A 57,671-nucleotide genomic window follows, 5' to 3' on the forward strand; every position below is an offset into this window, starting at 1 on the left:
GCGGAACACCAGCTGCTGGGCCAGATACAGCTCGCCGGCGACGTAGACCGAGGAGATACCGGCGCCGATGATCCTGGTGGCGACGCCGTTGCCCTCGTCGTCGGAGCCGAGCAGCTGACCGCAGCCCGCCGACGGCAGGTGCAGCGCGCCGATGACATCGATCGGGTACTCGGTGGTCGGCACGGTGTCGTCCACGCCGGGCACCGCGATCGGCAGGTGCGCGAGCAGCGCGTCGCGGTGGCGGCCGTTCATCGAGACCATGCCCTTGGTCGTGGTCTTCTCCGGCAGCTCACGCGCGGTCAAACGCCATGCGGCACCGACACTCACCGACTCGGCGTCGCTGCCGGGCCGCAGCCGCACCGCGACCGTCGTGCCGCGCGAGGGCGCGACCCACAGCTGGGCGAGCAGATCCGAGCCGAGCTGCTTGGGATCCACCGCGCTGCCGATATTGACGGTGTTGCCGATCTCGGCGAACTTCCACCGCTGGGTCAGCGTGCGCGGGTCCAGACCGGCGGTGATCTGCTGAACGGCCTTGCGGATCTCGGGCGCGGTGAGGATACGAGCGCTGCAATCGGCGTCTTCGAGCGTGCGCATGATGCGCTGGGTGGCGATGGTGACCGCGCGGGACGCGCCGTCGGTTCCGCCGCCGCGCCGGGCGGTCGCGTCGGGGCACTGCACCGAGTCGTAGCTGATCGCGAGCCAGACCGTGCGGTGCGCGGTCGCGGGCAGCGGGCCGAGCAGCGACTCGTAGATCGCGCCCGCCGGTGTGCCGGAGCGGCTGCGGTGCCCGTGGCTGATGATGTCGATGCCGCTGAGCAGGATGTCGTGCTGGTGCAGGCAGGCGGCCAGTTCGGGCAGGGGGAGCAGGTGGGAGGCGTGCACGGCGTTGCGGGCGATCCTGGTCAGCCCGCCCTTGGGCGGCAGCACCTCGACCACGGTGACGACCCGGCTGCCGTCCCAGTACAGGCCGAGCGAGCGGCCGTCGGTGTCCCGGAAGTCGACGGTGTCGCCGAGGGTGTATTCGCGCTTGCCGAGGTAGCGGCGGATCGTGCCGAGCCAGTCGAACACGGTGCGCTTGCCGATCGGGATCAGCGGGATGACCGCGACGACGACCGCGATGCCGAGGGCGGGGAAGGGTCCGAGGCCGCAGACCAGGACGATGAGCCCGACGGTCAAGCCGAGCACCTGCGCGATGAGCAGCTGCGCCAACGAGATGCGACCGAACAGTGGACGTGGACCAGCACCGGTGTACTCGGCCATTGGTTCCTCCCCCGAATGTGAACAAGTGCTGCCGGGAACTGTACTGTGTTGCCCGGACGAGAGCACTGTTCGGGGGAGGAACCATGCCTTCAAAACCCACTACACGCTGGCAGGTCAGCGGCTACCGCTTCCTGGTGCGGCGGATGGAGCACGCCCTGGTGCGCCGGGATGTGCGCATGCTGCACGATCCGATGCGCGCCCAGTCCCGGGCCTACGCGGTGGGTTTGGTGCTCGGCCTGGTGGTGCTGGCGGGCTGCGGCATCCTCGCGCTGCTGCGCCCGCAGGACAAGATCGGCGACAACAAGATCCTGATCGGCAAGGAATCCGGTGGCGTCTACGTCGTCATCGAGAACGTCGTGCACCCCGCGCTCAACCTGGCCTCGGCCCGGCTCGCCGCCGGTGAGGCGGCCAAGGCCGTCATCGTCAAGGAGTCCGAGCTCGGTAAGAAGCCGCGCGGTCAGCTGATCGGTATCCCCGGTGCCCCGACGTCGCTGCTGTACGACAAGGACGGCAAGGGCCGTCAGTGGTCGGTGTGCGATCAGCTCAAGTCCGACGGCACCGCCGATCTGACCACCTCGGTGCTGGCCGGTTCGCTCGATCTCGGCGACAAGGCCGCGGCGATGCCGTCGAACAAGGCGCTGCTGGTCAAGGCCAAGGACGATGTCTTCCTCGTCTTCGACGGCAAGCGCGCCAAGGTGAACATGAGCGACCCGGCGGTCACGCTCGCGCTCGGCATCTCCGGTGTCACCCCGCGCACCATCAGCGATGGCGTGCTCAACGCGATTCCCGAGGTGCTGCCCGTCATCTCGCCGGTCATCGCCAACCCGGGTGGCGTGCCGACCTACAACGTCAGCGGCCACCGGATCGGTGATGTCGTCCAGGTGTTCAACGCGCCGAACCAGGACTTCGTCGTGCTGCAGGACGGCCTGCAGCCCATCTCCGTCGTCACGGCGCAGATCATCCGCAACTCGGTCAACTCGACGATGGCGGGCACCACCATCCAGAACACCGAGCGGGTGAACGCGCCGGTGTCGCAGGCACTGAAGGTCGACAACTACCCCAAGGAACGGCCGACCCTGGTCACCGCCAAGGACCAGCCGGTCAGCTGCCTGTCCTGGAAGCCGATCCCCGGTGCCATCGACAACAACGACGCCACCGCGCGCGCCGAACTGACCGTGCTCACCGGCATCGACCTGCCCATCCCGGACAAGGCCAAGCTGGTCAGCCTCGCCCAGGCCGACGGCTCCGGCCCCAAGGCCGATTCGGTCTACATCCCGCCCGCCTCGGGCGCCTACGTCCAGACCACCGGCATCGAACCGGACAGCCGTCGCAAGGACAGCCTGTTCTACATCGCCGACACCGGAGTCCGCTTCGGCATCAAGAACTCCGACGCGGTGAAGGCACTCGGGCTGGAGAACGTGAAGGCCGAGCCCGCGCCGTGGCCGATCGTCGGGCTGCTCGCCGGTGGCCCGAGCCTGGGCCGGGAGGACGCGATGGTCGCGCACGACGGCGTCGCCCCCGACTCGTCCCCGGCCAAGCAGCCGGTGGCCACGGTCGCCAACAGCAAGTAGTCAGCCGACGGGCGGCGGTTCCGACCGCGCCCGCAATTCGGCGACTTCCGAACGCAGCTCGCGCACTTCGTCGACGAGTTCGGCCAGCGTGCGCTCGGCGCGGTCGGTCGCGTCGACGGTCTTGAGCTGCTCGACGAACCAGCTGGTCATGGTGCCGATGGCGAAGGAGATCAGGCCGATGCCCAGCGTCATCAGGACCAGCGCCACCAGCCTGCCCTCGAAGGTCACCGGGTAGACGTCGCCGTAGCCGACGGTGGTCACCGAGACCGCCGACCACCACAGCGCGTCACCGAAACTCGTGATCTTGCTGTCGGGCGCACCGAATTCGGCGTCGAAGAAGGCCAGGCTCGACAACAGCAGGATCAGCAGCGAACCGGTGCCGACGAAGGCGACCAGCCGGGTCCGCGGATGCATCGCCCGGTTGAGCGTGTCGAGCAACAGCAGCGCGGCGCGCACCAGGCGCAGCGGGCGAAACGGCGGCACCAGCACGACGAGCAGATCGAGCGGGTGCTTGCGGACGAACCGGCGCCGATCGGTGGACAGCCGCAGCCGGACCGCGAAGTCCACCGCGAACACCGCCCAGATCGCGACATCGGCCCACACCAGGCAGGCGTCCAGCGTCGGTGAGGCATCGGTGTCGAGCACCCGCCACGCGTACAGCAGCAGGAACAGCACGGCCAGCGTCATCATCGGCAGGTTGGTCGCCTGCTCCCAGCGCTGTCTGCGGGTCTGCGGGCGCTGCTCTGTGGTCAACGGATCCATACTGCTACCTGGCTCGACGGGCTGCGCGGAGTGCGCTCGACCAGGACCGTACCGCGTCGGCTACCTCAGGTGTCCTCGCGGACGCCGAACCGACGCCGGATCGGGAACGAGGCGAGCATGCCGAGCACGAACAACAGCCCGACCACACCCGCTCCGATCAACCCGACATTCCTGGCCGTGTTGTCCGGCACCGGCGCCGGCGCGGGCACCGCGAGCTGCACCTGCTTGGCCGGTGACGGCCGCTTGGGCGGCAGCGGCCCGGTGACCTCGGCGGTGAGCGCCGCGATCGGATCGACGCTGCCGTACCCGATGTACTGGTTCCAGCCCTCGGCGGGCGCGTGCGCGGTCGCCTGGATCCGCTTCATCACCTCTTTGGCACTGAGCTCGGGGAACCGCGCCCGCACCAGCGCCACCACACCGGACACCAGCGGGGTCGCGAAACTGGTGCCGCTGATCGGGCCGGTCTGACCCTGCTGGTTCACCGTTCCGGTCGCGGTGCCGGGTCCGCGCGGGTTCAGCGACGTCATGTTCTCGCCGGGCGCGGCGACGCTGAGCCACGGTCCGGCGACGGTGAACTTCGACGGTGCGCCGTTCGCGTCGATCGAGCCGACGGCCAGCACGTAGTCGTCCCAGCGCGCCGGGCTGACGTTCATCGAGGTCTTGGTCCACGGGTCCGCGTTCGGCTCCAGCGGGTCGATCACCGTGTTCGCGGTCTTGCAGGTATCCGAATTGCCCGCCGCGACAACGGGAACCGCGTTCTTCACCTCGACCGCGTACTGCAGCGCGGCGCCGATCGCCCGGTCGTTGACGTCCTTGTTGGTGCCACACCACACTTCGGAGACATTGATGACGCCCGCGCCCATATCGGCAGCGCGCCGGATGGCCGAGGCCATCGTGTTCAGGTTGCCGTAGCCGTCGGGCAGGTCCTCGGGCGCCTTGTTCCGGTTGGCGCCCTCCTTCTGATACATCTTGCTGGTCTGCCGGATCGTGAGGATGCGAGCCTCCGGGGCCACCCCGGCGAAGCCCTGACCGGGCACCTGGGTCGCCGCGATCAGCCCGGCCACGAAGGTGCCGTGCGCGTCGCAATCCTCGGCGCCGTCACCGGAATTGGCGACGAAGTCACCCGCCGCGATCATGTCGGGCAGGCGATCGTGCCTGCTCACGCCGGTGTCGATCACCGCGATCAGTTGTCCGGCGCCGCGGGAGAACTCCCACGCCCGCGCCAGATCGAGGGACCGTTGCGCGTCCGGGATGGCGGGCCCGTCGCCACCGGTGGCCACCGTGGTGCACACCGCGTTCGAACCGACCTCGGTCTTCTCCGGCGGCGCGGCCGGATCACCGGCGGGCAGGTTCGCTGGATCGGCGGCGGGCGGCCGGTCGGCCGAGGCGGGCGCCGCGCCCAGCCCGAACGACGCGCCGACACCGAGCGCCACGGCCGCCGCCGCGACGCGCAGGCTCGCGTTCACAGCCCGCGGACGAGGGAGTAGAGCTCGGCGACCCAGAACACCAGCGGCAGCACCGCGGCGACGAACGCGTACTCGAGCAGTTCGACCGCCCGGCGCATCGGCGGCGTCGCGGACTGGTTCGGCACGATCAGGCCGATCACCAGCGCGGCGACCAGGATCGCCAGCGCGGCACCGAAAACCACCAGCGGCTGGCGCATTTCGAGCGCGACACCCACCAGCATGATCAGCACGATCGACGCGCCGCCCGCGATCAGCACGATCGCCTGCTCGGCGCCCGCGTAGGTGCGGCTGCGGAACATCAGCACCGCCGCGCAGACCAGCGCGAGCGCGATGCCGGGCCAGTACGGGTCGTCCGCGGTCGCGTCGATCGCCAGCAGCGCGCCGACGACGGTGACCAGTGTGGTCGCGGTGACCAGTCCGGCGAGGTAGTTGCGGGCCCGCTCCGACCTGGCGCGCAGCGCGTCCAGGGTGGGCAGCGCGCGGTGGTCGTCCGGATCGTCCTCGGTCGGGTCGATCGGGGTGCCGGGGGAGGGGACCGGCGGCAGCGGCAGCTTGGCCAGCAGCATCGACACCCGCGGCGACAGCGAGAGCCCCGCCAGCCCGACCGCCGCGACGACGGCACCGATGGCCTTGACCGGCTGCTCGGTGAGCAGCCCGACCAGTGCCGCCGGAATGACGAACACCGAGGCCGCGGCCGCGCCGATGAACAGCGCGAGGCCGACCCCGGTCACGCGCCAGGCCAGCACCGCGGTCGCGCCGAACAGCGTCGCGCCGAGCAGCAGATGCGCCCAGCCGTAATGATCGGGGACCAGCAGCATGCCCGCGGTGAACGCGGTCGGCAGCGCGCAGCCGCCGAGCACCAGCGCGGCCGAGGTGTCGCCGTACATGCGGCTGAGCACCGTGCCCGCGACCACGCACAGGATCGCGACCAGCAGCGCGAGCGAACCGGTCACCCAGAACGGCAGCGCGTCCGGGGCGGCGAGCAGACCGAAGCAGCCGACCAGCATGGTGACCGCGGCGAGCACCGAACCGGTGATGCGCGCGGTCTTCGGGGTCCAGCTGCGGTAGTGATCGGCGTCGGCGATCGCGACGTTGTACATGATGTCGTCGAACAGCGGCGTCGGCGCGGTGTGCGAAGCGCTCTCCAGCATGAGGAGTTCGCCGTCGCGTACCCCGTGCTCGCCGAGGCTGAGCGAATTCGAGAACGGCGGATGACCGATACGCGCCAGCACCCATTCGGCGGGCTCGTAACGCTCACCGTCGTTGTCGAAATCATTGGACCGGCTGTGCTGAGCGACCATGTCCACCACGCTCGGAATGACGAGCGCGACCGGCACATCGACCGGAATCGCCATGTCGACCTGCGTGTGCTTGGCCAGGATCGTCACTCGGGCCAGATCCGGTGCGCGAACAATGCCGCGCGCGGAATCCTCCTCGAGATGATCGAGTCGCGCGTGCGTCAAAACTCCCCCAACTCCGTCTCTACCTCGTGTTTCCGCTCGACCCCTCGGGCGATCGACAGTTTGCGGAACTCACCGTTCGGACAGCAGAATGCCTGACGAACCATACGACATGTCGGCCGCGACCTCTACACTGAGCCCGTCGCGAGGGAAGACAGCGAGTAGTCAAGCAGGGGGAGTCTTCGACCATGAGCACAGTACGGTTCCAACGCCGTGCCCGGCGCGAGATGCCACGCACGCCCGGCGGTGAGGTCACCCTGCAGCCGCCGCCCGAGATCCCCCGGATCACGCCCGGCAACCTGCTGATGAAGATGATGCCCGTCGTCATGGTCGTCGGCATGGTCGGCATGATGGCGCTGATGTTCACCCAGGGCAGCGGCATGCTGTCCAACCCGATGTCGATGATGTTCCCGCTGATGATGATCATGTCGATGGTCACCATGTTCGGCCAGGGCAGCGGCAAGGGCGCCAAGGCCGCCGAGGCCAACGAGGACCGCAAGGACTACCTGCGCTACCTCGATCAGGTCCGCAAGGACGTCGACGAGACCGCCAAGCAGCAGCGCGCCGCCGTCGAGTGGAGCCACCCCGAGCCCGGCCTGATCTGGATGCTCGCCGGCACCAGCCGCATGTGGGAGCGCCGCTCCGGCGACAAGGACTTCTGCCACGCCCGGATCGGCCTGGGCGGTCAGCGCCTGGCCACCCGCCTGGTCGCCCCGGAGACCGGCCCCGTCGAAGAGCTCGAGCCGATCGCCGCGGTCTCCCTGCGCCGCTTCGTCCGCGCCCACTCCACGGTCCCCGACCTGCCCACCGCGATCGCGGTGAAGGGCTTCGGCACCATCGCCCTCGACGGCGACCGCGCCCAGGCCCGCGACATGACCCGCGCGATGTTGTTGCAGCTGTGCATGTTCCAGGCGCCCGACCAGGTGCTCGTCGCCGTGGTCTGCGGTCCCGACACCGCGCGCGAGTGGGAGTGGACCAAGTGGCTCCCGCACACCCAGCACCCCGACGTCTCCGACGGCATTGGCACCCAGCGCATGTTCTACGGCTCCATCCGCGAGGCACTGAGCAGCCTGCACCCGCTGCTCGGCAACCGCGTGCGCTACTCGCGTAACCAGCCGAACAACCCGAACCTCGTGCACGTGGTGATCGTCGTCGACGGCGGCCTGCTCGAGGCCGAGGACGACCAGCTCCGCGAATCCGGCTTCGAGGGCGTCACCATCATCGACCTGTGCAATTACGCACCCCGCCTTGCCGTTTCGCGCGGCATCAAGATGGTCGTCGAGGACGGCGAGTGCCTCGGCCGCGGCGCCACCGGCAACCAGGAGCGCTTCGCCACCATCGACCGCGTCAGCGCCGAGCAGGCCCAGCAGGCCGCCCGCCGCCTCGCCCCCTACCGCGCCGCCACCCAGCGCAGTAGCGACGTCGAAACCGACGATTCCGAGGCCATTTCGACGTGGTCCCAGCTGATGAGCCTCGGCGATATCGGCAACTTCAACCCGGCCAGCGCCTGGCGCCCGCGCTACGGGCGCGAGCGGCTGCGCGTGCCGTTCGGCCTCGGTGCCGACGGCGCTCCGGTCGAACTCGACATCAAGGAAGCCGCCGAGAACGGCATGGGCCCGCACGGCCTGTGCATCGGCGCCACCGGTTCCGGTAAGTCCGAGTTCCTGCGCACCCTGGTGCTCAGCCTGCTCGCCACCCACTCGCCCGACCAGCTCAACCTGGTCCTGGTCGACTTCAAGGGTGGTGCCACCTTCCTCGGTCTCGACGGCGTCCCGCACGTCGCCGCGGTCATCACCAACCTGGAGGACGAGGCCGACCTCGTCGACCGTATGAAGGACGCGCTGGCGGGTGAGATGAACCGCCGCCAGGAAGTCCTGCGCCAGGCGGGCAACTTCGCCAACGTCTCCGAGTACGAGAAGGCCCGCGCCGCCGGCGCCGACCTCGATCCGCTGCCCGCCCTGTTCGTCGTGCTCGACGAGTTCTCCGAACTCCTCACCCAGCACCCGGATTTCGCCGAGCTGTTCGTGATGATCGGCCGCCTCGGCCGCTCGCTGCACGTCCACCTCCTGCTCGCCTCGCAGCGACTGGAAGAGGGCAAGCTCAAGGGCCTCGAGTCCCACCTGTCCTACCGCATCGGCCTGAAGACGTTCTCCGCCAACGAGTCCCGCCAGGTCCTCGGCGTCCCCGACGCCTACAACCTGCCCAACTCACCCGGTGGCGGCTACCTCAAGGCCGACTCCGGCGAGATCCAGCGCTTCCAGGCCTCCTACGTCTCCGGCCCCTACGTCGGCGGCGGTTCGCAGCGCGAGGTCACCAGCGCGGGCATCGTCGGCGGCGAGATCGACGTCAACGCGCGGCCGTTCAGCGCCAACCACGTCGCCTTCCGCACCTCCGACCGCGTCCCGGTCGCCCCGGAGTCGACCTACGAGCCGGAGCCCACCGGCGACGACGCCGACCAGATGTCGAACCTGAACATGCTGGTGTCCCGGATCAGCGGTCACGGCCGCCCCGCCCACGAGATCTGGCTGCCGCCGCTCGACGACGCGCCGACTCTGGACCAGCTGAACCCGCGCTCGATCATCACCGGCGAGTACTCGCCGATCGCCACCCTGCGCGCCGCGATCGGCATCGTCGACCGCCCGTACGACCAGCGTCGCGACCCGATGATGCTGGACCTGTCGGGTGCCCGCGGCCACGTCGCGATCGTCGGTGGTCCGCAGTCGGGCAAGTCGACGGCCCTGCGTTCGCTGGTCATGTCGATGTCGATGACCCACACCGCCGAGCAGGTGCAGTTCTACTGCCTCGACTTCGGTGGTGGCACGCTGTCCAGCCTGGAAGGGCTGCCGCACGTCGGCTCCGTGGCCAACCGCCTCGACCCGGACAAGGTCCGCCGCACCGTCGCCGAGATGAGCACCCTGGTCCGGCAGCGCGAGCAGCGCTTCCACCAGCTGGGCATCGAGTCCATGGTCGAATACCGCCGCCTGCGCGCGATGGACCCCAACAGCAGCCCCGCCGCGGCGGGCGCGCACGCCGACCCGTACGGCGACGCCTTCCTCGTCATCGACGGTTTCGGCACGATCCGCCAGGACTACGAGGCACTCGAACAGCAGATCACCAACCTTGCCCTGCAAGGCCTTTCGTACGGCGTGCACGTCGTCATCGGCCTGTCGCGGTGGATGGAAGCCCGGCCCGCGCTGAAGGACCAGATCGCCACCCGCATCGAGCTGCGCCTGGGTGACCCGATGGACTCCGACATCGGCCGCAAGTTCGCCGCTCTGGTTCCGCAGGGCCGTCCCGGTCGCGGTATCACGCCGGACGCGCTGCACATGCTGATGGCACTGCCCCGAGTCGACGGCAGCTCCGACCCGCTCGACCTCAGCGCCGGTGTCGCGCACGCGGTCGAACTGATCGCCCAGCGCACCCCCGGCCGCCCGGCCCCCGGCACCCGCACCCTGCCGGACCTGCTCGACCGCACCGACCTGCTGCGTGGCATGCGCAACTGGCCCGCGGAGGTCGACCGGTCGCGGCCGAACATGCTGGTGCCGATCGGTGTCAACGAGTCCGAGCTCGCTCCGGTCATGCTCAATCTGGCGGATACGCCGCACTTCCTGGTCTTCGGTGACAGTGAATGCGGTAAGACCGCGCTGCTGCGTGGCATCGTGCAGGGCCTCGTCGAGTCGAACGAACCGGCGCAGGCCAAGATCATCCTGGGTGACTACCGGCGCACCCTGCTCGGCACCATCGAGACCAACCACCTGGCCGGCTATGCGCCCTCGGCGGAAGTGCTCACCCCGTTCGTCCAGCAGGTCGTCGGGATCCTCAAGTCCCGCATGCCGGGTGCCAACATCACCCAGCAGGAACTGCGCGCGCGTTCGTGGTGGACCGGCCCCGAGCTCTACCTGATCATCGACGACTACGACCTGGTCGTCACCCCGTCGGGTAACCCGCTCTCGCCCCTGGTCGAATTCATCCCGCACGCCAAGGACATCGGCTTCCACCTGATCATCGCCCGCCGATCCGGCGGCGCGTCGAGGGCGCTGTACGAGCCGGTGGTGTCGCGGATGCGCGACGTCGGTTGCATCGGCCTGGTGATGAGCGGTAGCCGCGACGAAGGCCAGCTCTTCGGCACGGTGCGCGCCAGCGCGATGCCGCCGGGCCGCGGAACCCTGGTCACCAGGAACGCGATCGATCTGGTGCAGCTGGCATGGGCACCGGCCTTGTGACCGACATCGACGTCGTGGTCAGCGATGCGCGCGTCTTGGCGCGCACCGCGGCCCGGCATGTGGATGTCGCTCCCACGGTGATGCCGGTGCCGAACGGCATCCTGGTCGGCGCGCCCACCGGCCCGTCGCAACCGGCGATCTCGGCGCTGTCGCTGGCCGACTCGGCATGGATCGGCTACGAGCCGCAGCCGCTCGCCATCGCCGCGGCCACGGACGCGGTCGTCGACGATGTCCTCGCCGGCGTCGCACCGACGCCGCCCGGCGCGAGTATCGGTGTCGCGCATCCCAGTTCGTGGTCGACGGCCCGCCGCTCGAGCTTCGCCCGTTCGTTCGGCAGGTACTCGGGTTCGGTCGCGCTGGAGCCGATCGCGGCCCGCGTGGCCCGGCTGCGCCAGCCCCTGGCGACCACCGAGTTCGTCGTCGTCGTCGAAATCGACCCGCTGGCCGTCACGGTGAGCGCGGTCGACCGTTCCCGGGACCAGATCTCGGTCGCGGCCTGCGCGCACGAACCCACCCTGGGCGCCGGCGACTGGAACGACGACGACATCGATCGCCTGTCGGCCATGATCGGCGAGGTCGCCGACGGTTCCAAGCCGACCTCGGTGCTGATCGTCGGCCCGACCGACGATCACCTGCTGGAGCGCCTGCGCGAGTTCGCCGCCGAAACCTGGACCACCCAGCCCACTCCGCTGGTCCAGCCAGTGGCCTTCACCGCCCTGCTACTGCCGCAATCCGGACTCACCGACGACCGGGCACGCCCGATCCCGGCGCAGAACGCGGAATGGGTGGGTACCCTCCGCGAACGCGCCGCAGCCACCGCGCCCGCGCCACGCCACAGCACCGCCAAAATCATTGCCGCAGCGGCGATATCGCTGGTGGTCGTCACCGCGGGCATCGTCGCGGTCGTGGCGACCCGCGACAGCGACGCCGACGCGGCCACGGCCACCCAGAGCACGCCGACAACGGTGTCCACCGCACCGGAGCCCATGTCTCCGAAGCCATCGACCACCCAGCCGGCCGCGACTCCCGCCCAGCACACGATGGGCCGCGTGACCTTCAACATCCCGGCCGGCTGGCGCCTCGCCACCGGCTCACCGGCGGACCGAGCCGCGCTCGTTCCGCAGACAGCCACCCCCGGCCGAATTACTGTGACGTACAACACTGTCGCGGAGCAGGCTGGATATGATGAAGTGCTTAGGGACATCACCGCGCGGATCTCGCGCGCCGAGCCCGGGCGGTTCGGTACGCCGGAACGCGATGTGGTGTTCGCCGGGCGCCGGGGGATCGGTTACCAAGAGCTTCCTGGCGACGGTTCCGTCGTCAGGTGGTACGTCCTTCTCGACCATGGCGTCCAGACCAACGTCGGCTGCCAGCACGGCTCGGGAGGATGGGGGACTGTCAGTACTGCGTGCGAGGAAGTGATGCGATCAGTGTCGATCTCGCCGTAGGTTTCGGAAATTTCTCCGAACTTGATGGAACCGAACGCACCATCGGTGCGTCGAACCTAAGTAGAAGGGCTCAGATCGCCAGCAGGGGGGTCTGGTCCACCTTGACCACGAAGGAGCCAGAAGATGGGTTTTAACGCAACTCCTGCGGAGATCCAGGCGTTCTCCACGAAGATGAAGGACAAGCACGACGCCATCGAGGGCATGATCCGCAACGCGGAGGGTCACGCCAGCGATGTCAACAACCCGGCCTTCCAGGGTGCGGCGGGCAAGGCCTTCCAGTCGACGATGGGTGACTACCTCACGTCCGCTCGTCGGTTGAACGAGGCGCTGTACCAGGCTTCGGACACCGTCTCCACGATCGCTGCGACGATCTCGGACGAGGAAGTGGACAACGCGCAGCAGATCCTCGCGGAGACTGCGGCGGACACGCCCACTCTCAACATGCGCTGATTCCCCCCGACACTGAGACCTTTCGAAAGGACCAACAATGACTGACATCGGTGCAATCCGGTATGACTTCGCGGCCATCAACGACGCGGGCTCCGGTCTGCAGTCGCAGGCGCAGCAGATCACCACGGCTCTGCAGGACTACGAGAACGAGTTCCAGCGTTTCATCGAGGAGAACTGGTCCGAGGGTGAAGGCTCGACCGCGTTCACGATCATGCAGACCAAGTGGGCGCAGCAGTCCACCGATCTGAACGCCAAGCTGCAGGCGATCGGTACGAAGACGCTGTCCGGCTCCGAGAACATGAAGGCCACCGACGCTCGGCTGGCGAACATGCTCCTGGGCTGAGCCTGAATCAATACACTGCGAGCGGGTTCGGAGGCTTCTCCGGACCCGCTCGCGGTCTTCATGGTCAATTGGCGCCGACGAGCAGCTTGTACTGGGCGGCGGTTCGCTGATATGTGTCTTGAAGATTCGCCCCGCCAATTCTGGCGACATACCGTCCTACGACAATTCTGCAACTCGGCGGGGTGTTCTTGGTGACCTTGGCATTGGGATCCATCGAGTAGCATTGCGCAGTCGGCAGATTCGGCGGAGGATCCGCTGGCAGCAGCCCGGAATCGTCCTTGTTCTTCTTGTCGAAGGCATTGGAAAGCCTGTCCGCGGCAGCCTCATCGCGAGCTCGGTACACGAACGCGCCACCGCGGCTGACGATGTAGTCGACGCCGGCGTCGGTGTAGGCGGGTCCAAAGGCCAATGGTTCCTTCGCCATCGATATCGCCGCACGAACCGGATAGACGGCTGTCCGGCTGTTGGGTTCGCTGTCGGGCAGCGTCCGGCTCAGCATGCCATCTACGTCCATCGGTAGATTTCGTATCTCGGCAAGCGGAGTCCGCTTGTAGGACTTCAGGCGATCCACTTGTGCGTCCAAAAAGCGCTTCGCGATTGCAGCGCTATCCACCGGATCGAAGGGCCGACTGACTGAATCGCTAACCTGAATGTAGAGCAGCATGTCTTCGTGGGGAAGCAATGCGCGCACCGTCGCGCTGTGAAACGGTTCAAGCGGAGTCGTTTTGGAGATCGCATCCGGATGGCCGTCGATCCGTATCGGTGACCCGGGCGATCCCGCGGTCAATTTCTGTGCTGCCAGACGGGCGAACTCGGGCGTCTCGAAGCGTAGGGTGTACGTCTCGATGCCCCGACCGAGGTCTGGCAGTTCTCGCCGGTATCCAAGCACGTACCAACCAGCAACCAGTCCGGCTATTTCCTTGGTGAATTGTCTGCTGCCGATGCCGCTGTCAACGAATTCGGGCGGAGTCTCGGTCGTCACGAACTGCTTACGACCATCGAATGATCCGTATCCGAACCGAGGGTCGTATTCGAAGGGTATCGGTGTGTTGGTCGCGATATTCAGTGCTTCGCGAAGTTCTCCCGATGTTGCTGTTCTCAGCGTTTCGACGTCTACTGGCGCGGTCGGGTAGTTCCCCGAGTCGAGCTTGCTCGGATCGATTGAGTCCGCGGTGCTGGTTTCGGTTCCTCCGCATGAGCAGAGCAGAATGAGGGCGGCGACGGAAGCGATTACTGGCCGGATTCGCATGGTCAGCCACATTTCTTGAGAATTGCATATTGGGCGGAGGCGCGTTCCTGCAGCGCTCGGTCAACTGATCCCCAGGAGAACATGTCGGTGGTCACGACTGCGACGTATCTGTCGAAGACGACCGCGCACATGGCATCGAACTTCCTGTTCGGATCGGCGACGTCGAGCTTCAGGCACTGAGCATCGAGAAGCCCGAAGGGGGGATCCAGCACCGTGTCGTTCTTCCCCGGCTTTGCCAGGAAGGTCTGCAGCAGGAAGGCGGACGGGAGGTCGCGCGTTCGGTACACGGTGCTTGCGCGACGGCCGATAAGGTCTACGCCTGCTTCTTCGAATTTCTTTCTTGCTTCGATCGGGTTGCGTTCGTAATGCAGAATGCCCATGCGATCGAACATGCCGGGGTCTTCACGTAGCGACTGAGGATCGCGGTCGTCGCGGATCATCGATCGGCGCACGATATTCTCGGCGTCCAGCGGCTCGTTGAGTACCTCATCCAGTGCCATGGGCGACTGGCGATCAAGCAATTCGGTCTGCAGTTGGAGGGACTTTTCGGCCGTCGCCAGCAGTTCGGTGCTACCCGCCTTCGGGACTCGCGCACCGACCATGATCACATAGGGTCCGTGCGGCATCCAGGAAACGATCGAGGTATCGTCGGAAGACGTGGAAAGGCTCCCTGGGAAACGGGAAATCCCGGCAGTCGGGCGACCGCCGTTCTCTACGCTGATGCTATGAAACTCGGTAGCGGCACGTATGCTGTCGGACCCAGTCGCGAACCGCATAACTGATATTTCTAGTTCCTTGGGACTTCGGATGCTGGAGTTCGTCCGACGTGACGATACCCCGGCAACAAAGCTCATGTTATCTTTGATTACGCGTTGATGCTCGGTTTTGATGTCGCTGTCTGCAGGGATGGCGTTCTTGTCGATAAATACTCTCGTGCGATCGAGTGACGTCAATTCGATGTCTACGTCGAAGGGATGTGCGAGGTATCCGAGAAGTTTCGTGCCTTCGATCTGTCGAATGGTTTCCGAGCCTACGGCGTAGGGGTCGACCTCGAAGGGTAAGGGATCCGTCTGGAACGGACCAGTGCGAAGCGAGGTGAGGTCAACGTCCGAATTCCCAGGCTGCCCGGTTCCTGTGACGGTTGATCCGCAACTGGTAGGCAATAATAGCACGCCGACGAAAGTGGTAATCTTTAGCGCATTTTTTAATCGTATCGTGCTGGCCAAGCTTCCCCCTATTTGATCGCCTTAGAAATGGCGGGCACCATCTTGTCGATGAGAATCTGCTGCGACTGGTCGCTCCAGACCTGGAAGGCTTGGACAGTCGATGGGTCGTCGATGACGACGACCTTGCCGTTTCCGCTCGTCAATGCGTACGGCAGCCCGCGGAACCCGCCATTGCCCGCTTGGCTGTCGGTGCGGAGAACGATGACAACGTCAGTGTTGTTCTTGATGCTGTAGTCGCCGACAGACAGTGCGCGGGGCGACTTTTCGTCGCCCACAGCTTTGTATTGAGAGTTGTAGTCGAAGTCCAAGTCGCGCAGGAACTTCCACTGGTCACTAGGATTCAGGACCACCGACAGCGTGGAATTGCCGTAGTTGTAGGCGGTCACGGATTTTCCGCTGAACTCCGGATTTTGAGAACGGACTTGCGCCATCGGGTCGGCTCCACCGGTCGATCCTCCGTCGGGCCGGGTCAACACGAAAACTCCGGTGCCGACCAGTGCTGCGACCACCACCGCGATCAGGCTGGTCAACAACACTTTTCGGCCTCGCTTCGGCCGGTGCGGCTTCGGATTGCGGGCCGTGAGGATGTCATTTTCGGAGACGCCGCCGGTCGGGGGTGCGTAACCGACGACGGAGCGACTCGGGTCGGTGCCCCATTGCTGGGGTACGACGTCGGTGGCGGCGGTGATGGGGCCGTTGATCGGCATGCGCGGGGCGGTGTGGAATCCCTGGGTCGCCGGCGCCTGCATCGGGGCGCCGAACAGGGCGTTGTGGGCGTCCTGGATGAATTCGCGGCAGGTGTTGTAGCGGTGGGCCGGGTCCTTGGCCATGACCTTGGCGATGACGTGGTCGATCGCGGGTGGGAGGTCGGGGCGGATGGCGGTGGCGCGGGGTGGGGGCTCGTGCAGGTGGCCCATCATGACCATGGCCGGGACCGTGGCGGGGTAGGGGTTCTGGCCGGTGAGGAGTTTGTAGAGGGAGCAGCCGAGGCTGTAGATGTCGGCGCGATGGTCGAGCTTGGTGCCCATCAGCTGCTCGGGGGGAGCGTAGGCGACGGTGGCCATGAAATTGCCGGTGGCGGTGAGGTCCTGGCCGTCGTCGGCGGACTTGGCGACGCCGAAGTCGGTGAGCAGGACGCGTTCCTCGTCGCCGTCCTCGGCCGCGGCGATCATGAAGTTGGCCGGCTTGATGTCACGGTGCAGCAGGCCGCGGCGGTGCGCGTAGTCGAGGCCCTTGCCGACCTCGCCGATGATGCGCAGGGCCCGGTGCGCGGGCATGGCGCTCGGGCCCTTGGCGACCTCGGCGGAGGCGTCGGTGCCGTCGACGTACTGCATGGCGATCCACAGCTGGCCGTCCTCATCGCCGCGGTTGTAGACGGCGACGATGTTCGGATGGTCCAGGCCGGCGGCGAGATTGGCTTCGCGCTCGAATCGCCCGCGGAATTCGGGGTCGGTGGACAGGTCACCGCTGAGCACCTTGAGCGCGTCGCGACGGGGGAGGCTGGGGTTCTGGGCGAGGTATACGGTACCCATGCCACCGGCGCCGAGTACCTTGATCACTCGGTAGCCACCCACAATTGCGCCGGGCCGCAAGGCCATTCGCGTCTCCTCAATCCTTCGCGCGCCCCGCAGTGCACGTCCCAACAGGGCAATCTAGCAGGTGCTGTCGCACCCCACAGTGCTCGTGCGGGTCAGCTGAACCCGACCAGCAGCTTGTACTGTGCGGCGGCCCGCTGGTGAACGTCCTGCAGGTTGGTGCCGGAGACACCGAACACATATCGGCCGATCACACCGTGGCACGTCGGGGGTGCGTCGGACGCGTACTTCACTTCCGGTTTCGCGTTGAAGCAATTCACGACCGGGAGATTCGGCGGGCTGTCGACCTTCATGTAATCGGTATTTCCGGTTGTTTCGTTGTCCATCGCCGCACGGAATCGGCCTGCCGCGGCCTCGTCCCGCGCGCGGAACACGGAGCCGGTGTCGAAGGCCACGATGTCGACCCCGGCGTCGGTGTAGGCGGGACCCAGGACCGCGGGGTGCTCCTCGAGATGCAGGACAGCCTGGAGCGGATACACCGCGGAGCTGCTGGTTCCCTTCTTCGGACGCTTCGACGCCTCGGTCGGCAGCACATGACTCAGCAAGCCCTCGGTGTCGAGCGGCAACTTGTCGATCTCGTTCAGCGGCGTCGGCGTATACGCGCGAAGCATTTCGATCTGTTTGTCGAAGTACTTGCGCACGACTTCCGCGTCCGCGGCCGGGTCGTAGGGGAGGCCGATCGGATCGGTGACGTCGATGGACAGCAGCATGTCGCCGCGTACCAGCCAGGCGCGCAGGTGCTGCAGCCGCAGCGGATCGGTCTTGACCTCCAGCTTGGCCAGGCTGTCGGGGTAGTTCGGGATCTGATAGGCCGAACTCGGTGTGCGGTTCGAGAGTTCGGTCGCCGCGAATTTCGCCTGGTCCGGCGTCGAGAAACGCAGGGTGATCGTCGAGACCTCGCGGCCGGCGTAGAGCTGATCCCGGCGATTCGCGGAGCTGTCCCACCCGGCGACGACACCGGGAACGACGGTGTTGAAATCAGTGGATTCGATGCCGGAGCCACCGAAGTACGGCGGGTCGATCGCGGTGATGTGCCTGCCACCGCTGTAGCCGGTCGCGAAGACGAATCGCGGATCGAATTGGGAGGCGATCGGAGTGGCGGCGCCGATCCGGATCGCCTCGCGCAGGGCGCCCGACGTCGGCACCCGGCTGGGCTCGAGGTCGACCGCTTTCGTCGGGTAGTTGCCGGAGTCCAGCTTGGTGACGTCGACAGCCGGTGTCTGCGGTGCGGCGGCATCGGAGCCGCCACACGCGGCCAACGCGAATCCGAGTGTCAGCAATGCGCTGCTCAGGCGGAGTTTTCGCATCATCTTTCACTCACTCTTCTTCAGGATCGCGTACTGCGCGGCGGTCCGTTCCTGCAGAATCGGGTCGACCTGCAGCGCCGCCTTCGACACGCTCGCCAGCGACATGACAACGGCGACGTAGCGGCCGTAGACGAGAACACAGATCCCGTTGTAGCCACGGTTCGGGTCCTCGTCCTCCATTCGCAGGCACTGGGCGTCGGCGATGCCGGGTGGCGGCGCGAGTTCGGAATCGCCCTTACCGCGCTTGGCGAGGGCGGTTTGCAGCGTGAACGCGGCCTCGACATCGCGGGTGCGGTACACGGTGCTGAAGCGCCGGCCGACCAGATCGACTCCGGCCGCCTCGAACGCCTTCCTCGCCTCGGCGGGGTTCCGCTCGAAGTGCAGGATCCCGGACGGCTCGAAGGTGCCGAAGTCCTCTTCGTGGTAGCTCATGCCGTAGGGGTCGCCCGACGGCGACTTACCCGTCGCCCGCCGCATGATCCCGTCGGGATCGAGCGGCAGGTCGAGCAGGTCATCCGGGGCGATGACCCGGTACTTGTCGAGAGCGGGCAGCTGCAGATCCAGGGTCTTCTTGACCTTGGCAGCCAAACCGGCCTGATCGGCGGTCCCCTGCGAGATGCTGACGGCGATGACGAAGGGTCCGTGCGCCTGGAAGGCGCTGACCGCAGTGCCGTCCTTGGTCGACCCGTTGGCCTCGGCGTAGCCGGGAATCGTCACCGGCTGCCGGGGCGCTTCGCCGGAGGTGCTCACCTGATACATCGCCGCCGCCGCGTTCTTGCTGTCCTGCGCGGTCGCGAAATGCAGCACGCTCAGGTGCAGGCCCTTGGTATCGCGCACGCTGCCGTTCGTGCGTGACGCGGTGACGCCGGCGATGAAGCTGTTGCCGTCGACCGCGGCCTTGAACTGCTCCGGGAGCCCGTCGTCCTTCGACATATCCGTGCCGTCGGCGAATACCTTGGTGGTGAGGCGCTTCGTCAGTTCGGGATCGACATCGATCGGCTGGACGAGAACATTGAGCAACCGCCGCCCCTCGATCAACCTGACCGATTTCGCGGTGTCGGAGTACTTCAGATCGAAGGCGGTCGGTTCGGTGACCGCCGCGCCGGTTTTCAGCGTCGCCAGGTCGACCGGCGTCATGCCGGGCTTGGCCTGGCCGGAAATGGGCGCCGCGCAACCCGACCCGACGATCAGGATGGTGAGCAGCCCGGCCAGCCGCAGGGTGTTCTTCATCTCGGGCATCCTCATCGGCGGGTGAGCAGAACGTATTGGGCGGCGACCTGCTGATGCAGATCCTGCAGGTTTCCGTCGCGAATCTGCGCGGCGTAGCGGTCGACCTGCAGGTAGCAGATGTAGTCGGAGGTTTTCACCTCGCCCTGTGACTCGTAGGTGTTGGCCCGGCAGGCGACCGCGTCGGCCAGCTTCGACGGCGCCGCCGCCTCCTTGGAGTCCGCCTCCGGTTTCTTCCACTCGTCGACCAGGGCTTTCGCGCCCGCGGCCGTGGTGGAGCGGAAGACGACCGAGTCGCCGAAGGTGATCAGGTCGATGCCGTGCTTGGTGAACGTGTTCAGCAGATCGGCATCCGGATCGGCGAACAGGCTCAGTGCGCCGCGTCCGATGGAGTATCCGTCGGGCTGCGCGCGCACCGGTGCCGACGGATCCGAGGGCAGGGTCCGGCCGAGCATCCCGGTCGGGTCCAGCGGGACCCGCTCGAGCTGGTCCGACGGGGTCGGCACGAACTTGTCCAGGAGCGGAATCTGCACCGCGAGCGCCCGTTCGACCTGCGCGGTCAGCGAGGGCAGGTCGGGTGCCTTGGTCCCGTCATCGATCTTCATGAAGATCACGTAGCGGTCGTGGACCGTCCAGGAACCGATGGAGGAGACCGACGGCCGCCAATGCGCGTAGGTCTTCGGGTACTTGGTGATCGAGACGGACTCGTTGTCGCTGTTGAAGGTGAAGTCGTCGTGCTCGAGGATCGGCGCGACGGTCTCCGCGGTCTTGGCGTCGGGGAAGATCAGGACCGAGAGATTGAGGCTGCGGCGCGGCTCGCCTCCGCTCGGACCGGTCGCCCAGGTGTTCAGCCAGCCGGCGACCAGATCCTCGGCGACCTCGTCGAAGGTGTCGTTGATGATGAGCTTGCCAAGGCCCTTGCGATTCAGCACGATCTGCGTGGGATGGACCAGCGATTCCCGGCGATTGTCGTAGACATAGGCGGGGTCGATCTCGAAGGGCACGGCCACGTAGTCCGCGAGCCGCTGCGCTTCCCACGCGCGTCCCTGGTTCAGGCTCTTGGCGTTGCCGACCGTGCGCGGCTGGGTCTGGTAGTTGCCGAAATCCAGGTCCGACTTGTCCGGTTCGATGCGCGTCGCGCTCCCCGACACCGGTGATCCGCACCCGACCACGGCGGCGGCGACCACGACGGCGACCGCCGCCAGAATCGCTCCGCGCGCTCTCGATGCACCACGGTTGAGCAGCACGCTCTCCCCCTCCAACTGACCAACTGATCCGATCGTGGACCGACTCGGACCGAGTCCCAGGCCCACCCTTCCCCGGTGAGCTGGCTCGCGGGCATAGTAGCGCACCCGTCGGCGGCGCTACCACGCCAGCGAGCTGCGCGGATCCGCCGATCCCGCCCTCCCCGGGCGCGAACGACCGCCGAGCGTGCGCTACTTCACGCGGCTCTTCAGGACCGGGAGCAGCCGGGACAGCAGGGTCTGTTCCGAGCTCGAGGTCCAGGAGCGCATCGCCGTGACGCTGATCGGGTCGTCGACGGGGATGACGGTGGCGCGGGAGCCGGTGATCTGGAAGGGGAGGCCGAGGAGGCCGCCGCCGCCGGCTTTGGCGTCGCTGCGGACGGCGAGGATGTAGCTGTCCTCGGCGACGTTCAGCCGGTCGAAGGTGTTGGCGACCGGGCGGGGGGAGGGTTCCTCGCCGGACTTGGTGTAGTTGAAGTTGTAGACGAAACCCAGGTCCTCGAGGAACTTGGTCTGCAGGGTGCCGCCCAGGTAGGTCGCGACCTTGTTGTCGGCGTCGACGTCGACCATCAGCACGGTCTTGCCGGTGAAGGCCGGGTTGTCCTTGCGGGCCTGCTCGAGCGGGCTCAGCGCGGCGGTCGGGACGGCTGTGGTGCCCGAGCCGCCGACCGACGGACTGTCACCGCGGGCGGCCCAGATGCCGATCCCGGCGGCCACCGCGACGACGGCGACCAGCGCGCCGACGGTGAGGACCAGCCGGTTCTTCGAATTCTTCGGTGGTTCCCCGGGATTCGTCGCGCCGATCGCGGTGACGGCGTTGGGCGACCACTGGGTGTGCGTCTGGATCGGGTAGGTCGGCGAGGTGTGCTGGCCAGGGAGATTCGAGCCGGGGACGAGGGCGGCGGTCGCGGCGGTGGTGAATTCGCGGCAGGTCGAGAACCGCTCGTTCGGATTCTTCGCCATAGCCCGCGCGAAGACCTGGTCGATCGCGGGTGGCAGGCCGGGACGCACGGCGGTCGCGCGGGGCGGCGGTTCGTGCAGGTGGCCCATCATCACCAGGGCCGGTTGTGTCGCGGGGTACGGGTTCTGGCCGGTAAGGAGTTTGAAGAAGGCGCAAGCCAGGCTGTAGACGTCGGCGCGGTGGTCGAGATGACCACCCGACAGCTGCTCCGGCGGGGCATAGGCGATGGTCGCGAGGAAGCTGCCGGTCTGGGTGAGCTCGGAGGCGTCGTCGGTCGACTTGGCCACGCCGAAGTCGGTGAGCAGCACCCGCTCGTCGTCGCCGTAGGTGTCCGAGAGCAGGAAGTTCGCCGGTTTGACGTCGCGGTGCAGCAGGCCGCGATGGTGCGCGAAGTCCAAGCCCTTGCCGACCTCGGTGGTGATGCGCAGGGCGCGCAGCGGGGTCATCGCGTGCGGGTCGCGGGCGAGTTCGGCGGCGGCGTCGGTGCCTTCGACGAACTGCATCGCGATCCACAGCTGGCCGTGCTCCTCGCCGCGGTTGTAGACCGAGACGATGTTCGGGTGATCGAGGCCGGCGGCGAGATTGGCTTCGCGTTCGAACCTGGCGCGGAACTCGGGGTCGCGGCTGAGCTCGGGGCTGAGGATCTTGAGCGCGTCGGTGCGCGGCAGGCTCGGATGCGCGGCCAGATAGACCGAGCCCATGCCGCCCGCGCCCAGCTTGCGGATGATTCGGTAGCCACCGACGATGGTGCCCGGGCTCATCGTCATCTCTTTCGGTCTCCTGACTCGTTGCTGTGCCGCGCTCCGGCGGGAGCATACTGGCCGCCCTGTCGCCGCGCAGTCCTCAGCTCACCGGCTGTTGGCGAAGACGGCGTACTGCGCGGCCGCGCGTTGCTGAGCGTCGAGGAGCTGTTCGCTGCTGACGATCCCGACGTACTGCTTGTAGGCGAGGATGCAGCTGAAGCGCTTCTTCGCGGCCAGCTGCTTGTTCTCCACACAGGTCGCGTCGGTGAGGTTGGGCGGGGGCGCGACATCGGTCGCGGTGGGCCAGAGGAACAGCTTCTCGGCGACCGCGCGGCGGGCCGACTCGGCGTCGGGAGTGCGGATGCCGATCGAGCCCCACGAGATGGCGACCTGCTGGGCGTTCATCTTCGTGAGCTGCTGCCCGATGTACTCGCGGTGGTCGGGGAGCGGGCCACCGGAGTAGTGCTGGATGCCGCGCGCGCCGGTGACCAGGTAGTACGAGCTCTCGGGGCCGGTCAGCCCATCGGGGTTGAGGGTCCGCATCAGGACGTGATCGGGGTCCCAGGGCAGGGTCATGAGCTGTTCGTCGGTCAGCGGCGTCGTCGCGGCCAGCGCCTCGATCTGCTTGGTCAGCGCCGACTCGGCGAGGGCGGTGAGCGCGGGCAGGTCCGGCTTCGCCACCGACAGCAGGAAGGCGATCACGTACGGACCGTGCGGCAACAGCACCCGGACGAACGGCGAGTCCGGACGCCACTGGGCATGGGCGGCAGGGTATTTCGGCAGCGACACCGGCTGGTTGCGCCCCTCCTGCGCGGCGAAGTCGGCGTCGTGGAATTCCCTGGCCGCGGCCATGGCGCGCTCGGCGTCGGGGAATTGCAGGATCATCGTGGTCGCGGTGAACCAGTTGCTGTCCTTCTTGGTCGGCCAGGTACCGCTGGTGGCGACGCTGAGATCCTTCGAGGCACCGCTGGAATGGAAGCCGTAGAGCATCTTGTATTTCTGCGCGATGGCCGACATCGCGGTCTCGTTGCCGAGTTCCGACGGCATCAGCCGGGCATTGTTCGCGTCGGCCCGGTTGCCGTAGATCATCTGCGGATCGATGTCGTAGGCGCTGATCGCGTAGTCGGCGATCCGCATGGCGGCCAGCTTGTACATCTCGTAGAAGGCCGGGATCGGATCGTCGTCGTGGGCATTGGGCGGCTCGGTGGGATACGCGCCGACATCGAGCGAGCGGATATCGATCTCACCCGGCACGCCGGAGCCGGACACGGTGGCACCGCAGGCCGTGAGGGCGGCGGTCAGCAGGGCGGCGATCAGCACCGTCGCGGTGCGCTTCGGGCTGCTCATCGGGCGTTCACCAGCAAGGCGTATTGGGCGGAGATGCGTTGCTGGGCATCGAGAAGCTGGTTCGACCAGACGTAGGCGGCGTAGCGGTCGTAGGACACCGCGCAGTAGAAACGGACAGCCAGCTTCTCCCGGCCGATGTATTCCTTGCACCGGGCGCTCGGCAGATTCTTCGGCGGGTCCGCGGCGGTGAACTTGCGGGTCAGGCCGCCGAGTTCGTCGCGCACCGCCTGCGCGCCCGCGATGTCGCGCGCGCGGTACAGATCCGAGCCGTCGTTGGCGAACAGGTCCACCCCGTTGTCGTCGATCATCTTCGTGGTGCTCTCCGGATCGGAGGAGAAATGCCGTGCGGTGCGACCCGCGTAGACACCCGGCGGGTTTATCCAGGAATCCTCGCGGGGGCGGGGCGCGGTGCGGCCGAGCATGTTCTCGCGATCACGCTGGAGCGTCATCAGCTGGTCGACGGGGGTCGGGGTGAATTTCGCGACCGAGGGCACGATGGTGTCGAGGCTCTTGCGGGTCAGGTCGAGCAGCGCCTGCTTGTCGACTTTCTCCAGATAGATCTTCAGGTAGTCGTAGAACCAGGTGTAGATCACGAGATGGCCGGTGGCGAACCAGGATCCGATCGACTGCTGGTCGGGCTGCCAATGCGCTTTCGCGGCGGGATAACCGGGAATCTCGATCGGCTGATTGTTCGGGGCGTAACCGAAATCGAGTCGTTCGAGCGCGGTCGCCGCGGCGGCGGCTTTCTGTTCGTCGGGGAAGATCATCACGGCATTGACCATGTCGATGCCCTTGTTGTGGCCCGCGGTCTCCGCCGAGCTCACGAAACCGCCGATGAAGTCCGGCGCGATCTCGCCGAACCGATCGACCGCCATGATCTTGCCGAGCGACGCCTCGGCATCGATGAACACCGTGGCGATCGAGGAGTTGGTGTGGACGAAGCGCGGATCGATGTCGGCGGGCGTGGGGACGTGGTCGCCGAGCCGCTCGGCCTCGATGAACCTCGCCTGATCGTGGTTCGCGACCGTGCCGACCTGGCGTGGCTGGGTGGCGTAGGCGCCGACGTCGAGGGTGGTGAGGTCCACCGGAATATCGGTCGCCCCGGCTGCCGGGTCGCTGGTGCCACAGGCCGCGACGACGCCCGCCAGCATCGTGGCCGCCAAGGCGGCACACGCGGTCCTGACTGGTCTCGTGGCTCGTAACACGATCATTCCTCCCCGAAACGATGGTCGGCGGAATACTACGTCACCGAATTCGGGGATGGGGCGGCGCTGGTGCGCGGCCCGGTCTCACAAACTATTCGCGAGCAGGGCGTACTGGGCGGAGATCTTCTGGCGGACGTCGGGTTCCTGGTCGGAACTGACGATGCCGAGATAACGCTTGTACGGGACGTAGCAGCGGTATTTGTACTCCTCCTCGGCGTCGCCCTCGTTGGTGAGTTGCAGGCATTTGGCGCCGGGGATATCGGTGGGGGCGGGCAGGGTGTCGTAATGGCCCGCGCTGTCGATGAGGCCGGTCATCAGCGCCTCGGCGGCGGCCAGGTCGCGGACGCGGGTGATGGAGCCGCCGTCGACGAGGGCGATGCTCTCGGCGCCGGTGGTGTCGACCAGCCGCTGGCGGGTGGTCTGGTCGTCGGCGTTGTTGACCAGGTGGGCGGGGCTGTAGACGGCGAAGGAGTGCTGGTCGGGGTGCTCGCTGGCGCGGTCCTGCACGACGGCGCGGGCGAGCAGCCGCTCCGGGTCGATCGGGAGGTCGCCGAGTTCGTCGAACGGGGTGGGGGTGAAGGTGGCGAGCTGGGTGAGCTCGGCGGCGAGGGTCTTGTCGACCCAGGCGGTGAGGTCGGCGGCATCCGCGCGCGGGCGCTGGATGAACAGCGAGATCACGAACTCCTTGTGCGCCAGGAACGCGCCGATGGTCGGCACGTTCGGACGCCAATGGACATAGGCCTCGGGGTATTTCGTCGAGGGGAGCTTGCGGTTGTCCGGCGACACCGCCAGGTCGACGTCCTCGAGCTCACGGGCGGCGAGGGTGGCCGCCGTGGCGTCCGGGAAGCGGAAGACGGCGGTGGTGACGGCGGTCGCGTCGGCCGCGGGCCGCTTCTGACCCGACGGATCGGCCTTGTCGGAGCCGAGCGCCGCGTACCCGGTGACGAATTTGCGGTTCTCCAGAACGGGTTTGGAGACATTGGCGACGAAATCGAGCGCCCGCTCCACATCGGGGACCACGGTGCCGCCGCGGCCGTGCGACAGCGACGGATCGATGCGCACGGCGGGCACGACGGCCGCGGACATGCGCGTGCCCTCGACGAGCGCGCCCAGGCTGCCCGCGGTGTCGTCGTAGCTGTGGTGATCGGTGGCGTAGGTGCCCGTCTCCAGTCCGCGCACATCGGGTTCGGCGGCGACCGGGGTCCCGGTGACCGCGCAGCCGGTCAGGGCGGCGGCGATCGTGGCACTGCAGAGTGCGGACGCGATGCGGATCTTCGTCGAATAGATCATCGGTGCCCCTTGATGTTCCTCCCGCGGTCCCTTGAAGTTACCGGACCAAGGCCGCCCAGGGGGACCTATGTGGGCGGGTTTGCCATAGTCTGGAGGGCATGGCGACGACCCTGCTGCGCAGTTCCGGTAGAGGCCGATACCTGTGAGGGATCGGCAGGTCGAAGTCGTGCTCGGAAGTCACGCTGTCGCGCGGGTCGCGGGCGCGGTGATCGTCGTCGCGCATCGCGGGCACGGCAGGCTCACCCCCGACGACACCGCGGCGGTCGCGCTGGAGTCGCTGGCCGAGCTCGTGCGCGCCGCCGCCGAGGAAGTTCCGGGTGGCCCCGGCGCGGTGGTCGCGCGCGAGGCGACGCGCTGGCTGATGAAGTACGCCGAGCAGATCTCGCCGGGCACGCCGATCGATTTCGGGGTGCTCTCGGCCGCCGACAACGGTGGGGTCGCGATCTTCCTGCACGGTGCGGTGACGGCGGTACTCGCCGGGGACGGCACCACCGAGTACTACCGGGGCAGTGACGCCGCGTTCACCGTCGACCGGGTGGCGTCCGAGCCCGCCACGGCGGTCGCGCTGTTCGTCGACGACGCCAAGGGCCGCATCCCCGATCTGCCGCCGGAGCGCGGTGTCGGGTGGCTGGTCGAGGGCATCGCGCAGGCGGGCGGCGCCGTGATGTGGTCCAACGGGACCCGCTCCCGGGTCCGCACCGCCGATCCCGCGGCGGGCACCCGCAGGCCACCGCCGCCCACCGCCCGGATCGATCGGGAACCGCGCCCGGCGCAAGCGGATTCGCGGCCGGTCGAACCGCCCGCCACCGGAATGCAGCCGGCGACGTCACTGATGGACGCGGCCACCAGCGCCACCGGACCGGCGCACCAGGCCGTCGACCCGCACACCGCGGAGACCAGGAACGCGGGCACCAACCCGGCGCCCGAACCCGACCCCGACCTGCAGCGCCGGCTCGAGGCGACGGCCAGGTCGACGGTGCTCACCGTCAAGGTGATGGGATTCAAGTGCGCGCGTGCGCATCCCAGCGATCCGCGCTCGGCCTTCTGCACGGTCTGCGGCATGCCGGTCGACCAGACCCAGGCGCTCAGCGAGGTGGTGCGCCCGCCGCTGGGCATGCTCGTCCTCGACGACGGCATGACCTACCTGCTGGCCGCCGACGCGGTGATCGGCCGCGACCCGGAGAACTCCGAGGCCGCCCAGCGCGGGCTCATCCCGCTCCGTGTCGACGACACCTCCGGCGGCATGTCCCGCGCGCATGCCGAAGTGCACCTGGTGAATTGGGATGTCCAGCTCGTCGACCGCGGGTCGACCAACGGCACCCGCACCCGCCTGCCCGGCTACCGCGACTGGATCCGGCTCACGCCCAACCAGCCGATGGCGCTGATCCCCGGCACCGAGGTGATGATCGGCAACCGCGTCCTGCGCTACGAGCCCGCCGCGCCGCCGCCGTTCGGCTAGGAGTACCGCGACAGGCAGGTGGTCTCGCCGTTGAGGACGCCCGCCCGGAAGGCGTCGACCCGGGAGAATCCGCTCGGCACGGTGTTGCCCTCGGTGTCGCTGGCGGCCAGGCCGTCGGTGAGCAGGCCCGACACCGCCTCGTCGAGGTCACCCGCGGAGAGCTGGATGTCGCCCTGGCTGGCCGGGCGGCCGGGCTGGGCCAGCTTGCCGGTGACCACACCGGACAGGCAGGCCGCGCGCAGGCCGGTCTTCGCGCCGGTCAGCGCCTGGCCGTGACTGCGCTGGACGGCGAGGGTGTAGCGGGAGATGAATACGACGTAGCCGTTGTAGTCGCCGCTGACCTTGACCGGGAGCGGTCCGTCGTCGTCGGTGTCGGCCGAGCCGCGCTGGGCCAGGCCGGGTACGTCGGTGGCGATGACGTTCCTGGCCGGGCAGTAGGTGACCGGTTCGGTCGCCGTGCCGTCCTTGCAGTCGATCTTCGCGCCGGAGTACTCGTAGGCCGGGGCGTCCTTCACCGGCAGGATGGACTGCAGGGCCTTGCTCAGCTCGACCAGGTTCTCCTTGGTGATCGGGTACTCACCGCGACCCTGGTCGCCGGAGAAGCTCTGCGGCAGATTGCCGCGGCGCTGGTCGATCTCCTCGTCGTCGATGCCCTTGCAGCCCCGCGGGCCGTCGGTGAAGCCGATCTGCACCGCCGTGACGCGCTCGAAGGCCGAACCGTGCACGCTCTCGGGATCGTCCGGGTCGGAGTCGCGGATCGAAACGGTGGCGGCGAGAACGGAATTCAGGCCGTCGGAGGTGTTGATCGTGAAGTGCTTGGACTTGCCCTCCGCGACGTGCCGCATGAACGCGCCCGCGAAGCAGTCGGCCTGCTGTTCCTTGACCAGGACCGGGGTCTTCTTGGTGACCAGCTTGGCCATGGTCTGGATGGCGTGGCCGTACTCGTGCGCCAGCACCATGACCACCGACATCTTCCCGAAGGTCTCGGTCATGGTGGGCAGCAGCATCGCGCGGTCCCAGCCGATGGAGTTGTCGCTGCGGCAGTAGGCGGCGTTGACCAGGTGGTAGGTGGTCTCCTTGCAGAAATCGACCGCCTGGTTGCGCGAGGCCCTGGCGTTCCAGGACACCAGCTTCTCCACCGGCTCGAAGGTCTCGCCGCGGAACTCGAGGCCGAAGGCGTCCTTCCAGTACGCCTGGATGTCTTCGATCGCGTTGAGCGCCAGCGCGTCGACCTCGCCGCCGTCCCCGTTCGACGCGGTCAGCGCCGAATCCGGCACGTTCGGCCGCGGCCCGTTCGGCCCACCGGTGGTCGGCAGCCCGGCCACCTGGAACGGATCGTCGTAGATCGAGACCCCGTGGCCCTCGATCGCCCGCGTGCAGCCGGTGCTCAGCAATGCGCATAGCACGGCGGTGATCGCAATGAGCACTTGGGGTTTCGGCATCAGTCCCGTTACCTTTCGGCGCTGAACGTCAGCGCAGCGTTGGTAGCCACTCCTTGCGGTGCGGCGGTTCCGGTCTTGCCCGCTGCCGCGGTGCCGGATTGACGTTTCGCAGCCACCCGCCCACCGAAATGGGTCTTCTGGTCGGCTCCACGTCCAGCCTCCGGGCCACTCCCGGTGGTGTCGATCCGTGCCGCGAGGGCGGCGAGATTGCGTGCTGCGTTGAGGTCACGGTCGTGCACAGCACCGCACTCGTCGCAGTGGAACTTCCGATCGGAGAGGAGCAGTTTGGTTCTCACCACTCCACAGCTGGAACAGGTCTTCGAGGACGGATACCAGCGATCGGCGACCACCAGTCGCCCCCCGTTCCATCGGGTCTTGTATTGCAGTTGCCGTCGGATCTCACCGAATCCCGCATCGGCTATGTGTCGGGCGACTCGACGATTGCCCAGCATCCCGGTGACATGGAGATCCTCGACGACGATGGTGCCGAACTCATCGGCCAGTCGGGTAGTGAGCTTGTGTAGTCCATCGATGCGGCGATTCGCGACCCGGGCATGCAGGCGGCTGAGCTTCGCCTTTGTGCGTAGCCATCGCCTTGACGGCTGTCGACGAGGACGACCGGCCGGCCCGGACTGCCGGGCCAACCGGCGGCTGAGTGATCGCACTTGGCGCAGGGCACGGTCGAGATGGCGCGGGTTGGGAACTCCCTCTCCGGTCGACAACACGGCCAGACAGGTGATTCCCACGTCCACGCCGACGACAGCGTTCGGTCGTCGTGGGTGGGAGACATCGCGGACGACTTCGACGGTGAATGCGACGTACCAGCGGCCGCCGACGCGTCGTACGGTCGCGGACAGGATGCGGGCGGTGCCGGCGTCGATCCGGCGAGCGAGTTTGCGTGTCGATTCGTGCACCTTCAGCTGTCCGAGTTTGGGCAGCACCACGTGTTGCCGGTCGGATTCGAGCCGTATCGCACCTGTGGTGAACCGCACGCTCGGTGTGTCTCGACGGCGTGACTTGAAGCGGGGAAATCCCATGGCCCGGCCGCGGCGGCTACCTGTCCGCGAATCCGACCAATTCTTCAGTGCCCGGGCAAGCGCGTCGAGTCCGGTATTGAATGCTTCCTTCGAGCATGTGCGCCACCACGGCGCGACAACGCTCTTGTTGGTATTCCACTCTCGCCGCAGCGCGGGGAGCGACCATGACGATGTGGGAGTCAGGGCACTTTCGGCGATTCCGTAGGAGCGCTCCGCCGCCCGTTGCTCGACGACGGCTTTCACCCGAGCGAGCGCCCAGTTGTGGGCAACTCTCGCTGCTCCCGCGTGAGCCCACAGTGCACGTTCCTGGCTCGGCGTCGGGTCCAGCGCAAATCGGTATGCCTGAAGGGTTTTCATGGATGGACGAGCGTCGATGGCCGGCGTCGTCATGCTGTCCCCCTTCGGTCTCCACCGTGGCACCGATCGGTCCCCGTCCGATCGAGCAGGTTGATGCGCCCGGACAATCCGTATTCGTGCATGATTCCATGACCGGATCGGGACTGAAGCCGTCTCGGGGGCACCGCCGATGTCCGGGCGATGGCATAGTATCCGCTCCATGTCTTCACCGGGGGCGCAGACCATCACCGTGCGCCATGATGGAACCGAACGAGTCTTCGAAGCGAGTCAGCAGATCACCATGGGCCGGGCGCCCGAAGTGACGCTGTTCGTGGACAGTCCGCTGGTCTCGCGCGTGCACGCCACTCTGCGCTTCCAGAACGGCGCGTGGGTACTCGCCGACAACGGCAGTACCAACGGCGTCTTCGTCGACGCGCGCAGGCTGAGTCAGCCCGTGTCGATCGATCGGCCCACACAGGTGCGTCTGGGGGACGCCATCAGTGGGCCGTTGCTGCATCTGGTGCCCGCGGCGCCGTCCTCGCGGCACGCCGCGACGATGCTCGCACCGCCGTCGCAGCCGCAGCAACAGCAACGACCGCCGCAACGTCCACAGCAGCAGCCCTACCAGCCACCGTCCAGACCGGCGCCGCAGCAACAGCCGCAACAACCGCAGTACGTGCCGACCTCGCAGCTGCCGTCGCAGCCGATGGCGCCGCAGGACAACATCAACATGACCCGGCGCGCCGACTCCTCGATGCTGCCGCCCGTGCGCAAGTCGGCCTCGACCGAGCCGGTGGCGCGTGGCGATCGTATTCCGCCCGGCGGCCTGAGCATCGGCCGTACCTCCGACAACCAGATCGTCGTCAACGATCCGCTGGCCTCGCGCAAGCACGCGCGCCTGGTGTCCTCGGGGGAGGGCCTGGTCATCGAGGACCTCGGGTCGGCCAACGGCACCTTCGTCAACGGTCACCGGCAGCAGCGCACGGTGCTGCGCGAGCGCGACATCGTCACCATCGGCAACATCGACTTCGTCGTCACCCAGGGCGCGCTGGCGCATCGGCAGAAGCCGGTCGCCGAGCTCGGCCTGACGGTGCACGGGGTCGGGTTCACCGTCGAGGGCAACAAGCAACTGCTCGTCGACGTCAACATGCAGGCCGGCCGCGGCACGCTGACCGCGCTGATCGGCCCGTCCGGCGCGGGCAAGTCGACGCTGTCGAAGCTGATCGCGGGCAGCACCCAGCCCTCCGGCGGTGTGGTCACCTTCGAGGGCCGCAACCTGCACGCCGAGTACGAGGCGCTGCGCTCCCGCATCGGCATGGTCCCGCAGGACGACGTGCTGCACCGGCAGCTCACCGTCCGCCAGGCCCTCGGCTTCGCCGCCGAACTGCGGCTGCCGCCCGACACCACCAAGGCCGACCGCCAGCAGGTGATCGACGGCGTGCTCCAGGAGCTCTCGCTCACCCAGCACGCCGACACCCGCGTCGACCGGCTCTCCGGTGGTCAGCGCAAGCGCGCGTCGGTGGCGATGGAGCTGCTGACCGGTCCGTCGCTGCTGATCCTGGACGAGCCGACCTCGGGCCTCGACCCGGCGCTGGACCGGCAGGTCATGCAGATGCTGCGCGAACTGGCCGACGCCGGTCGCGTGGTGATCGTGGTGACCCACTCGGTCGCCTGCCTGGACATGTGCGACCAGGTGGTGCTGCTCGCGCCCGGCGGCAAGACCGCCTTCGCCGGTCATCCCGGTGGCGTCGGCGCTGCGCTCGGCACGACCGACTGGGCCGAGATCTTCGCCAAGGTCGCGGCCAACCCGGACCAGGCCTTCGCGGCCTATCGATCCAGGCAGGCGTATGTGCCACCGCCGCCACCACCCGCGCCGATGCAGCGCGGCAACGCGGGCGCGCCACCGCAGTCGAGCGGGATGCGCCAGTTCAGCACGCTCGCGCGCAGGCAGTTGCGGCTGATCCTCGCCGACCGCGGCTATCTGATCTTCCTGGTGGTGCTGCCGTTCATCCTCGGCGCGCTGTCGCTGGTGGTGCCGGGCAGCGACGGTTTCACCGAGGGCCCGCTGATCGCGCAGCCGGACGGCTCGTTCGCGCGATCCAGTGGCGGTGAGGCGCAGCAGCTGCTGGTCGTGCTCATCCTCGGCGCGTGCTTCATGGGCGCCACGCTGACCGTGCGTGACCTGGTCGGCGAGCGGTCGATCTTCTATCGCGAGCGCGCGGTCGGCCTGCTGCCGTCGGCGTATCTGATGGCCAAGATCGTGGTGTTCAGCGTGACCGCGTTCCTGCAGTCGGCGGTGCTGGTCGGCATCACCTTCCTCGGTAAGAAGGCGCCGCCGGAGGGCGCGCTGATCCCGAGCGGCAGCATCGAGCTGTACCTCGTCATCGCGATGACCGCGGTCTGCTGTGTGGTGTTCGGCCTGCTGATGTCGAGCCTGGCCAAGTCCAACGAGCAGGTCATGCCGATGCTCGTGGTGATGATCATGGTGCAGCTCGTGATGGCGGGCGGCCTGATCCCGGTGACCGACCGCGCCGGCCTCGAGCAGGTGTCGTACCTGTTCCCGTCGCGCTGGGGTTATGCCGCGGGCGCGGCGACCGTGGACCTGCGCGAGCTGGTGATCGGCGCCCAGGAGGACGCGCTGTGGGAACACAAGCCGGGGATCTGGATCCTCGACATCGTGCTGCTGATCGTGATCACCTCGATCCTGGCGGTCATCACGTGGAGCCGCCTACGGCTGAAGAAGTCGCAGGCATGACCGGGGATCGCGAGGTCAGGGCCGTATCGGCGGGCATGCTGCGCGTGTCGCTCGCCGACCGGGCACACTTGAGCCTGTGACCGTTCGAGTTGGGGCCCTGCATCTGGGGTGGGATGTGGTGTCCGTTGCCGCGGGCGGCGGTGAGACCCCGATCCGCCCGGTTCAGGTGGAGGGCACCTACACCCCACCCGCCTATCTGCTCGCCGATGCCGCAGGCAGGCTGCACACCGCAGGTGTCGACCGGCAGCGCCCGGATCTCGGCATGGCGATCGCCGACGTGCGCGACATCCTCGGGCACCCGCAGATCGTCATCGCCGGCGCCACCTGGCCCGCCGAGCTGGTGTTCCGGGCCCGGCTGTACAACCCGCTGGCCGCGGTCGGCAAGTACCTGCGCGGCAAGCCGCAGCTGGTCGCGCTGCCGTATCCGGACAGCTGGCCGGACGAGAAGGTCGACACCTACGCCGCGCTCGTCGAGCAGCTCGACGTGGTGGTCGAGCCGCTGCCGGAGAGCGTCGCCCTGTCGGGCTACGTGCGCGCGCTCGGGCTGGTCTCGCCGCCCAGCGAGCGACACCGGCACGGCATCGGCGCGACCGGCGTGTACTCCGACGGCCGCGCCCTGCTGGTCGTCGCGGTGCACGGGGACGACGACCAGCCGACCGAATCGGTCGAGGTCGCGGTGACCGCGGAGGCGCTGCGCGACGCCCGTTCGGCCGACAACGTGGTCATCGAGGCGATGGCGGCGGCCCGCTCGATCGGCGCCGACACCTCGACGGTGCTGCTGGCGGGCAATGTCTGCTTCAACGACGCGCTGCGCCTGGCCTTCCAGAACCACCTCGGCCAGCGCCTGCACGTGGCCGACCATCCGATGCACGCGCTGGTGCTCGGCGCGGCGCATCTGCTGGTCACCGAGCCTGAGCTCGACTCCGACGACTATCCCGAGTCGCAGCATCCCGGCCAGGGCTACGCCGCGCAGGTCGGCTGGGGCGCCCCGGCGCCGCAGACCGGTCCGCCGCCGAGTCCCGCGGGCATCGTCGCCGGACCGCCCGCGCAGGCGAGCGGATCGCCGCGGCACGCGCTGGCCGAGCCCGACGACGACGATCGCCGGGGCAAGCTGATCGGCAAGGTGAAGAAGGGCTTCTTCGGCGCACCGGCCGTGCTCGGCATGGTCGCGCTGGCCGCGACGGGCCTGCACGCCGGCACCGCCGGTCCCGCGGTCGCGGCCGAGGGGGAGCGGGTGACCTGCGCGTTCACCCCGTACGCCAACACTGTCCCGCCGGAGGGCATCGCGAGCGCGCGCGGCGGCGGCCTGATCGAGGACAACGCCTGCGTCACCCCGGGCATCGACACGCTGCGCTACCTGATCCCCGGGCCCGCGGGCGCGACCGACCCCGGCCCGCCGGTGGTGATCTAGCCGCTCGCCCGATTGTGGTGGCGTCATGCGTAGCTGGTATCGTTGCTCGCTGGCGTGTGGAACGTCGAACCGTTCGCGGATCGGCGTCACCTCGATGTCCCGGGTCTCCACCGGCCGCCGGGACGCTCTCGAACCACACCCGTGGCCGGCAACACCGACGACAGACAGGGAACGACTGTGCCTACGTACAGCCCCAAGGCGGGTGACGTGACCCGTAAGTGGTACGTCATCGACGCCACTGACGTAGTCCTCGGCCGTCTCGCCGTGCAGGCCGCTGGCCTGCTGCGCGGCAAGGGCAAGCCGACCTACGCACCGCACGTCGATGGTGGCGACTTCGTCATCATCATCAACGCGGACAAGGTTGCCATCTCCGGCAACAAGAAGCAGGACAAGCTCATCCACCACCACAGCGGACACCCGGGCGGCCTCAAGTCGCGCACTGTCGGCGAGGTGTTGGCGACCCGTCCCGATCGTCTCGTGGAGAAGGCCGTCAAGGGCATGATCCCGAAGAACAAGCTGGGTAACGCGATCGCGGGCAAGCTGAAGGTCTACGCAGGCCCGAACCACCCCCACGCCGCGCAGCAGCCGGTTCCGTTCGAGATCAAGCAGGTGGCCCAGTGACCGCTCCTGAAGAGTTCAACGAAGACTACGACGTGGTCGACGAGACCGTGGTCGAGGTTGTCGAAGACGGCGAAGGCTACGAGGCCGAGTACGTCGAGGAGACCACCTACGCCCCGATCGTGATCGATCGCCCGGTGCAGACCGTCGGCCGCCGCAAGGAAGCCGTCGTTCGCGTGCGCCTGGTTCCCGGCTCGGGCAACTTCGTGCTCAACGGCCGCACCATCGAGGACTACTTCCCGAACAAGGTGCACCAGCAGCTCGTGAAGTCCCCGCTGGTCACCGTCGAGCGTGTCGAGAGCTTCGACATCTACGCTCGCCTGGTCGGTGGCGGCCCGTCGGGTCAGGCAGGCGCTCTGCGTCTGGCCATCGCCCGCGCGCTGATCGAGGTCACCCCCGAGGATCGCCCCGCGCTCAAGCGTGCCGGCTTCCTGACCCGTGACCCGCGTGCCACCGAGCGTAAGAAGTACGGTCTGAAGAAGGCCCGTAAGGCGCCTCAGTACTCGAAGCGCTGATTTACGCACTGCCGACCACCGTCCCGCGCATACGCTAGGTATGCTCCCCCGCGAGAGCGGGGAGGGGCCCGGTCGGCGGAGCTCGTGTGCGAGAGCAGGCTTCCAGCACGGCTGGTCGCCTGCTCTCGTGCTGTATTCGGGGACCTACTACCAGTAGAGGGTTTTATGGGACGGCTGTTCGGCACAGACGGTGTTCGTGGGCTCGCCAACGAGTCGCTGAGCCCGGAACTGGCGATGCGCGTCGCGGGTGCGGCCGCGCAGGTGCTCTCGCGCGGCAAGAAGCGCGCGGTCGCGGTCCTCGGCCGTGATCCGCGGGCCAGCGGCGAGATGCTCGAGGCCGCGGTGACCGCGGGCCTGACGTCCGTCGGTGTCGATGTCCTCTCGGTGGGTGTGCTGCCCACCCCGGCCGTGGCGTATCTGACCGGCCTCTACGACGCGTGCTTCGGCGTGATGATCTCCGCCTCGCACAATCCCATGCCCGACAACGGCATCAAGATCTTCGCGGCGGGCGGGCACAAGCTCGACGACGCCGTGGAACAGCGGATCGAAGCGCTGATCACCGAGGGCGTCACGGTGCGCCCGACCGGCGCAGGCATCGGCCGCGTGCGCGGTGACTACACCGTCGAGGGCACCCACGAACGCTATGTCGAGCACCTGCTCGAATCCACCGGCCAGGACCTGTCCGGGCTGACCGTCGTCGTCGACTGCGCGCACGGCGCGGCCTCGGAGGTGGCCCCGCAGGTGTACCGGGAGGCGGGCGCGACGGTGATCGCGATCAACGCCGAACCCGACGGCCTCAATATCAACGACGGCTGCGGCTCGACCCACCTCGACGCGGTCCGCGCCGCCGTCCTCGCCAATGGCGCCGACCTCGGCATCGCCCTCGACGGTGACGCCGACCGGTGCCTGGCGGTGGACGCCGCGGGCGAGATCGTCGACGGTGACGCGATCATGGCCGTGCTGGCGCTGGCCATGCGGGAGTCGGGCGAGCTCGTCGCCGACACCCTGGTCGCGACCGTGATGAGCAACCTGGGCCTGCACATCGCCATGCGCGCGGCGGGCATCACCGTGCTCACCGCCGCCGTCGGCGACCGCTACGTGCTGGAGGAACTGCGTCGCGGCGGGTACAGCCTCGGCGGCGAGCAGTCCGGGCACGTCGTGTTCCCGCGCTACGGCACCACCGGTGACGGCGTGCTCACCGGGCTGCGGCTGATGGCGCGGATGGCCCAGACCGGGCGTCCGCTGAGCGAGCTGGCCGCGGTGATGAGCACCGTGCCGCAGGTGCTGGTGAACGTGCCGGTCAGCGACAAGGCCGCGGTCGCCGTGGCCCCCGAGGTGCGCGACGCGGTCGCCGAGGCCGAGCGGATCCTCGGTGAGTCCGGCCGGGTGCTGTTGCGGCCCAGCGGAACCGAGCAGCTGGTGCGGGTGATGGTCGAGGCCACCGATCCGGCGCAGGCGCGGCAGCTCGCCGATGATCTGGCCAAGCGGGTCGCGGCCGTCTAGCTCCACCTGGCGGGTCGCGCCCGGCCCATCTACTATCGGCATACGCCGTATGGACCTGTGTGCCGGTGGCGCGTGTGCTGCTCGGCGCACCGGATAGTTTGGCGCGCAGCACGATTCGAAGGGGGCCGATTCATGGTGCCGCCGCTGCCTGCCCGGAACTATCGCGACGAGGACCGCTACCCGGTCGAGTACGGCGAGCCCGATCCGTATCACCGCTGCGGCGGGGCGTGCGGCAGGCCGGGGTGCCGTGATGTGCCGCAGGGGTATTCGCACACCGTCCCGATCCGCGACGAGGGCTACGGCCAGCCGGTCGAGCACTACGAGCCGGTCCCCGAACCGACGCGCGGCTACGCGTTCCCGGTGCCGCGGATGCCGCGGTCCCGGTCGTTCATCGTCGTCGTGACGATTCTCTTCGTGACCGGTGCCGCCGGACTGGTCGGCGCGAAACTCGGGTCCGACATCGACCTGTTCGGTGCCCCGGCACCGGCCGTGACGCAGTCGTTCTGATCAGAACTGGCCGACGGCGAATCCGCTGAACAGCACCAGGAACCCGCCGACCTCGCCCGCCATCAGCCCGTACATCGACAGCCGCAGTTCGGCGGGGATCCGCCCGGCGAACTGGTTGGTGGTGTCGCGCCGCCATCCGTGCAGCGCGTAGCTGGCGATCGCGCCCGCGAAGAACGCCAGGATCACCAGGTCGGCGGTCAGATTGACGATCGTCGGCCAGGCGCTCAGCTCGGTGAACACCGCGAGCAGCACGCCGGCGAAGGAGTACAGCAGCGCCGCGCGATGCGCGATGTCGACATAGACGTGCGCCGCGCCATCGGCCGAGGTGCGGATGCCGTGGTACTTCCACACCCCGAGCAGCAGGGCACTCAGGAAGATCAGCCCGGTGACCAGCAGCGTGACGCGGGTATCGATGCCAAGTGTGAGGTCCATGGACCGTCCTAACCCTCGGTGAGCGACCCGCCCGCCATGTGCCAACGGCGGGTCGCACGAACAGAATCCAGCATCCGGCGATCATGCGTCACCAGAATCAGCGTGCCGGTGAAGGATTCGACCGCCTGCTCGAGCTGTTCGATGGCGGGCAGGTCGAGGTGGTTGGTCGGCTCGTCCAGGACCAGCAGGTTCACCCCGCGCGCCTGCAGCAGCGCCAGCGCGGCCCTGGTGCGCTCGCCGGGCGACAGCGTGTCACAGGCCCTGGTGACGTGCGGGCCGCGCAGCCCGAACTTCGCCAGCAGCGTGCGCACCTCGGCGTCGGGCCAGTCCGGCATGGCGGCGCCGAAGGTGGCGGCGAGTGGGTCCTGGCCGCGGAACAGTCCGCGCGCCTGGTCCACCTCGCCGATCAGCACCCCGGAACCCAGTGCGGCCGAACCGGAATCGGGCGCGATCTTGCCAAGCAGCAACCCGAGCAGGGTGGATTTACCCGAACCGTTGGCGCCGGTCAGCACTATCCGGTCGGCCCAGTCGATCTGCGTGGTGATCGGCCCGAGCGTGAAGTCGCCCCGCCGAACGACGGCGTTGGCGGCGGTCGCCACCACCGCGCCACTGCGCGGCGCGGTCGCGATCTCCATCCGCAGTTCCCACTCCTTGCGCGGCTCCTCGACCACGTCCAGCCGCTCGATCCGGCGCTGGGTCTGGCGCGCCTTGGCCGCCTGCTTCTCGGTGGACTCGGCGCGGGTCTTGCGGCCCATCTTGTCCGAGTCGCCCTTGCCCTTGCGCCGGGCATTGCGCACGCCGTGCTCGAGCCAGTTGCGCTGCATCTGGGCCCGCGCCTCCAAACCCGCCTTGGTGTCGGCGAATTCGTCATACGCCTCGCGCGCGTGCCTGCGGGCGATCTCGCGTTCGGCCAGATAGGACTCGTAGCCGCCGTCGTAGAGCCCGACCTGCTGCTGGGCCAGATCCAGCTCCAGCACCCGATTCACGGTGCGCGCCAGGAACTCCCGATCGTGGCTGATCACCATCAGCGGCACCCGGACGCCCTTGACGAAGCGCTCCAGCCGGTCCAGGCCGTCCAGGTCGAGATCATTGGTCGGCTCGTCGAGCAGCAGGATGTCGAAGCGCGACAGCAACACCGAGGCCAGACCCGCGCGGGCCGCCTGCCCGCCCGACAGCCCCGTCATCGGGGTGTCCAGGCCGCCGGCCAGCCCATCGGTGAGCCCGAGATCGGCGGCCACCTCCTCCGCGCGCTGATCCAGGTCGGCGCCGCCGAGCGCCAGCCAGTGTTCGAGGGCGGGGGAGTAGTCGTCGTCCCCGCCGTCACCGAGCCGCTCGGCGGCGGCGTCCATCACCAGCTGCGCGTGCGCGACCCCGGTGCGCCGGGACAGGAACCCGAGCACCGTCTCGCCCTCGATCCGCTCCGGCTCCTGCGCCAGATACCCGACCGTCGCGTCCGGCGGACTGAGCGTGATGCTGCCCTCGCCCGCCACCCCGTCGGCCAGCATCCGCAGCAGCGTCGACTTGCCGGCGCCGTTCACCCCGACCAGCCCGATCACATCGCCGGGTGCGAGGGTGAAATCGAGGTCGGCGAACAGCGTCCGCTCGGCGTGGCCCGCGGACAGACCGGTGGCTTGCAATGTCGTGCTCACCGCCTAAGTCTGCCCGTCTCGGGGTCGGACCCTGAGATCGGGCCCTCCGGAAATCAGGGTGCGGATGGGTCTGCCGACCGATGCGGGCCGGGGTCCGGTCTCGGCACAGTGGAGTCATCACCGCTTCCCGAGGAAGGCAACACACAATGACTGCCCCCGCCCGCCGCTTCACCCGTTCGACCAGCGACAAATGGATCGCAGGCGTCTGCGGTGGCATCGCCGAGTACTTCGGCTGGAACGCCAATGTCGTCCGCCTGGTCTTCGTCGTCTCCTGCCTGCTGCCCGGCCCCCAGTTCCTCCTCTACCTGGTCCTGTGGCTGATCATGCCCAAGAAGTAAGGCCCGACCGCTCCGCCGACCGCTCGCGGATGACAGGATGGTGGCAACCCCGCCGCGCCGTCATCCGCGAGTTTTCCGTTTGAGGAGGAGTCCCATGGTCACCTCGGGCGACATCCCCGGCCTCGGCCTACCCGACATCGACGCCCATTCCCCCCTGGGCGGCCTCGGCCCGGTCGAGCTCCATTCCCCGTCCCAAGACCTCGACGGTGACGGAGTCGTCGACTCCCTCACCGACGCCACCCCCCACGACACCACCATCTGGTCCGACTACGACCACGACGGTTTCGCCGACCATGTGACCGTGGTCGAGGCGGATGGGGACTACGCGGCCTGGGAGTACCACCGACATCCCGACGGGACGTCGGAGTGGCGTCGAACCGACCAGGGGAACCTGGGGAAGTGAGTGAACTCGGCCCGCCGGTGAGGGAACCGGTGGGCCGGGTCGTGCGTCGAAGTAGGTAGTGCGCCGCCGTGGCGTGCTCGAATCGGCTGAAGGTGGGGGAATGGGCGACACAGTTTCGGGCGGACTCGTGGTGAACCAGGCCGCGATGACGCAGACGGTCAACAGCTTGAAGGACACGGTGTCGACCACCCGTACCTCGGCGAAGCAGGTCGCGACGGCGGAGTGGGTGGCCGCCGATGCCGGACGGGCCTATACCGGCAGCGGACAGAAGATCGATGCTGCTCTGGATCGGGTCGTCAGCTGGGCGAAGGTCTGGACGAGCGCGTCCGAGGGGCTCGCCGACGCGATCGGGAAGGCGGCCGTCGAGTACACGGATGTCGACACGAAGACCGCCCGTGGACTCGACGGTGCCGCGCCGGCACCCGCGAAGTGAGGCGGGGCCATGACGAAATCCACGAACGAGCTCCTCGACGACGGAGCTCCCGGTCTCCAGTACTTCGAACAGCTGGGCCCGCGCTACGTCGAGGCCTTCGGCGGAAGCTTCAACTTCTACGAGTTCGTGCGGCCGTACGACAACGAGCGCGATATGAACATCACCAAGCTCGATGCCGCCGCCACTGCGCTCCGGCAGTTGCTGACGACAGCTGATTCCAAGATCACCGCTCAGCAGTCGGCTGCCCAGTCGATGCAGACGGGCTGGCAGGGAGCGGCCGCTGAAGCCGCGGCGGGTCAGCTGGGCCGGATCGCGACGATGGCCGGCGAGGACCGCGACGCGGTGCGGAAGTTCGAAGCGGCGTTGACGAAGGCGGCGGCTGAGATCCCCGGGCTCGTCAAAGCCAAGGCTGACACGGTCTCGAAGTTGACCGACGGCGCGGTGGAACTGTACGTCGGGGGGAAGACCAAGAAGATGCCGACGGTCGGCGGATTGGATCCGACCGCGATCGACAGGGTGATCCGGGGAGCCGAGAGCGGGCACATCCTCAACAACGACTTGGACACCATGACAGGCCACCGCAATTCGGCAGGCGCGGAGGATGTGCCGAACAGCGCCAAGGAGATCAAGAACACGACCTCGACGGAATACAAGGACGCGATCAAGGCGATCTGCAAGCGGTGGCTGTCGGTGGTCTTCATGCCTGACTACAACGGCAAGGTGCAAACCTTCAACGATCAGTGCACTACGACGAAGATGGCCGTCGAAACACTCTTCAACGCCGTCGAGACCGCTGCCGCGGGCGTTGTCGAACGAAGCTACCCATCCGTGTCCGGAACCGGTACCGCACCAGTCGAAACCAAACAGCAGCCACAGGGCGACCAGCCGAAGACAACCGGGGACCAGACGACCCCGGCGGGTACTCAGGCGGGTGACCAGACGACATCGAACGGCGGCCAGACGACGGCCGCCGGCACCCAGTCCGGCGATACGACGACCACCGGGTCGACCGTCAAGACGACCACCGGAACGAAAGACACCAGCACCACGGACGACGACAGCAGCGACGACGATGATGACTCGGATACCAGCGAGGCGCTGAGCACGCTGACCTCGACTATCAGCGAGCTCGGCACTACCCTCTCGGAGGCGCTGACCGGCGATCTCGGTGACACGCTCACCTCGGCGATCGAATCGGTGGGCACGTCGATCAGCGATGGCATCGAGCAGATGACCGAGCAGGCGAGCAGCTTGCTGTCCGGCGAGAGCGCGGCTTCCTTCCAGCTCGGTGACACCAAGGTGAGCATCGAAGCCGGCGAGAACGGGCTGTCGTTGACGACCACCGACGCCAACGGCGGTTCGACGCAATACAAGCTGACGCTGGACGAGAACGGGCTTCCGGTGCTGACGCAGGAATCCACGTCGACCGACGGTTCGACAACCGGCCAGACGGACGACACCTCGGGCGTACTGGGTTCGGGCACACCGCAATCCGGCACGGGGCAGGGCGAAGCCGGGCTCACCGATGCCGGAACCGGAGGCCGCGGTGGCGCGGATGCGACCACGTCGGAGACTCCCGATCTGACGAATGCTCCGGTCACCAGCGAGATCGGCTCGGGCGAGCAGTCATCGGGTTCCGTCGCGGGTGGAGTGCCCGTCGGTCCTCGGTCGACCAAGCAGGAGACCGATGGTGAGCATGTACCGAGCGTCGAGGATCACCCGGTGAGCGATCCGGGCGACAGTGGTGCGGTCCTCGCCGAGGCGGGGCCGCTGTGACTCCGGTGACCGGTGGCGACCGGCACACGAGACCGGGAGAATGATCGACCGTGGACTACGCGGCAGAGATCGAGCAGATCGCGGCGGACGCGCGTCGGCGTTCGGCGATGCTCATGGACGAGATCGACGAGATCAATCGCCAGACCTCGCTCCGGGCAGAACAGTTCGCCGTCGACGCCGCGGAGCGGCTCCGCGAGTTGGCCGAACAGGAATCCGCGGACGAGGAGCCCGAAACCCACGAACCGCAACCGGTTCCGGAGGAGCCGGTGCAGCGAATCGCGCCCGCACAGCCATTGCCACCGCCCACGCCGTATGTCGCGAACCCGAACCTGTCCCCCGAGCAGCAGCAAGCCGAGATCAGGGCAGCGGTCGCCCGGGCGAAGGCGGCCCGGCAGGCCAGATCGACAGTCGCACCGTCGGATGGTGACTACGACTCCGAGTCCGAGTACTACCGTCGCTCGACCTGGCTGGACTGACTTGGTCTGATCGGGCAACCTGAGCCCGTTCGGCGTGGGCGCCGAGATTGCACGAATCATGAGTGGATGCAGTGGGGGACAGGGTGGCTGAGAACGGTTTCATCGCCGGGTACGAACTCGAGCGGGTACTCGGGCGCGGAGGCATGGGCGTCGTATATCTGGCGCGCCATCCGCGGCTGCCGCGATCAGTGGCGTTGAAACTGCTGGACGAGCAGATGTTCGGCGACGAGGAGGCCCGAGCGAGGTTCGCGCGGGAGGCGGACCTCGCCGCGCGGCTGGACCATCCGAATATCGTCGCGGTGCTCGATCGCGGGGTCGACAGTGGGCGGCCGTGGATCGCCATGCAATACGTGCGTGGGATCGATGCCGCGGCGGTGGGCGTCTTCGAACCCGAGCGGGCGGTACGGATCGTCTCCGAGGTCGCGGGGGCACTGGATTTCGCGCACAACCACGGTGTGCTGCATCGGGACATCAAGCCGGGGAACATCTTGCTCAGCGCACCCGAACCAGGTCGGCCGGAACAGGTCTTGCTGGCCGACTTCGGTATCGCGCGACTGCATTTCGATCAGAATCCGCTGACACAGACCGGGGCTTTCACCGCGACCTTGGCCTACGCATCGCCTGAACAACTGGCGGGACTGGCATTGGACCCTCGGTGTGATCAGTACTCGTTGGCCTGCACATTGTTCGTGTTGCTCACGGGCAGAGCGCCTTTCGCTGCGACGAATCCCGTGGCTGTCATCCAGTCCCATATGTCCGCCGAGCCGCCGGCGCTCTCTGCACACGGTGTCGGCTTGCCGGTCGTACTCGACCCGGTGCTACGACGGGCGATGGCGAAGCGGCCCGAAGATCGTTTCGGGTCGTGTGGGGAGTTCGCGGACGCGGTGCGGCACGCGTTTCGTGCTCCGCTGGTAGGAGCGGAGATACGGGGTACCGCCACGGCCGTGCGACGATCCGCGCCGACGGTCGTCGCCCCGGCCCCGCCCGTCCCGGATCGACAGTCGATCGCGTCGGCGCGTCCCGCACCGGTGAGCTCCAGCGGCCGCCCGAGCATTAGCCGGTCGGCCACCGGTCGAGGCGGGAAACAGGTGTGGCGGCAGCGTGCGGAGACGATCGGTGTCGTCCTCGCGCTCGGCTGGATCCTCGCGATCATCTTGCTGGCCGTCCTGAGCTGACAACCGAACCCGGGGACGAGCTCAGAGCGGGCCTGCCTCCGCCAATTCGGCTCCGGAGTCGCCCACAACCGGCTGCTGACCACCGGGAACAGTGGACGGCAAAGGCTCGTTCTCGGGTTCGGCCGTCCACGACGGGGCCCCGTTGTAGCTGCCCGGGTTGTGCTCAGCCTCCTGGCCTCTGGCGTTGAGCGAGCCCGTGGGATTCGCCGTCGCGCCCGATGACGTCGCGGCGTCTTCGAGACCCGCGGGGCCTTGGCCCGAGGACGTCGAGGGCTCTCCGGTGCCGACAGAGCCGGTCGATGTGGTGTCGCTGACCACCGGGATGCCGTTCTCGTTCAGAGTGAGGCCGTATTGATGGGTTGTGCCGGTGGAGTCCGTAGTGGTGAGCTGGACCTGTCCGTTTTCGCCGGTTGCCAAGCTGAGAGTGGTTCCGGCGATGTTGAATTCGGTGGACCCGGTACCGCTGAACAGGGTGCTCAACTGCTCGATGCCACTGGTGATCGACGTACCGAGCGAGCTCAGACCGGTGCCGATCGATTCCGCGATGGACTCGGCCGAGGACGATGACCCCGACGTCAGGCTCGACAGTTCGCTGACCACCGAGCTCAATGTGGACAGGCCACTGGAGACCGTGGAGAGCAGGCTGCTCAGATCCGTGGTCGTGGTGTCGTCATCGTCGTCTGTAGTTGTCGGGTTCGTGGTGCCCGCGGTGGTCGTCTTCGCCTCGTCCGTCGTCGTGCCGGTAGTGTCTCCGGTCGTCGTGCCGCCGGCACCGGTCGAGGTATCGGTTGTGGTGCCCGCCGGGTTGGTCGCGGGTGAGGTGCCAGGTGACTGGGGGTTCGGCTTCTCGGTGGTAGGTGCGGGTGGTGTCGACAGATGCTCGACGTTGTTCAGCGCATCGGTGACGACCTTCAGATATGCCTTGACCGCCGTGTCTGTTTCGGTGCACAGGTTTGTGTAGGCCCTGAAGTACCCCTCGGCGCTCTCGCGAAAGTGTATGCGCCATTGTTCGCACAGCGCCTGGGCCTGGTTGTCGAATTCGACCGGACCGGCCACGCTCTCGTCATCCGGATCCTTTCGTCCCCGCACAAATCGATCCAGCCCACCGCGATTCGGGCCGAACACCCCATTGTCGGCGAGTACTTGGATACGGCTTCGTACTTCGTCCCCCACTCCTCGTTTTGCGGCGTAGTTGATAATCATCGAGACATCATCGTTTTCGGCTGCCGCGTTGGGAGTATTGCGGAGGTTGATGCCCTGTCCACCGCTGTTTCCGTTTGTCATTTCGACACCGTTGATCTTGGTGACGTTATGGAGTTTGGCGAAGGCGTTAGCCTTTCGCTGGAGGCAGCTCTTGATGCCATCGACGGCGGCGTTGAGGATGCCCGGCAGCTGCCCGATCTCGGTGGAGGCCTCGTCTGACCAGGTGTTGAGGTTGCTGAGCTTGGTTTTCGCCGTAGTGCCGCTAGCGCCTTGCCATGCACCGTCGAGGACGCGAACCACCTGCTGTTGATCGGATTGTGCCGTCTCGATCTTCGGCAATCCGGCAGAGATTCGTTGAGCGGCGCCGACGAGGTGGTTGAGCTTCATGTCGGCTTGCTTGAAGTATGCCTTGCTGATTGCGTCCTTCGATTCCAGACAGATGCCGGTTGCAGCGTTCTCGCCGCCATGTCCCGAGAACTCATACCGCGCCTGCACGAGATGGAACCAGAGCAAGACGCTTTCATTATTCGCTGTCGAGATTTGGTACGGTCCCATGCCGACGGCGCTGTAGGATAAGATCTGCGCCGCATCGAATTGAGTGTTGTAGGCGCCGGAGTCGGTGGAAATCGACTCGTTTACCTTGACGTCGCCATCGCCATGATTTCCGTAGCCCGCCCACACCGCAGACCTGTCCTGGCCGGTGCCGTTGACGGTAACCCAGGATCCCGCATTGCCATCACCCAGACCGAGTTTGGAATTGTCTGCCATGAGCTACTTCCCCCCTGCGGTCAGGTCGCCCTTGCTGTCGACCGAGACCTTGCTGATCGCGCTGGAGAACTGATCGTCGGTGTACTGCACGCTGTTTGCGCTGTTGGTCAGTGCATCGCCGAACGCGGTGCAGGCGCTGGACCAGTTCTTCACAGCGCTTGCCATGTGCTCGAAACCGGTGACGATCGCCGCGGCCTCGGTCGCGTATTCACTCCCCAGGTCGTTCTTGCCGAACATATTTCCCCAGGAGCCGGCGACGGCCGAGAGCTCTTGTGCGGTGCTCTGCAGCTTTCCGCCCTGTGTGCGAACCGTATTCGTCTCGATGTTCAACAAGTCGCTCACCGGCAACCCCCTTCACTGTGACCTACACCAGCCATGAATCGCGACCGTATCCCTGCGATCGAGCCTCGTCGACGTCGGTCCAATCCGTCGGCTGCACATAGACTTCCCGGCTGTGGGCCGGTGAGGCTGTCTGCTGCGAGCGCATTCGGTACTCGTACATCAGCCGGTCCCGTTCCTCGCGGGCCTCCCGCGCCGCACGTTCCTCCGGCGTCTCGGCGCCGAATCCCATCGCGGCGACTCGCTCGCCGATTTGCTGGGTCGCCTCGTAGGCTTCGCGCTGGACTTGCTCGACACGGTCTTCGATCTGGTGGGTGGCGGCGATGTGCTCGTTGGTGATGCTGTCGATTCTGGCGAGCCAGTTCATCGCGGACCACCGCCCCATGGTGTCGACATGGCGTATTCCTCTTGTTCGTGCAGCCGGGTGAGGGCTCGGTCGATCCAGGTCGTGAAGAGCGTGGTCAGGTCGTTGGCGCCGGCCGGACTCAGCCGGACGTGCTCGCGGTTGCGCTGCATGAGGTAGCGGCCGTCGTCGGTGAAATCGAACCAGCGTGCGCTGGACCAGGGTTCCGGGCGATCGGTGACCGGGCCGGTCCGCAGCTGCGCCCAGGCGGTACCTTCGCGAGGGCGGTGGACGAACTTGTCGAATCGCTGCTTCGGCGTGACAGACCAATCCCTCGAGTCCGTCTGCTTCGGCGCCAGGTCATCGAGATGGAACGTTTCGGCCGCAGTGCGTCCGGCCGCGCACTCGGGGACGATCCACGAGAGTCGGCCGGGCAGTTGTTCCGGTCGGAGCAGCCGGCAGCGAATCCGCTCTTCGACTCCCTCGCGGGTGGCCGTTTGCGTCAGCATCACCGCGTGGTGGGGCGTCCGAGCGCCGATGACGCGGTACTCCTTCGCGGTGCCCTTGCCGAGGACACTCGATTCGCCCAGGATCTCCACCCGCAGTTGCGCGGTGGTGAGGGTGTGGAATGCGAGATCGATCAGCTCGTATGCGTCCCTGTCGTAGCTGCCGCGGACCGTCGCACGATGTCGGTCTACTTCCGCCACCGAGGACAACCGGCTGGTGTAGCCCAAGGGGAAGGGAAATCGGTCGCGACCAGTGCTGTACCAGAGCGCCGCGAAATCGTCCGGCTCCCAAGTCCATTCCGTCATTCGTCCCCGCCGATCACACCGCCGGGCAAGGCTTTCGGTGCTTCACCCAGGAGTTCCTCGGTATTCTCCATGTTCTTCAACCAGTCCGGAATGTCATGGGTGGACTCGTCGTCTTTCCCGCCACCGCGAGCGCCCGGTGCACCCATACCACCCATTCCGGCCATGCCACGTCCACCATTGGCGGCGGTACTGCCGAGGCCGGCAGCCGTCATACCGGCCGTCAGCGGGGTACCCGGCATCGACTTCCCGGGACCGGGCGCGGACGGAGATCCGCCACCCGGAGAGCCTCCGCCGCCGGGCGATCCCGAGCCAGGGGACCCAGAACCAGGTGAACCGGCCCCCGCTGGATTGGTCCCGGCAGGCGTGGTCGACAGCGACTCCGGCGTGGTCGAACTGGGCTCCGTCGAATCCTCGGTTTCGGGATTGTCGGTGCTCGAATCCTCGGTCGAGTCGTCAGCGGACTCGTCGTCTGTAGTGGTCGGATCCTCGGTGGTCGCCGGTTGTTCCGTTTCCGGGGTGGTGGCGCCTGAGGTGGTCGTGGTTGCGCCGTTGGTGGATCCGTTGGTGGATCCGTTGCCGCCGGGATCGTTATCCGGGTCGTAGGCGTACAGGGGGTTGACGGGGCTTATCGCGGCCGGAAGTACCGGGATCTTGCCGTCTGATTCCTTGAATTGGTTGATGTAGTGAGTCTGCATCGCCGTCCGGGCGTCTGCTTTCTCCTTATCGATCTGTTCTCTCGACCGCGGGCCGTCGGTCACCCAGTCGGCGATCTTTCCGGTCAGATCCCACGTATCGCGTCCGTTCATCGGCTCATGAACCTTTTGCTTGGTCATGACAACGGAATTGGCCGACAGGCCCACCTCGGAGGCGAGGGCCGACAAGGCGGGTGATAGCTCCAGCGCGCGAGTCGCGTAGTTCGTGATCGCTGTCCGTGAGGCTTCAGCGGCGTTGCCCTCCCACGCCGCGGAGCTGGAATGCTTGATGCGGGCGGCGAAGTACTCGACGGCGTTGTTCCAGCCGATCGAAAGTTCGTTGTACTCCTGAGCGGACTGTTGCGCGGTGGTCGGATCCAGTGGGTTGAACGAGCGGAAGATGTCCCAATGCTCGAACTCCTCGGTGTTTTCGCGGAGTGCGTCGGTGATCTTGGTCGGCTCGTTGGTGTGCGTCATGACTGGCCTACCGCGATCGAGATGGTGCCGGGTTCGATCTTGCCCGGCGGGTTCGTCGTGATCGGGCTGGCGGGCATGTTCGCCATCGCGCGGTCGTACTCGGCCGCGAAGGTGGCGTCGGCTTCGCGGTACTTCTGGGCGATGGTGCGGTGCAGGATCTGGATGTCGTCGACGATTTTGTAGTGTTGGTCGAGGATGTCGTAGACGTTGTTGGCGGAGTCCTTGGCGGGGTCGACGATCATGGCTTTGCCGCGGAATCGGCCGACCAGGACTTGCGCTGAGTTCAGGCGATCGGTCTTTTCGCCGAGTCCCCAATTCTCGCGTTCCGATATCCGTTGAGCCCGGAGCTGTAAATCCTCTATTTTAGCCTTGAATGCTTCGCAGTCGCGTTCGATGTAGGCGAATTCGTCGGCGTTCACCACGATATTGTTGCTGAAGCCGACCGTCAGATTCCCGTTCTTGGCCTGTTCGATCAGGCTTGCCAGCGGCGTCGAGTCAGCCATGGTTTCGCTCCCTCCCCGAAGCGTCATCTATTCTGGTGCTCATGGTCAGCTGCCTGCTGCAATCGTTGGAGCCAGCTTCTCGGCCATCGATGTTGCAATGTCGCAGGCGTTCCGGTCCTTCGACTTCCGGCGTGATGGCGGATTCGTTATGCTGATCTCCATCCCGCCGCCTTTCATCTCAACATTGATGTTGCAGTTCTCTGCAGGGTTGCGTGCGGGCATCCAGTAGGTGATCGCCGCGCGGCCTGCGATCGTTGACTGGGTTCCAATGACCCACTGAGAACTCGGACTCTCGCGGATCTGCTGCCCGGTAATCGTGGTCACCGCTACGCCTGCCGCGAATCCGTCACTTTGAATCCAACTGCAGCCCAGCCACTTGCGCGCTGTGCCCGGACTGTTCCAGTTGTTGTCCTCGCTGCCCTTCTTCAACTGTTCCGCATCGATCACCGACTGCGGCAGGTTGCATCCATCGAACCCGGTCGGCAGGGGAACATCGGTCGATGTCGGGGCCGCGGTCGCCTGGTCTTCCGGCTTATCGGATCCACACCCGCTCACCGCCAGCATCCCCGCGACAGCCAAGCCCGCAACCAGCCTTGTTCCCCGACTCACCTGCACAGGTCTCTCCTACCGACGCCAGCACCCTGCGGGACTCCCCGCCCGATGGGCCACGACACTACCGGACCGTCCGAGCGGCACGAGGCTGCTCATTCGAGGTCGAACCGCAGTGCGCGTAGATCATCGCAACGGACCCGCTCACATGATGATTGGACGCGGAACCAGCCCTGTCGGTTCCCTGTCGGCACCGCCGATAGTCGATTGTGGTGTAGCGCACATCTGGAGCGGGTGTCGTACCTGCGTCAGCGGGAGTCGCGCCGACGTACCTGCACGACTCGCGGGGTGGCGGAGTCGTCACGTCCTGTCCCCGGGTTCCAGATGTTGCGCGCGAGGTCTGAGATCGTCGGTCGGCCTCCGTCGCTGGGGCGAATCTTGACCAGCCCGAAAACGAGGTCGCCGACACTCGCGCGTACCCATCGCGGTAGTAGGACGGAGTTGACGACGATGACTGTCGCGACAGGCAGAACCACGACCGCCAACAGGATGCCCTCCGGGCTCCGTGGAAGTGCGATCAGGGCAAGACACGAACCGAGAAACGTTGCCAGCCACAAGCATGCATCCACCAGGCTCGCCATGGAAGCGCGCATCGAGCGAGGCGAAGGGTACCTCGGATCTCCCTGCGCACCATGATATTTCGCGACCTGCCTCGGCCCCTGCCCCTGCGCGATGTCGGCGGGGCGGTGCTCGGTCTCACCCGTGTTCATCGCGCCATTCTGGCACGCGGTAGGGTCGCGCTCTCGGGTGGTGAATTTCAGGGTGTGGGGAGGATATTCTCGTGGAAAACAGGTTGGATGAGTCGATCGATCACGCGCGTCGGTTCGCTGAACAGCTCGAGAACACGGCGAAGAAATATGACGAGCTGCAACGCTCGATGGTCGCGCTGGCTGTCACTGCGAGATCGGCGGACGGCGGCGTCGAAGTGACGGTGGACAGCAATGGGGTGCCCAGCGCGATCACACTGGCCGAATCCACTCGGGGAAAGGACCCCGTGGTGGTGTCGGCCGCCATCATGGAATGTATGCGGAGCGCGCAGGCGAAACTTCGCCGCCAGGTCACGGACCTCGTGGGCGACGTGGTCGGGAACGATGCGCCCGCCGTTGACATGATCAGTCGATACGAGCAACGGTTCCCTGACCCGGAGCCGATCGGTACTCCGGGAGTGCATGACCTCGCGGCACCGAATCCCTTTGTGCCGGAACGTGTCTACCAGCCGCCGACTGCGGGATCCTTCTCGCCGCCGCCGCCGCCGCCGCCCGGTCCGAGTCCGAGTCGGAAGCCGAACCGCGACACGGTCGTCGCGCCGGATGAGCCCGACGAGGACGAGCAGTACTACAGCCGGAAGTCGTGGCTGGTCTGATCATGGGGAGTCCTGCTGATTTTTCGATCGATCCGGATGAAGTTCGCGCGCACGCGGCCAAGATGACGAACCTGATGTCGAAGATGACCGCGGCGCTACAAGCCGCCACCTACCTCGGCTCCGCGGATGACGGGTTCGGTGAGATACCTCGGCCGTTCGTCGAATGGATATACGACGACGATCACGAGACGGCGATCGCCGCGATTCGCAAGTTGGCCGAATCGGTGTCGGTTCTGCCCGGCAAGCTCGAGACCGTGGCATCGACGGTCGAAGATGTAGACGGAAAGTTCCGTGCGAGCTTGGATGAATTGAAAGCCGGAATTGATGCTTCGAATGGGGGTCGGTAGCAGTGGTCGGTTTCGATGACCCGAAGGCGCCTGCGAACGGGCTGCTCGCGAGTGGGGTGGACTCCAACCAGGCGTATTACCAGGAGGACGTGGCACTTCTTTACAATGTAGGCCTCAACGGTGACCAGAAGACTGGCACTCCTGGAGTTCTCAAGGGCACGATCGCCGGTGACGCGTGGGATGTGTACGGCAACTTCGCGTCGGGGCAAGCCGATGCGGCCATGCTCGGCATACTCGGACTGGCAGGCAGTGTCATGGAAGTCGCCTACAAGGTGCTGGATCCTTTCGCCTTCATCGGAAGCCAGGTCGCGAAGTGGATCCTCGACCACGTCGAGTTCATGCGCAAAGCCTTGGACGAACTGGCGGGGAACCCGGACATCGTCGAGGCGTATGCAAAGTCTTGGACGAAGATCTCCACCGAGTTGACGGCCGTTGCCGCCGACTGGAAGTCCAGCGTCGAGCAGGATATCGACGATTGGCAGGGTGCTTCCGGCCAGCAGTACCGGGTCAGTGCTTCGAGCCTCATCGATCAAATCGATGCTGCCAGCGGCATCGCGGCCACGATGGGTAAGTCGATGGAATCGGTGTCGAAGGCTGTTGACGTCGTGCGCACCCTGGTGCGCGATGTGCTCGCCAACTTGATCGGCGCGGCGATCGGCTGGACGATCGAATTGATCGCAACGAGCGGTGCGGCAGCCGCGCATGTCATTCCCGCCGCCTTGCGCCGTATCGCACGGGACACCCTTACCGTTTCTGACATGCTGGGCGATCTCAAGAAAGTCTTCACCGACATCAAGACACTGATGGAGCCGATCGGCAAGGTCGGCGCGATTCTGACCGGTGGTTCCGGTCTCAACCAGGAGCAACCGCAGCCAGCGTGACGTCGGACGACGCGAAGTTCGTGCCGCCCGATTCCCGCTGAGCCGGGCTACTTCCGGATCAGTTTGGCGACCGTGCCGAGGGAGAGTTTGGGGGATTCTTCTTCGACTACCGCCGTGGGGTCGACGAGCTTGGTGTGTGGGAGGTCGGCTTCGGGGTCGGTGAAGGGGGCGTAGGTCTTGTCGCCGAGGAGGGTGGACAGGAGGTAGCCGGTGAGGAGGGCTCGGGTGGTCTTCTCGGTTTTGTGTTCGTAGCGGCCCGCGCCGAGGGCGGCGAAGAGGCGGCGGCCCTCGATGATGCCGTTGTGGGAGGCGCCGTCGATGGTGCGCAGGAGGGAGGGGCCCGCCCAGGCGGTGGCGAGGGCGCGGGCGTTGGAGTTGACCGAGTCGAGGTCGGTGGCGCCGGCCAGGATCAGGCCGGGCGTGTCGAGCTCGGGGGCGATGTTCTCCGCGGCGGGTGAGGTGGGGGAGGGGAACAGGGCGGCGACGGCGGCGACGCGGCGTTGGGCGGCCGCGATGACGGCGGCGCCGGCGCCCATGCCGTGGCCGGCCAGGGCGAGGCGGTCGGGGTGGACGCTGATGGTGCCGTCGCCGAGGCGCACCTTGCTGACGATGTCGAGCGTGGTGAGCAGGTCGGTGGCGAGGTCGAGGTGTGACGGGATCGGGCCGCGTTCGGTGTCGGGCGCGGCGACGACGAAGCCCCACGACGCGACGTGCTCGAGCAGGCTCTTGTAGTTCTCGGCGCTGGTCAGCCAGCCGTGCGCGAACGCGACGGCGGGCAGGCCCAGCCCGGATTCGGGGGTGAACACCACACCCGGCTGGCCCGCGATGCCCAGATTTCCGCGCAACACCCGGTGGGGGCCGCGCGCGGACAGGGTGCTCAGGAGCGACTTCACAGACACCGACACGGCGAGAAGGGTATCCGATCAGTAGGGTGGAGAACCATGTGCGGAATCGTGGGCTACGTCGGGTACCGGGACGCGCTCGGCGTTGTCGTCGACGCGTTGCGACGCATGGAGTATCGCGGATACGACTCCGCGGGCGTCGCGATCCTCGACGGAAACGGGTCGATCGCGGTCGAACGCAAGGCGGGCAAGCTGGCCAATCTGGAGGCCGAGCTGGGCGAGGCCGGGGCCGAGCGGTTCGCGGGCACCAGCGGCATGGGGCACACCCGGTGGGCCACGCACGGCGCGCCGACCGACCGCAACGCGCACCCGCACCGGGACGCGTCCGGCAAGCTCGCCGTCGTCCACAACGGCATCATCGAGAACTTCGCGCCGTTGCGCCGCGAGCTGGAGAACGCGGGCATCGAGCTGCTCAGCGACACCGATACCGAGGTCGCGGTGCACCTGGTCGCGCGCGCCTACGCCGAGGGCCCCACCGCGGGCGATTTCAGCGCGAGCGCGCTGGCCGTGCTGCAGCGCCTCGAGGGCGCGTTCACGCTGGTCTTCACCCATGCCGATCACCCGGGCACGATCGTCGCGGCCCGGCAGTCGACGCCGCTGGTGGTCGGGGTCGGCCAGGGCGAGATGTTCATCGCCTCCGATGTCACCGCGTTCATCGAGCACACCCGCGAGGCGGTCGAGCTCGGGCAGAACCAGGCCGTGGTGATCACCGCCGACAGCTACACCGTCACCGACTTCGCGGGTAATACCGAGGGTGTGGTGACCAGGCCGTTCACCATCGACTGGGATCTCGCCGCCGCCGAGAAGGGCGGCCACGACTACTTCATGCTCAAGGAGATCGAGGAGCAGCCGACCGCGGTCGCCGACACCCTGATCGGGCATTTCGTCGTCGACGAGAACGGCGGCCGGATCGTCCTGGACGAGCAGCGCCTCGCCGATCAGGAACTGCGCGAGTTCGACAAGGTGTTCGTCGTCGCGTGCGGCAGCTCCTACCACGCGGGCCTGCTCGCCAAGTACGCGATCGAGCACTGGACCCGGGTGCCGGTGGAGGTCGAGCTGGCCAGCGAGTTCCGCTACCGCGACCCGGTGCTCGACCGGTCGACGCTGGTGGTGGCCATCTCGCAGTCCGGCGAGACGGCCGACACGCTCGAGGCGGTGCGCCACGCCAAGGAGCAGAAGGCGCGCGTGCTCGCCATCTGCAACACCAACGGCGCGCAGATCCCGCGCGAGTCGGACGCGGTCATCTACACCAGGACCGGGCCGGAGATCGGCGTCGCCTCGACCAAGGCGTTCCTGGCGCAGGTGGCGGCCAACTACCTGGTCGGGCTGGCGCTGGCGCAGGCGCGCGGGGTCAAGTACCCCGACGAGGTCGCGCGGGAGTTCGCCGAGCTGGAAGCCATGCCGAAGCTGATCGCGCGGGTGCTGGAGACCGGTACGCAGGTGCGGGCCATCGCGCGCGAGCTGGCGCACGTGCCGACGGTGCTGTTCCTCGGCCGCCACGTCGGGTATCCGGTGGCGCTGGAGGGCGCGCTCAAGCTCAAGGAACTCGCCTACATGCACGCCGAGGGCTTCGCCGCCGGTGAACTCAAGCACGGGCCGATCGCGCTGATCGAGGACGGGCTGCCGGTCATCGTGGTGATGCCGTCGCCCAAGGGCCGTCCGGTGCTGCACTCGAAGCTGCTCAGCAATATCCGGGAGATCCAGGCGCGCGGCGCGCGGACCATCGTGATCGCCGAGGAGGGCGACGACACGGTGCGGCCCTTCGCCGACGATCTGATCGAGATCCCGGCCGCGCCGACGCTGTACCAGCCGCTGCTGTCGACGGTGCCGCTGCAGATCTTCGCCGCCGAGGTGGCGCAGGCGCGTGGCTACGACGTGGACAAGCCGCGCAACCTGGCCAAGTCGGTCACCGTCGAATAGCGGGTGCGCGGCCGGTCGCGGGACCGGCCGCCCCGATCACTGGACGGTGATGGTGCCGCGCATGTCCGGGTGCAGGCTGCACAGGTAGCGGTAGGTGCCGGGCTGGGTGAAGGTGTAGGACCATTCGCCCTTGTCGATGATCGGGCTGTTGATGCCCATCGCCTTGTCGCCGATGCCCTGCACGTTGTGCGGGGCCTTGTCGGAGAACTTCCAGGTGACGGTCTCGCCGACCTTGATGGTGGCGTCGGCGGGGGAGTACTTCATCCCGGAGACGTCGACCGTGAGGTTGGTCGGCTTGTGCTCGGTCTGGCTGGTCGTGGTGGTGACCGGACGCGGCTTGCGGGTGGTGGTGGAGGCGGCGTCCCCGGAGTCGCCGGAGCAACCGGCGATCAGCAGGGCGGCGGCCACGACGAATCCGGCGACAACCCGGGTGGATGCGGCGCGGTGACGAACCATCGACATGGGTCTGGAGCGTAGTCTGCGAACGATCGCGGACCTGTCGTGGGCCGCGCGGGCGGCCGGGAGGCGACGATGACGGATCGGCGTGGCTACTTCACCGCCGACCAGGTCAGGGCGGCCGAGGCGGAGCTGTTCACCCGGGTGCCCGCGGGAATGCCGATGCGCCGGGCCGCGTACGGCCTGGCCAATGTGGTGGCCGACGAATTGCGTTCGGGGACCGGCGCAGTCGCGGGCCGGGCGGTCGGGCTGCTGGTCGGCTCGGGCGACAACGGCGGCGACGCGCTGTGGGCCGGGTCGATGCTGGCGCGGCGCGGGGTGGCGGTGCGCGCGGTGCTGCTGAGTCCCGAACGCGCGCATCCGGACGGGCTCGCGGCGCTGCGGAAGGCGGGCGGCCGGGTGGTCGACCGGCTCGACGCGGTGGATCTGGTGATCGACGGGATCGTGGGGATCTCCGGGCGGGGACCGCTGCGCCCGGCGGCCGCGGAGCTCGTTGCGGCCGTGGACGTTCCGATCATCGCGGCCGACCTGCCCAGCGGGGTCGACGTGGATACCGGCGCGGTCACCGGGCCCGCGGTCCGGGCCGAGGTGACGGTGGCGTTCGGGGCCTACAAGCCGGTGCACGCGCTGGCCGCGCCGTGGTGCGGGCGAATCGTGCTGGTGCCGATCGGTTTACGGCTGCCCGAACCCGGCCTCGCGCAGCTGGCGGCCGCGGCGATCGGCGCGGACTGGCCGGTGCCCGGCGCGGCGGACGACAAATACAGCCAGGGCGTGGTCGGGGTGTGCGCGGGCAGCGCGAAGTATCCGGGGGCCGGCGTGCTGAGTACCGGCGCGGCGGTGGCGGCGACCTCGGGCCTGGTGCGCTACGTCGGCGACGACACCGAGGTGCTGGCGACGTATCCCGAAGTCGTCGCCAGTCACACGATCTCGGGTGCCGGGCGGGTCCAGGCCTGGGTGTTCGGTCCCGGCGCCGGCACCGATGCCGCGGCCAGGGACCGGCTCGCGCAGGTGCTGGCCACCGAGCTGCCGGTGCTCGTCGACGCCGATGGACTCACCCTGCTCGCCGCCGAACCCGGCCTGGTCCTCGGCCGCACCGCGCCGACCGTGCTGACGCCGCACGCGGGCGAGTTCGCCCGGCTCACCGGCGCCGAGCCCGGTCCGGATCGGGTGGAGGCGGTCCGCGCGCTCGCCGACGAGTGGCAGGTGACCGTGCTGCTGAAGGGGCGCGCGACGATCATCGCCGCGCCCGGCGAGCCGACGCTGGTCAGCGACGCGGGTGGGTCCTGGGCCGCGACGGCGGGCTCGGGCGACGTCCTGTCCGGGCTGCTCGGCGCGCTGCTCGCGGCGGGTCGCCCGCCCGCGTTGGCGGCCGCCGCGGCCGCGCGCGTGCACGCCCTGGCCGCCAACCTGGCCG

The 57,671-nt window shown here is 67.5% G+C and carries 50 protein-coding genes (2 of these 50 only partly in view); 23 read left to right on the plus strand and 27 right to left on the minus strand.

From position 1 onward, the window contains the following. On the minus strand, nucleotides 1-1,260 hold the 5' portion of the coding sequence (eccE, locus tag AB0L91_RS16495; RefSeq protein ID WP_365010725.1) for a type VII secretion protein EccE. The gene continues 384 nt to the left of window position 1, outside the view; only the first 1,260 of its 1,644 coding nucleotides appear in the window; its start codon is at nucleotides 1,258-1,260; its stop codon lies off the left edge, out of view. A gap of 83 nt (nucleotides 1,261-1,343) precedes the next feature. Here eccE and eccB point away from each other — a divergent pair, with 83 nt between their 5' ends. Beyond that, nucleotides 1,344-2,831: a type VII secretion protein EccB gene (gene eccB, locus AB0L91_RS16500; RefSeq protein WP_365010727.1), complete on the plus strand. Its 1,488-nt coding sequence runs from the start codon at nucleotides 1,344-1,346 to the stop codon at nucleotides 2,829-2,831. On the opposite strand, the gene AB0L91_RS16505 is transcribed toward eccB, so the two are convergent. From AB0L91_RS16505 to eccD, 3 genes are all read right to left on the minus strand, one after another. Further along, entirely contained in the window at nucleotides 2,832-3,593 is a 762-nt protein-coding gene (locus tag AB0L91_RS16505; protein ID WP_365010729.1) for a potassium channel family protein, read from the minus strand. It abuts the gene before it with no gap. Nucleotides 3,594-3,658: 65 nt separating this feature from the next. Next, nucleotides 3,659-5,059, minus strand: a complete 1,401-nt coding sequence (gene mycP / locus AB0L91_RS16510) for a type VII secretion-associated serine protease mycosin (RefSeq protein WP_365010731.1) — start codon at nucleotides 5,057-5,059, stop codon at nucleotides 3,659-3,661. After that, a complete protein-coding gene (gene eccD, locus AB0L91_RS16515; protein ID WP_355271399.1) occupies nucleotides 5,056-6,522 on the minus strand; it encodes a type VII secretion integral membrane protein EccD in 1,467 nt (488 codons plus the stop codon). Before eccD ends, mycP begins: the two co-directional genes overlap by 4 nt. 185 nt (nucleotides 6,523-6,707) lie before the next feature. Between eccD and eccCa the strand changes: the two genes are divergently transcribed. The 4 genes from eccCa (at nucleotide 6,708) to AB0L91_RS16535 (ending at nucleotide 12,983) form a co-directional block, all read left to right on the plus strand. Next, entirely contained in the window at nucleotides 6,708-10,742 is a 4,035-nt protein-coding gene (gene eccCa / locus AB0L91_RS16520) for a type VII secretion protein EccCa (protein WP_357346515.1), read from the plus strand. Further along, complete coding sequence (locus AB0L91_RS16525; RefSeq protein ID WP_365010734.1) at nucleotides 10,724-12,190, plus strand: type VII secretion-associated protein; 1,467 nt, start codon at nucleotides 10,724-10,726, stop codon at nucleotides 12,188-12,190. Before eccCa ends, AB0L91_RS16525 begins: the two co-directional genes overlap by 19 nt. A gap of 123 nt (nucleotides 12,191-12,313) precedes the next feature. Next, nucleotides 12,314-12,640 (plus strand): WXG100 family type VII secretion target, encoded by a 327-nt coding sequence (locus AB0L91_RS16530; RefSeq protein ID WP_365010737.1) that lies wholly within the window; start codon nucleotides 12,314-12,316, stop codon nucleotides 12,638-12,640. Between the two features lie 37 nt (nucleotides 12,641-12,677). Beyond that, nucleotides 12,678-12,983: a WXG100 family type VII secretion target gene (locus AB0L91_RS16535; protein WP_218717713.1), complete on the plus strand. Its 306-nt coding sequence runs from the start codon at nucleotides 12,678-12,680 to the stop codon at nucleotides 12,981-12,983. Between the two features lie 64 nt (nucleotides 12,984-13,047). On the opposite strand, the gene AB0L91_RS16540 is transcribed toward AB0L91_RS16535, so the two are convergent. From AB0L91_RS16540 to AB0L91_RS16585, 10 genes are all read right to left on the minus strand, one after another. Continuing rightward, nucleotides 13,048-14,244, minus strand: a complete 1,197-nt coding sequence (locus AB0L91_RS16540; protein ID WP_365010739.1) for a hypothetical protein — start codon at nucleotides 14,242-14,244, stop codon at nucleotides 13,048-13,050. Then, the gene (locus tag AB0L91_RS16545) at nucleotides 14,235-15,458 is read right to left on the minus strand and encodes a hypothetical protein (RefSeq protein ID WP_365010741.1); all 1,224 of its coding nucleotides are present in this window, start codon (nucleotides 15,456-15,458) and stop codon (nucleotides 14,235-14,237) included. Before AB0L91_RS16545 ends, AB0L91_RS16540 begins: the two co-directional genes overlap by 10 nt. Before the next feature lie 8 nt (nucleotides 15,459-15,466). After that, on the minus strand, nucleotides 15,467-17,056 hold the full coding sequence (locus AB0L91_RS16550) for a serine/threonine-protein kinase (protein WP_365010742.1): 1,590 nt from the start codon (nucleotides 17,054-17,056) through the stop codon (nucleotides 15,467-15,469). A 92-nt stretch (nucleotides 17,057-17,148) separates the two neighbouring features. After that, nucleotides 17,149-18,363: a hypothetical protein gene (locus AB0L91_RS16555; RefSeq protein WP_365010745.1), complete on the minus strand. Its 1,215-nt coding sequence runs from the start codon at nucleotides 18,361-18,363 to the stop codon at nucleotides 17,149-17,151. A 3-nt stretch (nucleotides 18,364-18,366) separates the two neighbouring features. After that, nucleotides 18,367-19,590 (minus strand): hypothetical protein, encoded by a 1,224-nt coding sequence (locus tag AB0L91_RS16560; RefSeq protein WP_365010747.1) that lies wholly within the window; start codon nucleotides 19,588-19,590, stop codon nucleotides 18,367-18,369. 11 nt (nucleotides 19,591-19,601) lie between these two features. Then, nucleotides 19,602-20,834, minus strand: a complete 1,233-nt coding sequence (locus AB0L91_RS16565) for a hypothetical protein (RefSeq protein WP_365010749.1) — start codon at nucleotides 20,832-20,834, stop codon at nucleotides 19,602-19,604. A gap of 189 nt (nucleotides 20,835-21,023) precedes the next feature. Beyond that, nucleotides 21,024-22,559 carry a serine/threonine-protein kinase gene (locus AB0L91_RS16570; RefSeq protein ID WP_365010752.1) on the minus strand — a complete coding sequence of 512 codons (1,536 nt, stop codon included), beginning with the start codon at nucleotides 22,557-22,559 and terminating at the stop codon, nucleotides 21,024-21,026. A gap of 81 nt (nucleotides 22,560-22,640) precedes the next feature. Next, entirely contained in the window at nucleotides 22,641-23,882 is a 1,242-nt protein-coding gene (locus tag AB0L91_RS16575) for a hypothetical protein (protein ID WP_365010754.1), read from the minus strand. Then, complete coding sequence (locus tag AB0L91_RS16580) at nucleotides 23,879-25,045, minus strand: hypothetical protein (protein WP_365010757.1); 1,167 nt, start codon at nucleotides 25,043-25,045, stop codon at nucleotides 23,879-23,881. Before AB0L91_RS16580 ends, AB0L91_RS16575 begins: the two co-directional genes overlap by 4 nt. Nucleotides 25,046-25,171: 126 nt before the next feature. Then, entirely contained in the window at nucleotides 25,172-26,377 is a 1,206-nt protein-coding gene (locus AB0L91_RS16585) for a hypothetical protein (protein WP_365010759.1), read from the minus strand. Nucleotides 26,378-26,519: 142 nt separating this feature from the next. Here AB0L91_RS16585 and AB0L91_RS16590 point away from each other — a divergent pair, with 142 nt between their 5' ends. Next, the gene (locus tag AB0L91_RS16590; RefSeq protein WP_365010761.1) at nucleotides 26,520-27,836 is read left to right on the plus strand and encodes an FHA domain-containing protein; all 1,317 of its coding nucleotides are present in this window, start codon (nucleotides 26,520-26,522) and stop codon (nucleotides 27,834-27,836) included. Here AB0L91_RS16590 and AB0L91_RS16595 read toward each other — a convergent pair. Both AB0L91_RS16595 and tnpB read right to left on the minus strand, forming a co-directional pair. Next, entirely contained in the window at nucleotides 27,833-29,278 is a 1,446-nt protein-coding gene (locus AB0L91_RS16595) for a metallopeptidase (RefSeq protein WP_365010764.1), read from the minus strand. The two genes, AB0L91_RS16590 and AB0L91_RS16595, sit on opposite strands and share 4 nt — an antisense overlap. Before the next feature lie 8 nt (nucleotides 29,279-29,286). Further along, the gene (gene tnpB, locus AB0L91_RS16600) at nucleotides 29,287-30,705 is read right to left on the minus strand and encodes an IS607 family element RNA-guided endonuclease TnpB (protein WP_365010766.1); all 1,419 of its coding nucleotides are present in this window, start codon (nucleotides 30,703-30,705) and stop codon (nucleotides 29,287-29,289) included. A gap of 166 nt (nucleotides 30,706-30,871) precedes the next feature. On the opposite strand from tnpB, the gene AB0L91_RS16605 reads away from it, so the two are divergent. From AB0L91_RS16605 to AB0L91_RS16630, 6 genes are all read left to right on the plus strand, one after another. Further along, a complete protein-coding gene (locus AB0L91_RS16605; RefSeq protein WP_365010768.1) occupies nucleotides 30,872-33,406 on the plus strand; it encodes an FHA domain-containing protein in 2,535 nt (844 codons plus the stop codon). A 76-nt stretch (nucleotides 33,407-33,482) separates the two neighbouring features. Further along, nucleotides 33,483-34,817: a hypothetical protein gene (locus AB0L91_RS16610; protein WP_365010770.1), complete on the plus strand. Its 1,335-nt coding sequence runs from the start codon at nucleotides 33,483-33,485 to the stop codon at nucleotides 34,815-34,817. A 177-nt stretch (nucleotides 34,818-34,994) separates the two neighbouring features. Beyond that, the gene (rplM, locus tag AB0L91_RS16615; RefSeq protein ID WP_022567307.1) at nucleotides 34,995-35,438 is read left to right on the plus strand and encodes a 50S ribosomal protein L13; all 444 of its coding nucleotides are present in this window, start codon (nucleotides 34,995-34,997) and stop codon (nucleotides 35,436-35,438) included. After that, nucleotides 35,435-35,950 carry a 30S ribosomal protein S9 gene (gene rpsI, locus AB0L91_RS16620; RefSeq protein ID WP_355271429.1) on the plus strand — a complete coding sequence of 172 codons (516 nt, stop codon included), beginning with the start codon at nucleotides 35,435-35,437 and terminating at the stop codon, nucleotides 35,948-35,950. Before rplM ends, rpsI begins: the two co-directional genes overlap by 4 nt. A gap of 165 nt (nucleotides 35,951-36,115) precedes the next feature. Beyond that, the gene (gene glmM, locus AB0L91_RS16625; RefSeq protein ID WP_365010774.1) at nucleotides 36,116-37,453 is read left to right on the plus strand and encodes a phosphoglucosamine mutase; all 1,338 of its coding nucleotides are present in this window, start codon (nucleotides 36,116-36,118) and stop codon (nucleotides 37,451-37,453) included. Nucleotides 37,454-37,585: 132 nt separating this feature from the next. Beyond that, the gene (locus AB0L91_RS16630; RefSeq protein ID WP_365010777.1) at nucleotides 37,586-37,960 is read left to right on the plus strand and encodes a hypothetical protein; all 375 of its coding nucleotides are present in this window, start codon (nucleotides 37,586-37,588) and stop codon (nucleotides 37,958-37,960) included. Here the strand turns inward: AB0L91_RS16630 and AB0L91_RS16635 are convergent, their stop codons facing one another. Both AB0L91_RS16635 and AB0L91_RS16640 read right to left on the minus strand, forming a co-directional pair. Then, nucleotides 37,961-38,392, minus strand: coding sequence for a hypothetical protein (locus AB0L91_RS16635; protein ID WP_355271434.1), 432 nt, complete (start codon nucleotides 38,390-38,392; stop codon nucleotides 37,961-37,963). 8 nt (nucleotides 38,393-38,400) lie between these two features. Further along, a complete protein-coding gene (locus AB0L91_RS16640; RefSeq protein WP_365010780.1) occupies nucleotides 38,401-40,041 on the minus strand; it encodes an ABC-F family ATP-binding cassette domain-containing protein in 1,641 nt (546 codons plus the stop codon). 146 nt (nucleotides 40,042-40,187) lie between these two features. On the opposite strand from AB0L91_RS16640, the gene AB0L91_RS16645 reads away from it, so the two are divergent. The 6 genes from AB0L91_RS16645 to AB0L91_RS16670 all read left to right on the plus strand — a co-directional run bounded on the left by AB0L91_RS16645 (nucleotide 40,188) and on the right by AB0L91_RS16670 (nucleotide 44,642). After that, on the plus strand, nucleotides 40,188-40,379 hold the full coding sequence (locus tag AB0L91_RS16645) for a PspC domain-containing protein (RefSeq protein ID WP_355271437.1): 192 nt from the start codon (nucleotides 40,188-40,190) through the stop codon (nucleotides 40,377-40,379). Between the two features lie 94 nt (nucleotides 40,380-40,473). Next, on the plus strand, nucleotides 40,474-40,782 hold the full coding sequence (locus tag AB0L91_RS16650) for a DUF6802 family protein (RefSeq protein ID WP_365010783.1): 309 nt from the start codon (nucleotides 40,474-40,476) through the stop codon (nucleotides 40,780-40,782). A 100-nt stretch (nucleotides 40,783-40,882) separates the two neighbouring features. Next, complete coding sequence (locus AB0L91_RS16655; RefSeq protein WP_365010785.1) at nucleotides 40,883-41,215, plus strand: hypothetical protein; 333 nt, start codon at nucleotides 40,883-40,885, stop codon at nucleotides 41,213-41,215. A gap of 9 nt (nucleotides 41,216-41,224) precedes the next feature. Next, entirely contained in the window at nucleotides 41,225-42,991 is a 1,767-nt protein-coding gene (locus AB0L91_RS16660; protein WP_365010787.1) for a hypothetical protein, read from the plus strand. Between the two features lie 50 nt (nucleotides 42,992-43,041). Then, the gene (locus tag AB0L91_RS16665; protein WP_365010789.1) at nucleotides 43,042-43,467 is read left to right on the plus strand and encodes a hypothetical protein; all 426 of its coding nucleotides are present in this window, start codon (nucleotides 43,042-43,044) and stop codon (nucleotides 43,465-43,467) included. An 83-nt stretch (nucleotides 43,468-43,550) separates the two neighbouring features. Then, nucleotides 43,551-44,642 carry a serine/threonine-protein kinase gene (locus AB0L91_RS16670; protein ID WP_365010791.1) on the plus strand — a complete coding sequence of 364 codons (1,092 nt, stop codon included), beginning with the start codon at nucleotides 43,551-43,553 and terminating at the stop codon, nucleotides 44,640-44,642. 21 nt (nucleotides 44,643-44,663) lie between these two features. Here the strand turns inward: AB0L91_RS16670 and AB0L91_RS16675 are convergent, their stop codons facing one another. The 7 genes from AB0L91_RS16675 to AB0L91_RS16705 are packed head-to-tail and all read right to left on the minus strand — an operon-like array spanning nucleotide 44,664 to nucleotide 50,394. After that, entirely contained in the window at nucleotides 44,664-46,613 is a 1,950-nt protein-coding gene (locus tag AB0L91_RS16675) for a hypothetical protein (protein WP_365010792.1), read from the minus strand. Between the two features lie 3 nt (nucleotides 46,614-46,616). Further along, entirely contained in the window at nucleotides 46,617-46,955 is a 339-nt protein-coding gene (locus AB0L91_RS16680) for a hypothetical protein (RefSeq protein ID WP_365010794.1), read from the minus strand. Nucleotides 46,956-46,977: 22 nt separating this feature from the next. Next, nucleotides 46,978-47,319 (minus strand): hypothetical protein, encoded by a 342-nt coding sequence (locus tag AB0L91_RS16685; RefSeq protein WP_357346547.1) that lies wholly within the window; start codon nucleotides 47,317-47,319, stop codon nucleotides 46,978-46,980. Continuing rightward, nucleotides 47,316-48,107: an ESX secretion-associated protein EspG gene (locus AB0L91_RS16690; RefSeq protein ID WP_365010795.1), complete on the minus strand. Its 792-nt coding sequence runs from the start codon at nucleotides 48,105-48,107 to the stop codon at nucleotides 47,316-47,318. The genes AB0L91_RS16685 and AB0L91_RS16690 overlap by 4 nt, the downstream gene beginning before the upstream one ends. Then, nucleotides 48,104-49,276, minus strand: a complete 1,173-nt coding sequence (locus tag AB0L91_RS16695; protein ID WP_365010797.1) for a hypothetical protein — start codon at nucleotides 49,274-49,276, stop codon at nucleotides 48,104-48,106. The genes AB0L91_RS16690 and AB0L91_RS16695 overlap by 4 nt, the downstream gene beginning before the upstream one ends. Then, nucleotides 49,273-49,779, minus strand: a complete 507-nt coding sequence (locus tag AB0L91_RS16700; protein WP_355271456.1) for a hypothetical protein — start codon at nucleotides 49,777-49,779, stop codon at nucleotides 49,273-49,275. Before AB0L91_RS16700 ends, AB0L91_RS16695 begins: the two co-directional genes overlap by 4 nt. Nucleotides 49,780-49,824: 45 nt before the next feature. Further along, nucleotides 49,825-50,394, minus strand: coding sequence for a DUF3558 domain-containing protein (locus AB0L91_RS16705; RefSeq protein ID WP_355271458.1), 570 nt, complete (start codon nucleotides 50,392-50,394; stop codon nucleotides 49,825-49,827). 775 nt (nucleotides 50,395-51,169) lie between these two features. Here AB0L91_RS16705 and AB0L91_RS16710 point away from each other — a divergent pair. Genes AB0L91_RS16710 through AB0L91_RS16720 form a run of 3 tightly spaced genes read left to right on the plus strand, consistent with a single transcriptional unit; the run spans nucleotide 51,170 to nucleotide 52,979 of the window. Further along, the gene (locus AB0L91_RS16710; RefSeq protein WP_365010800.1) at nucleotides 51,170-51,751 is read left to right on the plus strand and encodes a YbaB/EbfC family nucleoid-associated protein; all 582 of its coding nucleotides are present in this window, start codon (nucleotides 51,170-51,172) and stop codon (nucleotides 51,749-51,751) included. Next, the gene (locus AB0L91_RS16715) at nucleotides 51,739-52,098 is read left to right on the plus strand and encodes a hypothetical protein (RefSeq protein WP_365010802.1); all 360 of its coding nucleotides are present in this window, start codon (nucleotides 51,739-51,741) and stop codon (nucleotides 52,096-52,098) included. The genes AB0L91_RS16710 and AB0L91_RS16715 overlap by 13 nt, the downstream gene beginning before the upstream one ends. A gap of 2 nt (nucleotides 52,099-52,100) precedes the next feature. Next, the gene (locus tag AB0L91_RS16720) at nucleotides 52,101-52,979 is read left to right on the plus strand and encodes a hypothetical protein (protein ID WP_365010805.1); all 879 of its coding nucleotides are present in this window, start codon (nucleotides 52,101-52,103) and stop codon (nucleotides 52,977-52,979) included. Nucleotides 52,980-53,026: 47 nt separating this feature from the next. Here AB0L91_RS16720 and AB0L91_RS16725 read toward each other — a convergent pair whose 3' ends face one another. Beyond that, complete coding sequence (locus AB0L91_RS16725; protein ID WP_365010807.1) at nucleotides 53,027-53,884, minus strand: dienelactone hydrolase family protein; 858 nt, start codon at nucleotides 53,882-53,884, stop codon at nucleotides 53,027-53,029. A 36-nt stretch (nucleotides 53,885-53,920) separates the two neighbouring features. On the opposite strand from AB0L91_RS16725, the gene glmS reads away from it, so the two are divergent. After that, nucleotides 53,921-55,801, plus strand: coding sequence for a glutamine--fructose-6-phosphate transaminase (isomerizing) (gene glmS, locus AB0L91_RS16730; RefSeq protein WP_357346553.1), 1,881 nt, complete (start codon nucleotides 53,921-53,923; stop codon nucleotides 55,799-55,801). 36 nt (nucleotides 55,802-55,837) lie between these two features. Here glmS and AB0L91_RS16735 read toward each other — a convergent pair whose 3' ends face one another. Next, complete coding sequence (locus AB0L91_RS16735; RefSeq protein ID WP_355271470.1) at nucleotides 55,838-56,263, minus strand: cupredoxin family copper-binding protein; 426 nt, start codon at nucleotides 56,261-56,263, stop codon at nucleotides 55,838-55,840. Between the two features lie 69 nt (nucleotides 56,264-56,332). Between AB0L91_RS16735 and AB0L91_RS16740 the strand changes: the two genes are divergently transcribed. Next, a protein-coding gene (locus AB0L91_RS16740) for an NAD(P)H-hydrate dehydratase (RefSeq protein WP_365010808.1) crosses the window boundary here: on the plus strand, nucleotides 56,333-57,671 show its 5' portion. 101 nt of this gene lie beyond the right edge of the window; only the first 1,339 of its 1,440 coding nucleotides appear in the window; its start codon is at nucleotides 56,333-56,335; its stop codon lies beyond the right edge, outside the window.

The organism is Nocardia sp. NPDC051833 (assembly GCF_040681225.1).
In the GTDB taxonomy this organism is placed as follows: Bacteria; Actinomycetota; Actinomycetes; order Mycobacteriales; family Mycobacteriaceae; genus Nocardia.

Excerpts from the sequence above, each read along its gene's own strand:
- eccB (WP_365010727.1), top strand. The coding sequence starts at position 1,344 with ATGCCTTCAAAACCCACTACACGCTGGCAGGTCAGCGGCTACCGCTTC.
- AB0L91_RS16505 (WP_365010729.1), bottom strand. The coding sequence starts at position 3,593 with ATGGATCCGTTGACCACAGAGCAGCGCCCGCAGACCCGCAGACAGCGC.
- eccCa (WP_357346515.1), top strand. The coding sequence starts at position 6,708 with ATGAGCACAGTACGGTTCCAACGCCGTGCCCGGCGCGAGATGCCACGC.
- AB0L91_RS16525 (WP_365010734.1), top strand. The coding sequence starts at position 10,724 with ATGGGCACCGGCCTTGTGACCGACATCGACGTCGTGGTCAGCGATGCG.
- AB0L91_RS16530 (WP_365010737.1), top strand. The coding sequence starts at position 12,314 with ATGGGTTTTAACGCAACTCCTGCGGAGATCCAGGCGTTCTCCACGAAG.
- AB0L91_RS16535 (WP_218717713.1), top strand. The coding sequence starts at position 12,678 with ATGACTGACATCGGTGCAATCCGGTATGACTTCGCGGCCATCAACGAC.
- AB0L91_RS16540 (WP_365010739.1), bottom strand. The coding sequence starts at position 14,244 with ATGTGGCTGACCATGCGAATCCGGCCAGTAATCGCTTCCGTCGCCGCC.
- AB0L91_RS16550 (WP_365010742.1), bottom strand. The coding sequence starts at position 17,056 with ATGGCCTTGCGGCCCGGCGCAATTGTGGGTGGCTACCGAGTGATCAAG.
- AB0L91_RS16555 (WP_365010745.1), bottom strand. The coding sequence starts at position 18,363 with ATGATGCGAAAACTCCGCCTGAGCAGCGCATTGCTGACACTCGGATTC.
- AB0L91_RS16560 (WP_365010747.1), bottom strand. The coding sequence starts at position 19,590 with ATGAAGAACACCCTGCGGCTGGCCGGGCTGCTCACCATCCTGATCGTC.
- AB0L91_RS16570 (WP_365010752.1), bottom strand. The coding sequence starts at position 22,559 with ATGACGATGAGCCCGGGCACCATCGTCGGTGGCTACCGAATCATCCGC.
- AB0L91_RS16575 (WP_365010754.1), bottom strand. The coding sequence starts at position 23,882 with ATGAGCAGCCCGAAGCGCACCGCGACGGTGCTGATCGCCGCCCTGCTG.
- AB0L91_RS16585 (WP_365010759.1), bottom strand. The coding sequence starts at position 26,377 with ATGATCTATTCGACGAAGATCCGCATCGCGTCCGCACTCTGCAGTGCC.
- AB0L91_RS16595 (WP_365010764.1), bottom strand. The coding sequence starts at position 29,278 with ATGCCGAAACCCCAAGTGCTCATTGCGATCACCGCCGTGCTATGCGCA.
- tnpB (WP_365010766.1), bottom strand. The coding sequence starts at position 30,705 with ATGACGACGCCGGCCATCGACGCTCGTCCATCCATGAAAACCCTTCAG.
- AB0L91_RS16605 (WP_365010768.1), top strand. The coding sequence starts at position 30,872 with ATGTCTTCACCGGGGGCGCAGACCATCACCGTGCGCCATGATGGAACC.
- glmM (WP_365010774.1), top strand. The coding sequence starts at position 36,116 with ATGGGACGGCTGTTCGGCACAGACGGTGTTCGTGGGCTCGCCAACGAG.
- AB0L91_RS16630 (WP_365010777.1), top strand. The coding sequence starts at position 37,586 with ATGGTGCCGCCGCTGCCTGCCCGGAACTATCGCGACGAGGACCGCTAC.
- AB0L91_RS16635 (WP_355271434.1), bottom strand. The coding sequence starts at position 38,392 with ATGGACCTCACACTTGGCATCGATACCCGCGTCACGCTGCTGGTCACC.
- AB0L91_RS16645 (WP_355271437.1), top strand. The coding sequence starts at position 40,188 with ATGACTGCCCCCGCCCGCCGCTTCACCCGTTCGACCAGCGACAAATGG.
- AB0L91_RS16650 (WP_365010783.1), top strand. The coding sequence starts at position 40,474 with ATGGTCACCTCGGGCGACATCCCCGGCCTCGGCCTACCCGACATCGAC.
- AB0L91_RS16655 (WP_365010785.1), top strand. The coding sequence starts at position 40,883 with ATGGGCGACACAGTTTCGGGCGGACTCGTGGTGAACCAGGCCGCGATG.
- AB0L91_RS16660 (WP_365010787.1), top strand. The coding sequence starts at position 41,225 with ATGACGAAATCCACGAACGAGCTCCTCGACGACGGAGCTCCCGGTCTC.
- AB0L91_RS16675 (WP_365010792.1), bottom strand. The coding sequence starts at position 46,613 with ATGGCAGACAATTCCAAACTCGGTCTGGGTGATGGCAATGCGGGATCC.
- AB0L91_RS16685 (WP_357346547.1), bottom strand. The coding sequence starts at position 47,319 with ATGAACTGGCTCGCCAGAATCGACAGCATCACCAACGAGCACATCGCC.
- AB0L91_RS16690 (WP_365010795.1), bottom strand. The coding sequence starts at position 48,107 with ATGACGGAATGGACTTGGGAGCCGGACGATTTCGCGGCGCTCTGGTAC.
- AB0L91_RS16695 (WP_365010797.1), bottom strand. The coding sequence starts at position 49,276 with ATGACGCACACCAACGAGCCGACCAAGATCACCGACGCACTCCGCGAA.
- AB0L91_RS16700 (WP_355271456.1), bottom strand. The coding sequence starts at position 49,779 with ATGGCTGACTCGACGCCGCTGGCAAGCCTGATCGAACAGGCCAAGAAC.
- glmS (WP_357346553.1), top strand. The coding sequence starts at position 53,921 with ATGTGCGGAATCGTGGGCTACGTCGGGTACCGGGACGCGCTCGGCGTT.
- AB0L91_RS16735 (WP_355271470.1), bottom strand. The coding sequence starts at position 56,263 with ATGTCGATGGTTCGTCACCGCGCCGCATCCACCCGGGTTGTCGCCGGA.